The sequence below is a fragment of the Streptomyces sp. WM4235 genome (genome assembly GCF_001279725.1).
Lineage (GTDB): Bacteria > Actinomycetota > Actinomycetes > Streptomycetales > Streptomycetaceae > Streptomyces.
Genome location: NZ_LGDE01000326.1, coordinates 1 through 57,671, shown reverse-complemented (window position 1 = coordinate 57,671; position 57,671 = coordinate 1). Strand labels below are relative to the sequence as shown.

General features: G+C 70.3%; 45 protein-coding genes and 4 pseudogenes (1 of these 49 running past the window's edge). 26 read left to right on the top strand and 23 right to left on the bottom strand.

Annotated elements, in window-relative coordinates:
* Nucleotides 1-476 carry part of the coding region annotated (locus tag ADK55_RS21000; RefSeq protein ID WP_053680934.1) for an ATP-binding protein on the bottom strand (this coding region is incomplete at its 3' end). Its footprint begins 2,533 nt before the window's first position, so 476 of the 3,009 annotated nt are shown.
* Nucleotides 473-2,287 (bottom strand): hypothetical protein, encoded by a 1,815-nt coding sequence (locus ADK55_RS20995; protein ID WP_053680932.1) that lies wholly within the window; start codon nt 2,285-2,287, stop codon nt 473-475. The genes ADK55_RS21000 and ADK55_RS20995, both read right to left, overlap by 4 nt.
* A 222-nt stretch (nt 2,288-2,509) precedes the next feature.
* Here ADK55_RS20995 and ADK55_RS36625 point away from each other — a divergent pair.
* The 4 genes and pseudogenes from ADK55_RS36625 to ADK55_RS38720 all read left to right on the top strand — a co-directional run.
* Nucleotides 2,510-2,665: pseudogene (locus ADK55_RS36625) on the top strand (GNAT family N-acetyltransferase); the annotation flags it as partial.
* A 268-nt stretch (nt 2,666-2,933) separates the two neighbouring features.
* Nucleotides 2,934-3,077: a hypothetical protein gene (locus ADK55_RS38725; protein ID WP_159041501.1), complete on the top strand. Its 144-nt coding sequence runs from the start codon at nt 2,934-2,936 to the stop codon at nt 3,075-3,077.
* Nucleotides 3,078-3,188: 111 nt separating this feature from the next.
* On the top strand, nt 3,189-3,857 hold the full coding sequence (locus tag ADK55_RS20990) for a hypothetical protein (protein ID WP_053680930.1): 669 nt from the start codon (nt 3,189-3,191) through the stop codon (nt 3,855-3,857).
* Nucleotides 3,854-4,024 (top strand): hypothetical protein, encoded by a 171-nt coding sequence (locus ADK55_RS38720; RefSeq protein WP_159041500.1) that lies wholly within the window; start codon nt 3,854-3,856, stop codon nt 4,022-4,024. Before ADK55_RS20990 ends, ADK55_RS38720 begins: the two co-directional genes overlap by 4 nt.
* A gap of 72 nt (nt 4,025-4,096) precedes the next feature.
* Here the strand turns inward: ADK55_RS38720 and ADK55_RS20985 are convergent, their stop codons facing one another.
* Nucleotides 4,097-4,474: a pentapeptide repeat-containing protein gene (locus tag ADK55_RS20985; protein WP_234350177.1), complete on the bottom strand. Its 378-nt coding sequence runs from the start codon at nt 4,472-4,474 to the stop codon at nt 4,097-4,099.
* Between the two features lie 263 nt (nt 4,475-4,737).
* On the opposite strand from ADK55_RS20985, the pseudogene ADK55_RS39960 reads away from it, so the two are divergent.
* Nucleotides 4,738-5,085 (top strand): annotated as a pseudogene (locus ADK55_RS39960) (transposase); the annotation flags it as partial.
* A gap of 681 nt (nt 5,086-5,766) precedes the next feature.
* Nucleotides 5,767-6,807, top strand: coding sequence for a SagB/ThcOx family dehydrogenase (locus tag ADK55_RS39955; RefSeq protein WP_234350179.1), 1,041 nt, complete (start codon nt 5,767-5,769; stop codon nt 6,805-6,807).
* Nucleotides 6,808-6,938: 131 nt separating this feature from the next.
* Here ADK55_RS39955 and ADK55_RS20970 read toward each other — a convergent pair whose 3' ends face one another.
* Nucleotides 6,939-8,072, bottom strand: a complete 1,134-nt coding sequence (locus ADK55_RS20970; protein ID WP_053680922.1) for a hypothetical protein — start codon at nt 8,070-8,072, stop codon at nt 6,939-6,941.
* A gap of 297 nt (nt 8,073-8,369) precedes the next feature.
* Between ADK55_RS20970 and ADK55_RS20965 the strand changes: the two genes are divergently transcribed.
* On the top strand, nt 8,370-8,963 hold the full coding sequence (locus tag ADK55_RS20965) for a ferredoxin (RefSeq protein WP_234350176.1): 594 nt from the start codon (nt 8,370-8,372) through the stop codon (nt 8,961-8,963).
* A 149-nt stretch (nt 8,964-9,112) separates the two neighbouring features.
* Here ADK55_RS20965 and ADK55_RS36615 read toward each other — a convergent pair whose 3' ends face one another.
* Nucleotides 9,113-9,322 (bottom strand): hypothetical protein, encoded by a 210-nt coding sequence (locus tag ADK55_RS36615; RefSeq protein WP_053680920.1) that lies wholly within the window; start codon nt 9,320-9,322, stop codon nt 9,113-9,115.
* 885 nt (nt 9,323-10,207) lie between these two features.
* On the opposite strand from ADK55_RS36615, the gene ADK55_RS20955 reads away from it, so the two are divergent.
* From ADK55_RS20955 to ADK55_RS20945, 3 genes are all read left to right on the top strand, one after another.
* The gene (locus tag ADK55_RS20955) at nt 10,208-10,813 is read left to right on the top strand and encodes a hypothetical protein (protein WP_063839580.1); all 606 of its coding nucleotides are present in this window, start codon (nt 10,208-10,210) and stop codon (nt 10,811-10,813) included.
* Between the two features lie 151 nt (nt 10,814-10,964).
* Nucleotides 10,965-12,233: a WD40 repeat domain-containing protein gene (locus ADK55_RS20950; protein WP_234350175.1), complete on the top strand. Its 1,269-nt coding sequence runs from the start codon at nt 10,965-10,967 to the stop codon at nt 12,231-12,233.
* 88 nt (nt 12,234-12,321) lie between these two features.
* Nucleotides 12,322-12,810, top strand: a complete 489-nt coding sequence (locus ADK55_RS20945) for a hypothetical protein (RefSeq protein WP_199826590.1) — start codon at nt 12,322-12,324, stop codon at nt 12,808-12,810.
* 213 nt (nt 12,811-13,023) lie between these two features.
* Here ADK55_RS20945 and ADK55_RS20940 read toward each other — a convergent pair whose 3' ends face one another.
* Nucleotides 13,024-13,596 carry a snapalysin family zinc-dependent metalloprotease gene (locus ADK55_RS20940; RefSeq protein WP_053680918.1) on the bottom strand — a complete coding sequence of 191 codons (573 nt, stop codon included), beginning with the start codon at nt 13,594-13,596 and terminating at the stop codon, nt 13,024-13,026.
* Between the two features lie 987 nt (nt 13,597-14,583).
* A complete protein-coding gene (locus ADK55_RS20935) occupies nt 14,584-15,456 on the bottom strand; it encodes an SDR family oxidoreductase (protein WP_053680916.1) in 873 nt (290 codons plus the stop codon).
* A 334-nt stretch (nt 15,457-15,790) separates the two neighbouring features.
* Here ADK55_RS20935 and ADK55_RS20930 point away from each other — a divergent pair, with 334 nt between their 5' ends.
* The 6 genes from ADK55_RS20930 (at nt 15,791) to ADK55_RS20905 (ending at nt 29,546) form a co-directional block, all read left to right on the top strand.
* Nucleotides 15,791-16,342, top strand: a complete 552-nt coding sequence (locus tag ADK55_RS20930) for an EF-hand domain-containing protein (protein ID WP_078999212.1) — start codon at nt 15,791-15,793, stop codon at nt 16,340-16,342.
* 426 nt (nt 16,343-16,768) lie between these two features.
* The gene (locus tag ADK55_RS20925) at nt 16,769-17,593 is read left to right on the top strand and encodes a methyltransferase domain-containing protein (RefSeq protein ID WP_053680914.1); all 825 of its coding nucleotides are present in this window, start codon (nt 16,769-16,771) and stop codon (nt 17,591-17,593) included.
* A 31-nt stretch (nt 17,594-17,624) separates the two neighbouring features.
* Nucleotides 17,625-18,887, top strand: coding sequence for a cytochrome P450 family protein (locus tag ADK55_RS20920; protein WP_053680912.1), 1,263 nt, complete (start codon nt 17,625-17,627; stop codon nt 18,885-18,887).
* A 26-nt stretch (nt 18,888-18,913) separates the two neighbouring features.
* Nucleotides 18,914-26,071, top strand: coding sequence for an amino acid adenylation domain-containing protein (locus ADK55_RS20915; RefSeq protein WP_053680942.1), 7,158 nt, complete (start codon nt 18,914-18,916; stop codon nt 26,069-26,071).
* A 22-nt stretch (nt 26,072-26,093) separates the two neighbouring features.
* On the top strand, nt 26,094-28,607 hold the full coding sequence (locus ADK55_RS20910) for an FAD-dependent monooxygenase (protein ID WP_063839579.1): 2,514 nt from the start codon (nt 26,094-26,096) through the stop codon (nt 28,605-28,607).
* 105 nt (nt 28,608-28,712) lie between these two features.
* The gene (locus ADK55_RS20905) at nt 28,713-29,546 is read left to right on the top strand and encodes a methyltransferase (protein ID WP_053680908.1); all 834 of its coding nucleotides are present in this window, start codon (nt 28,713-28,715) and stop codon (nt 29,544-29,546) included.
* Between the two features lie 197 nt (nt 29,547-29,743).
* Here ADK55_RS20905 and ADK55_RS20900 read toward each other — a convergent pair whose 3' ends face one another.
* Complete coding sequence (locus ADK55_RS20900) at nt 29,744-30,940, bottom strand: beta-ketoacyl-ACP synthase 3 (RefSeq protein WP_063839578.1); 1,197 nt, start codon at nt 30,938-30,940, stop codon at nt 29,744-29,746.
* Between the two features lie 370 nt (nt 30,941-31,310).
* On the opposite strand from ADK55_RS20900, the gene ADK55_RS20895 reads away from it, so the two are divergent.
* A complete protein-coding gene (locus tag ADK55_RS20895; protein ID WP_053680907.1) occupies nt 31,311-33,296 on the top strand; it encodes a bifunctional metallophosphatase/5'-nucleotidase in 1,986 nt (661 codons plus the stop codon).
* Between the two features lie 208 nt (nt 33,297-33,504).
* Here the strand turns inward: ADK55_RS20895 and ADK55_RS20890 are convergent, their stop codons facing one another.
* Nucleotides 33,505-34,521 carry a helix-turn-helix domain-containing protein gene (locus ADK55_RS20890; RefSeq protein ID WP_053680905.1) on the bottom strand — a complete coding sequence of 339 codons (1,017 nt, stop codon included), beginning with the start codon at nt 34,519-34,521 and terminating at the stop codon, nt 33,505-33,507.
* Between the two features lie 370 nt (nt 34,522-34,891).
* Here ADK55_RS20890 and ADK55_RS20885 point away from each other — a divergent pair, with 370 nt between their 5' ends.
* Nucleotides 34,892-37,525: a M4 family metallopeptidase gene (locus tag ADK55_RS20885; RefSeq protein WP_234350174.1), complete on the top strand. Its 2,634-nt coding sequence runs from the start codon at nt 34,892-34,894 to the stop codon at nt 37,523-37,525.
* A 238-nt stretch (nt 37,526-37,763) separates the two neighbouring features.
* Here ADK55_RS20885 and ADK55_RS20880 read toward each other — a convergent pair whose 3' ends face one another.
* From ADK55_RS20880 to ADK55_RS20860, 7 genes and pseudogenes are all read right to left on the bottom strand, one after another.
* The gene (locus ADK55_RS20880; protein ID WP_053680902.1) at nt 37,764-38,267 is read right to left on the bottom strand and encodes a hypothetical protein; all 504 of its coding nucleotides are present in this window, start codon (nt 38,265-38,267) and stop codon (nt 37,764-37,766) included.
* 217 nt (nt 38,268-38,484) lie between these two features.
* Nucleotides 38,485-38,659: pseudogene (locus tag ADK55_RS41015) on the bottom strand (IS982 family transposase); the annotation flags it as partial.
* Between the two features lie 192 nt (nt 38,660-38,851).
* A complete protein-coding gene (locus tag ADK55_RS20875) occupies nt 38,852-39,880 on the bottom strand; it encodes a MerR family transcriptional regulator (RefSeq protein WP_234350173.1) in 1,029 nt (342 codons plus the stop codon).
* 210 nt (nt 39,881-40,090) lie between these two features.
* Nucleotides 40,091-40,280: pseudogene (locus tag ADK55_RS41010) on the bottom strand (RHS repeat-associated core domain-containing protein); the annotation flags it as partial.
* A gap of 119 nt (nt 40,281-40,399) precedes the next feature.
* Nucleotides 40,400-40,861 carry an ester cyclase gene (locus tag ADK55_RS20870; protein ID WP_063839584.1) on the bottom strand — a complete coding sequence of 154 codons (462 nt, stop codon included), beginning with the start codon at nt 40,859-40,861 and terminating at the stop codon, nt 40,400-40,402.
* A gap of 145 nt (nt 40,862-41,006) precedes the next feature.
* Nucleotides 41,007-41,609, bottom strand: coding sequence for a ScbR family autoregulator-binding transcription factor (locus ADK55_RS20865; RefSeq protein ID WP_053680898.1), 603 nt, complete (start codon nt 41,607-41,609; stop codon nt 41,007-41,009).
* 84 nt (nt 41,610-41,693) lie between these two features.
* Nucleotides 41,694-42,395: an AfsR/SARP family transcriptional regulator gene (locus ADK55_RS20860; protein WP_234350172.1), complete on the bottom strand. Its 702-nt coding sequence runs from the start codon at nt 42,393-42,395 to the stop codon at nt 41,694-41,696.
* Between the two features lie 456 nt (nt 42,396-42,851).
* Between ADK55_RS20860 and ADK55_RS20855 the strand changes: the two genes are divergently transcribed.
* The 6 genes from ADK55_RS20855 (at nt 42,852) to ADK55_RS20830 (ending at nt 48,407) form a co-directional block, all read left to right on the top strand.
* Nucleotides 42,852-43,745 carry an alpha/beta fold hydrolase gene (locus ADK55_RS20855; RefSeq protein ID WP_159041499.1) on the top strand — a complete coding sequence of 298 codons (894 nt, stop codon included), beginning with the start codon at nt 42,852-42,854 and terminating at the stop codon, nt 43,743-43,745.
* Nucleotides 43,742-45,103: an NAD(P)/FAD-dependent oxidoreductase gene (locus ADK55_RS20850; RefSeq protein WP_078999209.1), complete on the top strand. Its 1,362-nt coding sequence runs from the start codon at nt 43,742-43,744 to the stop codon at nt 45,101-45,103. The genes ADK55_RS20855 and ADK55_RS20850 overlap by 4 nt, the downstream gene beginning before the upstream one ends.
* Nucleotides 45,100-45,375 (top strand): acyl carrier protein, encoded by a 276-nt coding sequence (locus ADK55_RS20845; protein ID WP_053680892.1) that lies wholly within the window; start codon nt 45,100-45,102, stop codon nt 45,373-45,375. Before ADK55_RS20850 ends, ADK55_RS20845 begins: the two co-directional genes overlap by 4 nt.
* Entirely contained in the window at nt 45,368-46,591 is a 1,224-nt protein-coding gene (locus tag ADK55_RS20840) for a beta-ketoacyl-[acyl-carrier-protein] synthase family protein (RefSeq protein WP_053680890.1), read from the top strand. Before ADK55_RS20845 ends, ADK55_RS20840 begins: the two co-directional genes overlap by 8 nt.
* Complete coding sequence (locus ADK55_RS20835; RefSeq protein ID WP_053680888.1) at nt 46,588-47,724, top strand: beta-ketoacyl synthase N-terminal-like domain-containing protein; 1,137 nt, start codon at nt 46,588-46,590, stop codon at nt 47,722-47,724. The genes ADK55_RS20840 and ADK55_RS20835 overlap by 4 nt, the downstream gene beginning before the upstream one ends.
* Before the next feature lie 65 nt (nt 47,725-47,789).
* A complete protein-coding gene (locus ADK55_RS20830) occupies nt 47,790-48,407 on the top strand; it encodes an RNA polymerase sigma factor (RefSeq protein WP_053680886.1) in 618 nt (205 codons plus the stop codon).
* Here the strand turns inward: ADK55_RS20830 and ADK55_RS20825 are convergent.
* The 6 genes from ADK55_RS20825 to ADK55_RS20800 form a co-directional block, all read right to left on the bottom strand.
* A complete protein-coding gene (locus ADK55_RS20825) occupies nt 48,379-49,458 on the bottom strand; it encodes a 4'-phosphopantetheinyl transferase family protein (protein ID WP_053680884.1) in 1,080 nt (359 codons plus the stop codon). The two genes, ADK55_RS20830 and ADK55_RS20825, sit on opposite strands and share 29 nt — an antisense overlap.
* Complete coding sequence (fabG, locus tag ADK55_RS20820; RefSeq protein ID WP_199826589.1) at nt 49,455-50,243, bottom strand: 3-oxoacyl-ACP reductase FabG; 789 nt, start codon at nt 50,241-50,243, stop codon at nt 49,455-49,457. Before fabG ends, ADK55_RS20825 begins: the two co-directional genes overlap by 4 nt.
* Nucleotides 50,240-51,709 carry a UbiD family decarboxylase gene (locus ADK55_RS20815; RefSeq protein ID WP_053680882.1) on the bottom strand — a complete coding sequence of 490 codons (1,470 nt, stop codon included), beginning with the start codon at nt 51,707-51,709 and terminating at the stop codon, nt 50,240-50,242. Before ADK55_RS20815 ends, fabG begins: the two co-directional genes overlap by 4 nt.
* Nucleotides 51,710-51,719: 10 nt before the next feature.
* Entirely contained in the window at nt 51,720-52,379 is a 660-nt protein-coding gene (locus ADK55_RS20810) for a UbiX family flavin prenyltransferase (protein ID WP_053680881.1), read from the bottom strand.
* Nucleotides 52,380-52,447: 68 nt separating this feature from the next.
* Nucleotides 52,448-53,485: a 3-oxoacyl-[acyl-carrier-protein] synthase III C-terminal domain-containing protein gene (locus ADK55_RS20805; RefSeq protein WP_053680879.1), complete on the bottom strand. Its 1,038-nt coding sequence runs from the start codon at nt 53,483-53,485 to the stop codon at nt 52,448-52,450.
* Nucleotides 53,486-53,687: 202 nt separating this feature from the next.
* Nucleotides 53,688-55,127, bottom strand: coding sequence for an MFS transporter (locus ADK55_RS20800; protein WP_078999207.1), 1,440 nt, complete (start codon nt 55,125-55,127; stop codon nt 53,688-53,690).
* 125 nt (nt 55,128-55,252) lie between these two features.
* Between ADK55_RS20800 and ADK55_RS36600 the strand changes: the two genes are divergently transcribed.
* Nucleotides 55,253-55,801: a TetR/AcrR family transcriptional regulator gene (locus tag ADK55_RS36600; protein WP_199826588.1), complete on the top strand. Its 549-nt coding sequence runs from the start codon at nt 55,253-55,255 to the stop codon at nt 55,799-55,801.
* 84 nt (nt 55,802-55,885) lie between these two features.
* On the opposite strand, the gene ADK55_RS20790 is transcribed toward ADK55_RS36600, so the two are convergent.
* Nucleotides 55,886-56,317: a nuclear transport factor 2 family protein gene (locus ADK55_RS20790; protein WP_053680876.1), complete on the bottom strand. Its 432-nt coding sequence runs from the start codon at nt 56,315-56,317 to the stop codon at nt 55,886-55,888.
* Nucleotides 56,318-56,512: 195 nt separating this feature from the next.
* On the opposite strand from ADK55_RS20790, the gene ADK55_RS20785 reads away from it, so the two are divergent.
* Entirely contained in the window at nt 56,513-57,559 is a 1,047-nt protein-coding gene (locus ADK55_RS20785; protein WP_053680874.1) for a ketoacyl-ACP synthase III family protein, read from the top strand.
* Nucleotides 57,560-57,671: the final 112 nt, after the last annotated feature.

The following is a 57,671-nucleotide window of genomic DNA, read 5'->3' as shown; positions in this document are numbered from 1 at the left end:
CCGCGGCGTTCGCCCGGCAGGGCGCGCTCGTCGTCGCCCAGGCGCAGGGCGTCGTGGGAGCCGGGGCAGGGGATCCAGAACGGCAGCCGTTCCAGCAGGGCGACCGTCTCGCCCGCCGGGACGTCGCGGGCGGTGGCGCCGGGCGGGTAGCGCAGGGGACGCTGCGCACCGTCCGCGGCGGGCTCGTCGCCGGCGGGCGGGAAGCCGGGCGCTCCATCCACCAGGAAGTGCAGCGGTCGGTGCCGGCCCGGGCGTATCCATGCCGCGGCCAGACCCGCCGGGCGGTGCTCCCCACTGGCCGAGGGCGCGGAGAGCACGGCGTGGGCCGCCGTGACGGCGGCGGTGAGTTGGGCGGCCGTACGGTCCTCCGTACGGCCGTCCTCGGGCCGCCGGGGCACGGTGATCAGGCGGTGGAAGCGGTACGCGCCGAGTCCGGCGGGCCCGGCTCCGCCCCCAGACCCGGCACCGGGGCTCACGTCAGGCTCGCGCGGGGGCGGGTGGAGAGCCGGGGCAGGAAGTTGATGCCGGGATTGCAGTCCCCCAACACGACGCGACGGCCCCCCGGACCGGTTTCGACGAGGACCAGGCCGGTCGCCGGGAGGGCCTGGAGCTGGGTGGGAGGTGTTGGTCGAGTCCTGCCAGCTGCGCGAGAGGGAGGTGGAGAAGGACCTGGAGCTCCCCCAGCTGCTGCCGGAGGTGCCGCCGCCCGGTGGGAGCCGTCCGTGTCCGAGACGCCCCGCTGGCCGCCGTAGCTGCTGCCGCGGCCCTCGGTGAGGGTCTCCCCGACCTGCCGGGTCAGCTGGTTGACGAGGAACTTGTGCTCCTGCCCGATGAACTGCGCGGCCGCCTTGGCCTCCTCGCCGTTGCCCATGCGCATGAACACCGTCGCGCTGTCCGATCCGCCGGCGACCTGGACGGTGCCCTCCCGCAGGTGTTCGAGCAGGAACACGAGCCGGACACCGGCCGTGCGGGCCTCGCGCGCCATCGATTCCAGGGCGTCACGGCCGAGGTGGTCGGCTCCGGCGACGACGAGGGTCCCCGAGCCGTGCGCCACGGCGCGGGTGCGCAGCGCGTGGACCAGCCGGAAGAAGACGAAGCGGTCGGTGAGGTCCTTGCGGCGGCGCACGGAGTCCTCGGTCGTGACGATCGTCAGTCCGCCGGGCCGCCACCAGTCCGCGGCGCGGCCGCCGCCGGGAACGGCGGCCTCCTGCCCCCTCGGCGTGAGCAGCTCCGTCTGCGCCCGGACGTAGCGCAGTTCGTTCTGGACGCGCTCGCCCTGGCCCAGGAGGTCGACGGCCCGGGTGATCGACTCGACCTCGGTGGGGCCGAGCGGCCCGGGCGCGCCGGGGGCGGAATCGTAGACGCGGAGCAGGACGCGCAGCCCGGCGGCGAGCCGGGCGAAGGTGACGGGCCCTTCGAGCAGTTCCGCGACGGTCTGGACGAGGTCCACGTCGATGGTGTGGAGGTCCACGTCCGCGCCGGGCGGCCGCATGGTGCCCAGCGCCTCGGCCATGGTCTCGGCCAGCTCCTCGGGAGTGAACTCCGCGCTCAGGTCGGCGTCGAGCAGGGCCCCGGGCATGGGTACGTGGGCGACGGCGATGTCGCGGCGCGCGGCGAGGCCGGCGAGTTCGAGGGCGACGGCCTGCTGGGTGAGGTCCAGGACGACGAGCGGGGCGCCACCGCCGAGGAGCGGCCCGCCGACCGTGGCGAGCAGGCTGGCCCAGCCGTTGCCCGTGCCGCCGAACACGTCGATCCGGCTGGGACCGGAGGCGAGGGAGAGCGGGAACCAGGTGTCCAGCGTGTCGTTGTGCCGCAGGTGCTCCGTGTGGTGGGCGTCGATCCGGCTCTGCCAGGCGCGCCGGCGCTGCTCGTAGTCCCGCTGGGCGCCGGTGCGGGCGGCTTCCAGGCGCCGGCGGGCGGCCCTCAGCCTGGCGGCCGGGGAGGTCGCGGCCATGAGGACGATGACGAGGACGACCACGATCACGACGGCGGACGGGCCGCCGGCCGCGTAGGCGACGATGCCCGCGAGCACGAGGAGACAGCCCGTGCCCCTGTTCTTCCGGGCGGTCATGGCGCGCTCCTCCATGGCGCGGACCTCGTCGCCGGAGGGTTCGGAGTAGACGGGCGGATGCTGGGCGTCCCGGTGTGCGGGGGGCGCGGACGGCTGGACGAACTCCCAGCCCCAGCGCTCCTGGCCGGTGAAGACCCGCCGCGCGAGTTCCGCTCCGGCGTCCGGATCCTCCCCGCCCCGAGGTTCGGTTGCCGGTGCGCTCTCGGCAGTGCTCATGACGCCCCCCTGTGGATGTCGGAGCATCCTGACCTTCCGGAGCGCCCCTGTCAGCTCCCGGAAGCCGCGCGGGAGACCCCGTTGACCAGAAGTCATCTACGAATGACCGAAGTTGATGCACCGTCATATCCGGACCAGCGCACTCCGCCGCGAGGTCCGCGATCCGGGCCGGGCCGATGCGGCAGCAGCCGCCGATGAGGCGGGCGCCCGTGCGGCGCCAGGCACCGCATCGAGTGGTGGGCCATGGCCGGGAACACCGGCTCGCGTGCCGTCGCCGAGAAACTCGGCTTCACCGTCGAAGGGACACTGCGCAATCGCGGCATCGCCAACGATGGCAAGCCGCACGACTGGTGGGTGGGCGGACTGCTGAGGCCCTGATGCTCGGGCCGATGCTTCGCCGGCTGCGTTCGCTCATCTGCAGGGAAGTTCCCAGCTCGGACAGTTCCCGCAGAAGAACCACAACCATTGATCATCGGGGGGCAGCCGTGACGTGGCAGTGGCCGCACCGGGTCTTCGACGGTGACCAAGAAGTGGGCCAGTGCGGCCTTGACCCATCCTGCCTTCTGCGGTGTCTCGCGTGCACATCTCGGCGCTGTGATCGCAGAGTTGGCCGATCTGTGGCTCGCCCGGCGCGAGTCGGAGCTTCGTGAGCGGCGCGGTGCCGAGCGGCAGCGGGAGGCCCGGTGCCGGCCCGAAGCGCGACCTGGTCTTCATCGACGGCCTGCCCGCACCCTGGTCCCGCCGCAAGCCGAGCACCGGGCTCGTGCCCGCCCGGCAGGCCGCCTGCTGATCAACACCCAGCCCACCCGCCAGGCCGGCACGCCCAAACCTCGATCGCGGACCATTCGTAAGCACCGGGCTGCCGGATGCCCGGCGGGCCGGACCTGCTAGAAACGGTCCGATGGGCATCCAGGAGCGCGAACGAAAGATGTACCGGCCGCTGCGGCGAGCGGGCTTGGAGGTGATCCCGAACGCGGTGCCGGAGGGCATGATGCCGTTCGTGGCGGGATACGGTGCCGAGGACTTCGTCGGTGGTTTCTCCCACCGGTACGACACACCACGGCTTGTCGAGCGTCTCAACGAGGACTGGTACCGCCTGGCCCTCTCCTCGGGTCTCTTCGACGACCGGCGCGAGTTCCTCGTCCAGATCCCCCAAGGCGTCCTCACTCACCGGGCCGCCAACCACACACTGCACTGGGGGCCCCGTGTTCCACCGGCCGTCTGGACCCGGGTCCGGCTCCTGGACCGCTGGGACATCATGGGCCGGGGTGCGGAATCGGCGTTTCTCGGCATCCACGCCGGCCATCCGGGCTTCGCCATGATGGCACTCGACAGCAGCGTGTTCGTGAGCGCCTCAACGGGCGAGATGGGTGTCGATGTGGTCGCGGTGACCCGCCCGGACCGCTCGGAGAACATCCTGCAGTTTCTGGAGGGCTTCGTGGGCCGGAACGACACCGACCCCGACCGTGAGCTTCAGAAGCTGATCACCGTCTGGCTCGCGGGCCGCGGCGAACGGCTGAAGCACGTCGCGCAGTGGCAGAACGACATCGTCCGCCTGGAAAGCCGGTGAGCATGGCACAGCCCAGCGACTACTTCCTCGATGACGACCAGCTCCGGATCCTCTTCGAGGATGCAGTGCGGCCTGCCGTCTTGGACGGGTACAACCCGCAGGACCAGCCAGTGCTGTCACTTTTCGGCGCACAGCAGGGAGCGGGCAAGAGCCAGTCCTGTCGCTGAGCACTTGGGTTGGCGAGGGCTAGTGCGCAACCTCAGCTTGATTGGGGTGTGATCGTGTGCCGCCAGGCGGCCCTACTCGTTCCCGCCGCGTCCGGGTGGCCAACCGATGACGCCGTCCGCTTGGACCTCGCGCAGGAACGCTCCCTCGAACCGGGCACCGGTGACGTCGGTGAGTCCGAACGGGGGTATGCCGGTGTTCACGCTTCCGAGCCTGGCGTCGGCCAGATCGGTGTCACGCAGGTCAGCCCCCCGTAGATCGCATCCGGCCAGGCTGATTCCGCGCAGCGAGGCCCCACGCAGGTCCGCGCCGCTGAGGTCGCAGAGCTTGAACGAGCACCCGTCCAGGGTGGCGTGGCGTAGATCGGCTCCGATCAACGAGCAGCGGGTGAACCGCAGCCGCGACGTGCGAGCGGAAGCAAGGTTCTGGCCGGTGAAGTCCTCCCGGTTCACGGCCGCATAGCGGTGAAGCGCGGCAAGTCGTTGTCTCGTAGTCAGGGGTGCGGTCATGTGCGTCAGCTTGTCAGCCGGGCCGGCGCCCGGCGCCCTGACTTTTCGCGGTTCGCCGTCCACCGGCCGATCACACAGGTCCGGGCCGGTCGGGGAACGGGTGCGGTCGCTGGTAATCAGCAGTGTGTGAAGACAGAAGATCAGACGGTGGCCGCAGGGCTCACGGCATGGATCCCGTCCGTTGGCGGGAAGCGTTCGAGGGGGCCATGGGCCGTATCGCGGGCCGGGGCGCCCGGGTAGAACCCCGATGGCGGGCTGCGCGATTGGTGCAGGGACTGCCGGCGGAACTGCCGCGCAAGAACTGCCGGCAGATCGCCGAGTGGGCCGGGGATGCGAATCCGCATGGCATGCGGCATCTTCTGGGCCGGGCGGTCTGGGACGCCGATGCCGTCCGCGACGACGTGCGCGAGTACGTCGTGGAGCATCTGCACGACGAGGCCGCGGTGCCGGTCGTGGACGAGACCGGCAACGTGAAGAAGGGCCCCCACACCGCCGGATTCCAGGGCCAGTACACCGGCACCGTCGGCCGAATCGAGAACTCTCAGGTCGCCGTCGACGTGTGGCCCTGCCGACGGCCGGCCGGGAGGAGCAGCCACTTGGGCACCACCAGCCTTGGTTCCAGGGAGTTGGACGCATGGTGCAGCGGACACAGCGGGGCCGCCACACTGCGGCGGCCCCGCAGGCAATCACCTCGTACGTACCGGCGCCCACAGGCTGACGCTCCATACGAAGCCCTCTACGAGACATGGCAGTACCGCACGGTGGGCGAGCGCCGCCCTTTCGCCGACTCACCGCTGCACGCGGTCATGCTCCGCGCCTGCGCGACTGATGCGACGACGACCGCCATCGGAGGCCTGCCCCGCGGACGACGGATTTCGGACAATTGCCGTGCGCGAGGAGGCTGTTGGGTCATTCCCTCGTTTCCCGAGAAGCGATGCGCGCGTTTAAACTGTGTACGAACAGAAAGTCGAAGGAGGTGTCATCGTGCGCAAGATCGAAATCAAGCCTGTGCCCGTGAAGCGGGAAGAGCGCCGCACCAGCAACTTCATCCACAAGTAGGCCATGGGACGGGGCCGGCGCGGCTTCTGCCGGTACCGGCCCCTGCCTCCTGGGCGTATCAGGGGTCAGTCCTGGGAGTACGAGGAGTGGATGTGCGGCTGCGTCGGCTGAAGAACGTGACGTGCTACTGGCACCGAGGGGACTTCGTCGCCCATGCCCACCGTGGTCACTCGCCGGTGGCTCTGCATCCCTCGACCGCTGAGATTCTCAGCGCCTTCGACACCTGGACAACCCCCGCCCAAGCAGCCGAAGTTCTGGACCATCTGCATCCCGAGACGGTGGTGAAAGCCGCGGGAACACTGCTCGAATACGGTCTGCTGGCCGAGGAAGGCAGTCCCGAGGCCGAAGAGGACGAGCGCTTGGCGGATGCCTGGGGACCCTGGGCACCGGAAGCGTCCTTCTTCCACTACGCCACGCGCGACGTCCCCTTCGAGACAGCCACCCCCGAGCTGCGCCGGCACCTCACCCGCGACGGGCGTCCGGCGCTGTTCTCCGAGTACCCCGAGGCCGACCGCGTCCTGCTGCCCCGTACACCGGACCCTCGCCTGTCCGCACCGCTGGAGCAAACCCTCTACCGCAGGCGCACGCACCGCTCCTTCAGCGCCCAGCCGGTGAGCCTGCACGATCTCTCGATACTGCTCCGTACCGTCTTCGGCCCCGCCGAGTTCATCGACGGCTTCGAGTTCGGGGCCCTCATCCGGCGCACCAGCCCCTCGGGCGGCGCCCGGCAGGAACTCGACGCCTATCTCGCCGCCCCCAACGTCACCGGCATCCCCGCCGGTCTGTACCACTACAACGCCCGCGAACACAGCCTGGAACTGCTGCGCGAAGGCTTCACCCACGCCGAAGCCGGGGCTCTGTGCGTGCACCAGGAAGGCATCGACCAAGCGGCCTTCATCGTCTTCGTGGTCGCCGCGTGGGAACGTCTGCGCTCGAAGTACCGACACCCCCGCGCCTACCGGGTCAGCCACCTGAACGCCGGACACCTCGGGCAGACCTTCGCCCTGGCCGCCACCACCCTGGGCCTGGGCCCCTTCCAGACCGCCGCCTTCGACGACACCGCCGTCGAAGGCCACTTCGGGCTCGACAGTGTCACCCACAACGCCCTCTACGCCCTCGCCGCCGGACACCCCACCCCCGACACCGCGACCGACACCGCCGACCTGAACGCCTTCCGCCACACGACCCTGCGGCCACGGGCAACCGGGACGCTCTGACAACTCACCCGTCGGCCACGGCTTGGCCGCACGGGCGACTCAACGGCCTGGTCCGAGCGGGAGGCGCGGGCGACGCGGGCCTGCCGGCGTTGGAGGAGGCCGAGGGCCCACCCGACGCGGGCTCAGGCGGGTCAGGTGCCTTCTGCTCGGGCGGTGCGGGCCGTCACCACCCGCAGGGTCACGGCAGCCGCGACTCCCGCCACCAGACCCCAGGTCAGGGCGGCCGGGACGCCGGTGCCGAGGCCGGCGAACAGGCGCGGAACCCCCCAGCGCGCGCCCGAGTCGACCACCTCCATCAGGACCTGCAGCAACTGGCTCGCCAGCAGACCCAGGACGGTCGCGCAGACCGTGCCCACCGCCACGGCCGGGAGAGTGACCCGGGTGAGCAGCCCCGGCAGCCTGCGCAGGGCCCCCCACACCACGGCGAGCAACACCACATCGGGAAGGCGGTACAGGATCCAGCTGCCGATCGACCCGCCCTGCGGACCCGCCCATCCGCCGAGCAGCAGCCACAGCCGCAGGAGGTCGCCGGGTTCGGAGAGTAGCCCGGAGCCCGTGGAGGCCTCCTGGATCGCGGCGGCGACGGGCTGGTACGACAGGATCACCAGTGACGTGGCGATCAACGAGGTTCCGACGGTGGCAGCCAGCCGGGCCGCGCGGGCCGGTACGACAGCCTGTGGCAGCGGGCCCGCACCCTTGGTGGTGACCCGCGCCAGAAGCACCGTCACCGTCGCCGCGAGCAGGGCGGCCACCACCAGGACCTGGGCTCCGGAGGAGATCACGCTCGCGATCTGGGGGAGGAAGCGGTAGCTTCCGTGCCCTTGCCCGGCGATCAGCCAGGGCGCGGAGACGGCCATCGCCAGCGTCCCGGCGACCAGCCCCCAGGCCCAGACGGCGAGCAGCGCCGCCGACACACGGCCGCGTAGCGGCGGCAGTCTGCGGACCAGGAGCAGCGCCCCGGGCACGAAGAGGGCGAAGACCGCACCGAATCGGATCTGGACCGCGGTCGCGTACAGCGAGAGGTAGCGGGCCGAGTCGCTGGTCCCGGCCGCGTAACCGCCGCCGTCGCCTGCGCCGTCCGCGCCGGGGGGATCGTACGACCAAGGGGCGAGCCAGTGTTCGAGCTCGACGGCGGTCCCGATGCCGAGGACGCGGCTACTGCCCGGCAGGTGCAGTGCGGCCGTACTCGCCCCCGCCCACCACAGGAGCGCCGCCAGGAGCAGCCCTCCAGCCAATGCCGGTATCGCCGCGCGCCGGTATGCCATGTTCTGCCCCCGCTTGGTCGTGCGCCCCGTGTGCTTCCTGATCAGCGGGACAGTACGGGGTGGCAATGACACGGCGGAAAGGCAGCCCGGTGCTGTTCACCTTCGAGCAGTGGCAGACCGCCTTGGGGTCTGTCGGTCCGCCACGTTCAGATCAGTGATCCAGTAGCGTGCACGTGGCCTCCTGGTCAACGTTGCTCAGCAGCGCCGACCCTGGACACCCTCGCCACGTTCTCGCAGGCGAGCGCGGAGAGACAAGCAAGGACGAGCAAGGACGAGCAAGGACGAGCAAGGACGAGCATGAACGAACGCTCTGGATACTGGGATCCGCTCCCGGCGGCCCGGACTGCTGCCGACACTCCGGTGCCCGAAGCGGCGCCCAACCTGGTCTTGGCATTGCCGCACCCCGAGGTCTATCTGACGGGCCGTTGGGCGGAGCGGAACTGGCGCAACGTGCCCGGACCGTTCTACGGCGCTGCCACCGACACCTGCTGGTCTGGGCGGATGGCCGCACCCGACCACGTCCTCTACGACGATGAGACCGGCCAGGAGTTCGTCTACCGCCAGCCCAGGAACGCTGTCGAGGTCGATCGCCTGCTCTTCGCTGCCTGGACTGACCCGTTGAGCGGCTACGGCTGGGACGGAGACCAGCACTGGACTGCCGGCTCGGTCCGTACCTGGTGGCACGAACGGGCTCGTCTGCGCGAATGGGCCACCGATCTCAAGACCGCCTGGTCGCCCCACTCTGATGCGGATTGCCAAGAGGCGGCCACAGGGCTGGCCGTCCTCCTCGCCTACCTCGACGGCGAGCTCGAAACCGACTTGCGGCTCTACCTCTACTGGCTCGAGGAACGCCGCTCTCCAGGCCCCGCTGAGGCCCTGCCCAAGCTGTAACCGCGCGGCCATTGGGATCTACTCGTCCAGGTGGCCCGGGTGAGCACTTGCGAGCCCTGCGAGGGTGGACCGGTACGGGCTGAGCCGCGATGCGGCAGCCAGATGTTCCCGGCGCTTCCTCCATAGGGTGGGGCGGGGGCTCAGCGCGGTCAGTCGGAGTCGTACCAGTGATCGAAGGGGCGATCCGGGCAGGCGCGGCACTCGAAGATGTACACCGAGCCGACACCTCCCACATCAAGCCCTGTGGGGTCCACAGGGACTGCCGGGCCGCCGTCCTCGTCCCGGTTCTCCAAGGTCAGCCAGATGCGCCACGAGGCTCCGTCGCACTCCCGGCTCGCCACGGTGAGCAGGTGGTCCATGCGGCGGCCGCACCCCTCGCATTCGGCCGCACCCCTCGCAGTCCACCCATCCCTCCCCTGTGAACCAGGACGGATACCCGCCGAGTTTGATGCCCGGCGCCTCGGCGAAGTCGCAGAAGGACAACAGCGGAATCGCCGCCTGCGGCGGAATCGCCTCCCGCAGCCGGCGGAAGTCGTCCTGCCACTCGTCGGCCAGGTCCTCCGGCAGATCCCAGCACGGGTATTCCGTCACCCGCTCCGGGTGGACGATGCACGGCGCCGGAACATGCCAACGGGCCGCCGCCGGATCTGTTGGCGGCGCCGAAAGCACGGCCTGCACGGCAACGGAGTCACGCCAGAACACCACGGGTCGCGGTGACGCGGGAAACTCGTGGGTGAACGGGCACCAGAGCACCTGCAAGACATCTGCGCCTTCGGGGAAGGGCACTACGCCGGGCGGCAGGTCCGAGCGGAAGGCCTGCACGACCGGCACCATCGGTACCCTGGAGCTGCTCGACAGGCCGTTGCCGAAGTTCCGGTGCATGTGAGTACAGACCGGCCCAGGTCTCGCCGGCCGGCCACAGCAACGGCCCACCCACGGAACTCTCGGTGCTCGACGGCGCACCCCGCCTCGGGCGCAGACGCACCGTGTCCCGCGCCCGGGCGGCCAGCCCTGGGACCAACCCCACCACGTCGACGGGGCGTTGCGGCGTCCGCCGTCTCGCCACACCCTCACAGGGCTCCGAGTTCATCGGATGATCGTTCATGGACGGATCCCTGCCGTACAGAGTCTGCGCGCTGGATCCGACCGGAACGCAAGGCCGAACACTTTCCCTCCTACTACGGCTCGACCACCACCCGCGACATCGACAACGAACTGCACGGCCCCACGAAAAGGACCACAGCGTGACCAGTCTCTCCGCCTCGTCGGCCACCCGGCACCATGGGGCCGCACGCCGCATCACCAACGGGTTGGACCCAAAGTTCACCATCCTTGCCGTCTGCCTGATCATGGGCACCGCTCAGAGCAATCATTGGACCGGGCTCGGGTGGGCTGTCCACGTCATCGTGTTCGCCGCACTGATCCCCACCCTGTACATCCGCTACGGCGTCAACACGGGCAAGTGGGACGATCGGTACGTCGGACAGCGTGAACGCCGCGTACGCCTCATCCCCGTGATCATGGCGTCGGTCGCCGCGGGAATCACTCTCATGATCATCATGGACGCACCGCAGGAGATGCTCGCGCTCATCGTCGCGATGCTCGTCACCCTCGCCGCGATTCTGCCCATCACCAAGTTCTGGAAGATCTCCGTGCACACCGCGGTCGCCTCCGGCGCACTGGCGATGCTCATCATCGGACTCGGCCCCTGGTGGGCCCTGGGTTACATCCTGCTGCCGGTCATAGCCTGGTCCCGCGTAACCCTGCGCGATCACACCTGGGGACAGGTCACCGCAGGCACCGGCCTCGGCGCGATGGTCGCCGGCGCGACGTTCGCCCTACTGGCCTGACCATGTCTCGGTCCCCCGCCAAGCGCACCCATGGGGGCCTGCATCACCGGCGCCATGGTGCCCCCGTCGACGGCGGCGCGGGCCACCGCCGCCCCACCGAGCCCTTCGCGCCTACCTCGCCGCGCGGGCCCGCGACAACTACGGTGCTGTGGTGACTGATCTTGAAGTAGTGGCACGTGGGATGGTTGGCGGCGGACGCTCCTTTGAACAGCTGAGATGCCATCCGCGACTGCCGCTGGTGGCCTGCTCGGACTCCGAGCGTCCGGCAGTCCACATCTGGGACTACGGCACGGGGCAGCTACGCGAACTCGGCTCCGTGTGCTTCACGTCGAACGCCTATGGAGATGCCCTCGGGTGGGAGCGGGCAGAGCGGACGCCTGCTGTCGCGTGGCATCCGGACCAGCCACTGCTTGTGGTGGCGGGGGAAGACGGACTGCGGCAATGGACTCCTGCCGGGATCTCCGAGCCGGAGGGTGCTCCAGCCTTCGCCACCTACCGCAGTCTGGCCTTCAGCCCGGACGGGCAGACCCTGTGGGCTTCACCGTCGTTTCGCGACGAAGGCGATGGTTGGGAGAGCTCGGACGTCCTTGACCTTGCCGCCGGAACCATCGGTGCCGGACCCCGCTGGGACACAGGAGTCGCGCAGCATCCCGGCGGCGGACTTGTCGCCACGCTCAGCAGTGACCAAGGGGCCACTCACTGCCTCTTCGCGCGAGTCGACCAGGGGACCGCGCCCGCCATGATGCGGCCGCTCCGCCGGGCGTTGATCCTGGACTGTGACGGCTACGAGACTCCGCTCTTCAGCCCGGACGGACGTCACCTCGCGGTTCGTGGCAACGCGTACGGCAACTCGGTGGAGGTTTTCGAGCTTCCTTCGTTGCGCCGGGTGCTGGCCACAACCCTCGGCGACCCCAGCCCCGGCTATCCGTACTCGCAGGAGTGGCTTGACCAGATGCGAGCCTGGTCGCGTCACAATCTTGCCTTCGGGGCGCGTCCAGGTGTGCTGTGGATCGCGACACCCGCGGGAGCGCTGGTCGAGGTGGACCTCGAAACTCGGCAAGCGGTCGAGCACGATGTGCTGACCGGATCCCGCTTGTCCGCGCTGGCCGCCACAGCCACTGGCGAGCTCCTGGTCGCCGGCAGCGGGGGAGATCTGCTGCTCTTGTCCGTGCTCTCCGGCTCCACGCAGAACCGCGCCACGAACAGGGACACTTCCCGGGATGCGGCCGCGGCGTTCCTGGAGACCACCGCCGAGGTTCCGGACGACGGCAATGACCTGGAGACGCACCTTGTCCTGACCGACGGAACCCGCACATGGGAAGCGGACGATCTGGCAACGACGTCTGCGGCCAGTTCCACAGATCCAACCTGGCTTCAGCTTCAAGCCGCAATGAACGCGGCGCAGGCCCAGTGCGAATGAGCCGACGAACGCGACACGCCACCTGCGACAGCACTGGGACCAACGCTACGGACATGGATGTGGACGGTCAGATCGAGGGGGCGAACGGATGAGCGCAGATGGGGAACGGGAGCGCTGGGAACTGCGGTCCGACGGCGGTGTGGGGCCGCTGCGCTTCGGGATGTCCATAGACGAGGTCGCCGAGGCCCTGCTGATTTCCGAGCCGCAGGCACGGATGGGTGGCCCGTACGGCCGGCAAGACTTTCGGGACGGCGTGAAGGCGTTCTACGACGCGGGCAAGCTCGCATGCGTCGCGCTGGACGCAGTCGTCGGACCGCAGGTCTTCCTGGCCGGCTTTCCACTGGCGGGGAGCGACCACGGGCAAGGCCAACAGTTTCTCCTGGACCATGCCGCGGAGCATGGGAACCGCATCCTGTTCACCTCTGACGGATCACTTTCCCTGACCGACCTCGGGATTCTTCTGCGCTCACAGCGGGTCGGGGAAGCGTGGCTTACGCGTCCGCTCTTCGTGAAGGAGGAGTGGCTGGAATCGGAGTACCGCCGCGACCACCTTCCGCTGGAGGGTGTCACAGACTGAGCGCTTGATCCGGCGAGCGGCGCCAACTACGCCAGGGTGCGGTCCCGGATCCGCGCTCCACCGCAGATGCTCCCAATCGGCCATGTCGCCGAGAAGCAGCACCCGCGCCCGAAGCTGCTTCTCTGGGAAGGCCGGCAGTGGACCGGCACGGCCGCCCTCCGGGAGTTCGTCCCGGTCAGGCCCCCGCACCGGCCCACCCGCCGACCCCGACGGTCAGGGGGCGTCGATGAGTACCCGGCCGTCGGTCGGCACGGTCGCCGCGAGCCCGTTCACGTACGCGCTCTGCACGCGGGACCGCTCCGTCGCGTTGGGCACGACGTTGGTGCAGGCCGTACCGGCGCTGGACCCGGACATCAGCTGGGAGCACGGCCCCGGCTTGGTGTCCGGGAGGCCCAGGCTGTGGCCCAGCTCATGCGCGGCGATGCGCGTCTTGTCGTACCCCTGGCTCACGGCCTGCGCGCCGAGTTCGACTCGCACCTGTCGCCCCGGACGGACCGGGCCGAGGGTGGCCTGCGGCCAGCCGGTGGTGGCCACGATGACGATCTCGGCCCGGACCCCGGGCGCGGCCTCCACCAGCCGTACGTTACCGACGTTCGCGTTCCAGGAAGCGACCCCGGCCGCGATGGCCGCTTCCCAGCCGCCGGCCCGGCTGCCGTCGTAACGGAGCGTCACTACCGCTGCGGCAGCGTCCGGTATGGGCGCGGGTGCCGCGGTCGCGGCGGTTGCCGCCGCGAGGACCAGCGCGGCTGCGGAGGTGCCGACTTTCAGCCAGGTGCCCAGAGACATGGTCGTCTTCCTTCACGCGTGGGGGGCCCGGCCCCTCGGCGGAGCCGGGGCACTGGAGACGCCGCCACCGCCCGCCTGTGGCCCGCACGTTCGGACAGCCGCCCCTCCGGAGCCCTAAGAAGGTAGCCCCGTACCCCACCAACCCGTCATGCACCTGCCGGCCAATTCCCGCAGGCACTCCGGCCGATGACCGGTCAGCGGGCGGCGCCATCCAGAGGGCTTTCGCGGACGCGCTCGACGAGCCGTCCGCGGACGGCCGCGTCGGCGCAACCATGCGGATTCCTGACAGCCAGGCCGCGAAAAACAAGGTGTGAACGGGCGCGCCCATGACAGCCGGCCACCTTCGCGATTGGCGCCTGCCGGCAGCGGCTCGGTCAACCCGTGACAGCCATGATCATCGCCGTCATGATCGCCACCGCTGCGCAACATGACCAGTGACAGCCGTCCCGTCCCGGCTGACGCCCGTCCGACCCCCCGGAGCGCAGGGCGCGGATCGATCCGAACGGTCCGTCCTGCCTCGCGTCGGCCTCGGCCGCCGCCTTCTCCGCCGCACGCTCGCGGGTCTGCGCGGCGTGGCGCTCGGCCGGGACTGGCACATGTCGCAGAGGCCGCCGGATGCGGCCGCCGTGCCCCACGGATCACCGGCGGGGCAGACCTTGCGGCCGCACTCCGGGCAGCGCCACGTCATGGCTTACCGGCGCCGGCGCTCCTCCCGGTGCTCCTGCTCCTCCCGCCGGCGCTCCGCCTCATCGGCCGCCCGGCGCCGGTCCCCACGCTCGAAGTCGATGCCGGGTCATAGGGGTTGGCCGAGCCGCAGTCCTCGAATCCGGGAGGCACACGACCTCGTCGTCGCGTTCGCCGCCGCCCTTGGCTCCACCACACCGGTTCAGCAGTGAGGTCCGATCCGCACAGGATCAATTCAGGCGTGGCCGGCCGGATGACAGGGCGGCCCGCGATCAGCTGGTTCGGCCCTCGTGCGGCGGGTCGTCAGTTCCTGAGGTGTGTCCAGGCAGATGACCCGCCGAAGACCCGGTCCAACATTCGGTCGGACAACAGCCTGGACAGCACGCGGCTGCCGGTCGCGTCTCGGCCGACGGTGTAGCGGGTCTTGGGCCGCTGGGCGACCAAGGCGCGGAAGATCACCCGGGCGACGTCGTCGGGGAGCGTACGGCTGCTCCGGGCAGAGGTCTCGTTGTCCTTCATGAACTTTTGGAACGGGTGGCGGTAGAGCTCCTGGACCGGCGCCGGAACGCTGTCCAGGACCCGGTTGCCTCCGTCGGACATTTTCTCCCAGAGCGGGGTCAGGACGGCGCCAGGCTGGATCACGACAACGGGGATCCGCTGCGGAGCGAGCTCGCGGCGCAACGTGTCGCTGAGGGCCTCCTTGGCGAACTGGGAAGCGGCGTAAGCGCCGAGGTAGGGGAGAGCGACGTTCCCGAGGCCCGAAGAGACGTTGACGATCCGCCCGGAGCCGGCTCGCAGCAGAGGCAGCAACCCCTGCGTCACCCGCAGCTGACCGATCACATTGGTGTCGAGCTGCCGGCGCATCAGCTCCATCGGTACGCACTCCAGCGGAGCCGTGACCGCGATGCCCGCGTTGTTGACCAGCCCCCACAGCCCGGCCTCACCAGTCAACTCGGTGACCTCGTGCACGGCTTCCAGGACCGACTTCTCGTCCGTCACGTCCATGATCACCGGGGTCAGCCGCCCGTCGGCGGCTTCTTGCAGCCGCTGTCCGTCCTCGGGCCGGCGGACTCCGGCGATGACGTGGAAGCCCACCCGGGACATGTGTAGCGCGCAAGCTTCCCCCAGTCCGGATGAGGACCCGCTGATCAGCACGGCCCGGCCTGCGGGCGTCATCGGACCCGATGATTTCGTCACTTGTTCACTCCAGTTCAGGAATCGGAGACAGCCGGGACCGCACCTGCCATCCGTCGGCGAGCCGCTCCCCCTACTTCGCCGTGATAACCCCCTCGCGACCAAAGGGTTTCGGTCTCTCCGCCTGAATTCGGTATGGGTGCCACGCTGTTGAGGACATCGGCGGACGCGGTAATCCGCCGCAGCGGATCCGTTCCACAGGCGCGTGCGCCCGAATGGATGAAATGGCGGAACAGGAACCTTTCGTCAAGTTGCCCCACTTCATGCGACAAGGGAGGGTGATCATGAAATTCCCCCTCACCCCCACGGAGGAAACGTGACCGCTGCGGCGCAGGACGTCATCACCATCAAGCTCGAGCGCACATTCGACACCATGGATGCCAATCAGGACGGTTATCTGGACTGGACGGACTACCAGAAGCTCGCCGACCGCTACATCTCGGCGTACAAGCTCGCCAAGGACGACCGCCGGGCCAGGGCGCTCCAGACCTTCTGCCAGATCTACTGGCTCGAGCTGCTCCGTCACGCCGGCGTCGACGGGGACCGACTCACGAAGGAGCAGTTCATCACGGCCAACCGCCTCGCCGTGATCGACACCAGTCGGCTCAACGTGACCGAGGGCGGCGGCCACGCGATCTTCGACGTCATCGACGTCGATGGCGACAACGAGATCAGCAAGGAAGAGTTCGCCCGGTTCCTGCGGGACGTCTGGAAGAGCGACGCGCCCGACGCGATGGACATGTTCACCAAGCTGGACACCGACGGAGACGGCTCGATCTCGCGCCACGAGTTCATCCGGGCGGTGCGCGAGCACTTCCTCTCGAACGACCCGGAGGCGCCGGGCAGCCTCTTCTTCGGGCGCGTGTGAGCGGAACCGCCTGAGCGGAACTGTTTGAACCGGTACTGCAATCGCGTTCCTCGGAGTACGCCACGGCTGAGTAATACGCCGTAGCAGCACCCGGGGACGGAGCGATCACCTCCAGGGGGCCAGGGCCGTGGTGCGGCGTTACCCCCTTCGGCGGTGGCGCTCCGGGCGCGGTTGCAGTACTGCCCTTCGGTGTTACGTGGCGATATCCCCGAGGGGCTGCTTCAGTGGTGCGTTTCGGGTGAGCGGACGGTGTGCCGGTGGATCGGATGAATTCCCTGCTCACCGCCTGATCTCAACTGCGCCGCATTTCCCTATAGGCATCCAGGTATCTTTTCCTCCCACCTCCCCCGCAGGCGCTTTCGCGCGGGTCCGTCTGCCATGTCCGTGCTCCCGCGAACGACTCGACGAAATGTGAAAGGCCGCCCCATGCTGGCGCAACACCCCCACACCTCCGGCGACGTGGGGACCTTCTACGACCGTCATACGGATGTGTACGACCATGCCCTCGGCGGAAACATCCACGTCGGTTACTGGGAAGACGACACGGACCACAGTTCCATGCGGGCGGCGACAGACCGGCTGACGGACCTCGTCACCGAACGCCTCGCGCCGACCGAGGGCCGGCACCTGCTTGACGTGGGCTGCGGCCACGGCAGCACCGCGGCGCGCATCGTCGCCCACCATGCCGTGCAGATCACCGGCATCAGCGTCAGCGACTACCAGGTGGACCTGGCCAACAGCCGTCCCTTGCCGTCGTCCCTTCCAGGACGGGCCACGTTCCGGCTGGCAGATGCCATGGAGAACCCCTTCGAGGATGGGAGCTTCGATGGCGCGTACGCCATCGAGTCCCTGATGCACATGAAGGACAAGAAGGCGGCCCTCGGGCACATCGCGCGGGTCCTGCGTCCCGGCGGACGGCTGGTCATCGCCGAACACAGCCTCGCGGGCGAGCTCGGCGCGCCGGACGCGGCCCGTATGGCCGACGCGTACGCGTACTTCAAGTTCTCGCTGACCACCGACATGTACGGGGAACTACTGCGGGAGGCCGGGCTGGAGGTGGTGGACCACACCGACATCACCGAGAACGTCCGGCGCTGCTACGACAGCATGATCAGCGGGTGGCGGGACGCCGCGAACAACTCCAGTGGCGAGACGTCACGTGAATGGGCCACGGCGGCCGACTTGGGCGAGTGGTTCTTCTGCAAGGTCCCGGAGCTCCGCTACGGACTCCTGACCGCCGTTCGCCACTGAGCACCGACTACCGCCACCGAGGTCGTGAGCCATGTCCTCCCCGCCCTCTCGGAACCGCTGCCCCTACCGCCTGGACGGCAGCGCCGCGGACGTCCACGGCGAAGCCGGGGCACTGCGTGCCCTGGGGCCCGCCGCCCGGGTCGAACTGCCCGGTGGCGTACCGGCGTGGTCGGTGACCGACCCGGGCCTCGTCCGGCGATTACTGGTCCACCCCCGGGTCTCCAAGGACGCACACCAACACTGGCCCGCCTTCGTCAACGGTGAGCTTCCCGCCGACTGGCCACTGCGGATCTGGGTCGACATCCGCACCGTCCAGACCGCTTACGGGCCCGACCACAGCCGACTGCGCCACCCCTTGGTGCCCGCGTTCAGCACCCGCCGCGTACGGGTGCTCGCCCCGTGGATCGAGGAGACCACCGCCGCGTTGCTTGACGACCTGGCGCGGGAGGCGGCCCTCGCCCCCGACGGGGTCGTGGACCTGCGGACGTGGTTCGCGACACGGCTGCCGTGGCGGACGGTGACCACGCTGGTCGGGCTGCCGGAGTCCATGTACGACAGTTTCCAGGCCGTCAACGACATGGTCTTCACCACCGATCTGAGTGCGGAGCAGGCGAGCGACACCGAGGCGGAGGCCGCGCGGCTCCTCGCGGACCTGATCGTGCTGAAGTCGGATCAGCCCGGCGACGACATCGCCACCGCGCTGGTCGACGCACATCGCGAGGGACTGCTCGACGAGCGGGAACTGGCCGACAACATCTGGCTGGTTCTGGGCGCCGGCTACGGGACCACGGCGAACCTGCTCGACCATGCCGTGGTCAACCTGCTCTCTCATCCGGATCAGCTGGACCTGGCCGTATCGGGCCGGGTCGGCTGGGACCGGGTCGTGGAGGAGACGTTGCGCCACCAGGCCCCGGTGGCCAACTTCATGATGCGCTTCCCCACCGAGGACCTGTACGACGAACCGACAGGGCTGACGTTCGAGCGGGGCGACGCCCTCGTCATCAACTACGCCGCGGTCGGACGCGACCCGGGAGTACACGGTTCGGGGGCCGACCTCTTCGACGTCACCCGCCCCACCGTCCGCGATCACCTGGCCTTCAGCCACGGTCCGACGTACTGCCTGGGAGCGGAACTCGCCCGCCTGGAGGGCCGTATCGCGCTGTCCGCGCTCTTCTCCCGGTTCCCGAACCTCGAACTCGCGGTGGATTCGGACCGCTTGACCCCACTTCCCTCTCTCATCTTCAACGGCCACCGGGAGATCCCGGTACGGCTCGAAGGAAACGCCCACAGGTGAGCACCAACCCCGGATCATCACACCAGTTGACGTCGTACCAGCGAGACGTCTGGTCCATTGGATCCCGAGCGCCGCAATCACCGCAGTTCAACTGCGTGCTCCACGAGCGCCTGCACGGCGGTGTCGACCACAGAAGGCTCGCCGCCTGTGCGGAACTCGTTCTGCACCGCCACGAGACGTTCCGGCTGCGGTTCGCCGACAGTGCCGGCGTTCCCTTCCAACGGGTGGCGCAGGAGACGGTTCCGGTCACCGTGGTCGATCTCTCGCAAGCGCCCGAACCGGACGGCGCCTGCGCCGAGTGGATGCGCGCGTCGATGGCGGGCGCCCTGCCGCTCGACAGCGGTCCCCTGGTCGAAGCCACGGTTCTCCTGGAGAGCGCGGACGTCACGCACCTGCACGTCAAGGCACACCACATCGTCGCCGACGGCTGGACCCTCGACCGGCTGAGCCACGAGATCCTCCGGGAGTACGCCGGGGCGCCGGAGGGCGATCAGCGGAGCGTCACCAGGGAGGCCCCCTCCTACCTGGCATTCGTCGAGGAGGACTCCGCCTACCGCACGGGGACCGACGGCGACCGCGACCGCGCCTTCTACCGGGAGTACCTCGCGGACGTGACACCCGTGCTGTTCACCCGTACGACGGGCGGCGTCCCGCGCGAACGGGGCCGCCACTCGTTCGTGATCGACGGTGTCCTCGTCGACCAGGTCCGCGGCGTGGGTCACTGGCCCTTCACCTACGTCGCGGCCATGCTCGGCATCTGTCTGACGCGTCTGCACCGGAGCGAGGAAGTGGTCCTCGGCATCCCCTTCCTCAACCGTCCGACGCAACGGCACAGGGACGTCCTCGGCCAGTTCGCCAACACCCTTCCGCTACGGATCGCGGCGCCGGGCGGGCTGACCGTCGGGGAACTCCTCGCCGAGATCGACGGCACGACCCGTCGGCTCCGACGACATGAGCGGCTCGCGGTCGGCGACATCCTGCGCGAGACTTCCCCGGCGGCCCGAAGTCCGCGGCAGCTCTTCGACGTGACGCTCTCCTACATGAATTGGTCCCGGCCCGACATTCCGGGAGTCGTTCGACGCAGCGCCCTGATGGCCGCCTCGCACGACCAGGAGGCACTGGGCATCCTGGTCTCCGCCTTCGACGGCACGACCGACATCCGCGTCGACCTGGACTACGACCGTGACGTCTTCGACGAGGACTTCCCCATCGGCGCCGTGGCCGGTCACCTCACGACGCTCCTGGAGCACGGTCTGGACCTGCTGGACCGACCGCTTCGCGACGTCCCCATGCTGACGCCGGCCGAGCACCGGGACCTCACCGCCGGTCGCGCACACGGCCCCCTGGTGCCCTACGCGGACCAGGCGACGTTGCACGGGCTGTTCGAGGCCCGGGCCGCCCGCCGCCCGGAGCGGACCGCCGTCGTCACGGCGTCCGGAAAGACGCTGACCTACGCCGAACTCGACGAGCGGGCCAACCGCGTCGCCCGGGCCCTGCGGGCCGAGGGCGTCGGTCCGAACGACCGCGTCGCGGTGATGATGGAGCGGGGACCGCAGTTGCTGGTCGCACTGCTGGGCATCCTGAAGTCCGGCGGCGCCTACGTACCCGTGGACCCCGACCACCCGGCCGGGCGGGTGGACTTCCTGCTGCGCGACAGCCGTGCCAAGTTGGTGATCGTCGACGACACCTCCGCCGGCCTTCCCCGGGACGCGGCGGCCCGGCACATCGACGGGCTGCGGACCGGCGGCGAAGCCCCGGTCGAGCCGGTCGCCACCTCCCGTGACCTCGCCTACGTCATCTACACCTCCGGTTCCACCGGGCAGCCCAAGGGCGTCATGGTCGAGCATCACAGCGTGGTCAACCGCCTCGCATGGATGCAGCGCCGATACCCGCTCGGAGAGCAGGACGTGCTCCTGCAGAAGACGCCGGTCTCCTTCGACGTCTCGGTGTGGGAGTTGTTCTGGTGGGCCGTCGAGGGCGCGACCGTGGCCCTGCTGCCGCCCGGCGCGCAGCGGGACCCGCGCGAGGTGCTCCGGGCGATCCGCGAGCACCGGGTCACCGCCGTGCACTTCGTCCCCTCGATGCTCGGCCCGTTCCTCGACCTGCTGGAGGAGTCGCCGCAGACACGCCTGGGCATCGCGTCCCTGCGTTACGTCTATTGCAGCGGCGAGGCCCTGTCCGGGCCGCAGGTCGAGCGGTTCAACCACCTCGCCGACCGGTCCTGCCGCGAGAGGGGTGGTGAACAGCCGACGCAGATCGTGAATCTGTACGGCCCGACGGAGGCGACGGTCGACGTATCGTCCTACGACTGCCCACCCGACCCCGCACGCGGCGTCACACGGGTTCCCATCGGGCGGCCGATCGACAACACCAGGCTGTACGTGCTGGGCGCCGACGACCTGCCGCAACCCGTCGGTGTCGCCGGCGAGCTGTGCATCGGCGGGGCCGGCGTCGCCCGGGGGTACCTCGACCGTCCGGAGCTGACCGCCGAGAAGTTCGGCAGCGACCCGTTCGTGCCGGGCGGTCGCCTCTACCGCAGCGGGGACCTGGCCCGGTGGCTCGCGAACGGCACCGTGGAGTACCTCGGACGGATCGACGACCAGGTCAAGATCCGGGGCCACCGCGTCGAGCCCGGGGAGGCGGCGGCCGCCCTGCGCGCGGTCCCCGGGGTGCGTGACGCCGTCGTGGTGGGACGTGACACCATCGACCGGGGAACCGTCCTGGCCGGCTACTACGTCGCCGACGACCCGATCGACACGGCACTGCTGCGCGAGCGGCTCGGGCGGACGCTGCCGGCGTTCACGATTCCGGCGACCTTCACCCGGATCGACGCGGTTCCGCTGTCCCCCAACGGCAAGACCGACCGCCGCGCCCTTCCCCTGCCGGACGACTCCCCGAGGGCCACCGGGGACGGCCGGCGGCGCAACCATACCGAGGCGGTCCTCGCCGAGGTCTGGGCCCGTGTCCTGGGCCATGACGCCGTGGGGGTGCACGACGACTACTTCGCCCTCGGCGGTGACTCGATCACCATGCTCAGGGTGCGCGCCGCGGCGGAGGCCAGGGGCCTGTGCTTCTCGCTCACCGACCTCCTGCGCAACCCGACGGTGGCCGGTCTCGCCTCATGTGCCGAGGAATGCGACGCGTCCGGGGCCGAGGCCGTCCCGGCTCCCTTCGCCCTCGTGGCGGACGTGGACCGGGCCCGGCTGCGGGACGCCGAGGACGCCTACCCCCTCAACCGGCTCCAGCTCGGCCTGCTCTACCACAGCCGCAGGCACGAATCCTCGGCCACCTACCGGGACGTCTTCCGGTACACCCTGGAAATGCCCTGGGAGGAGGAGGAGTTCCGCCGCGCCTTCGACCGGCTGACGGCACGGCATCCGGCGCTGCGGTCGGCTTTCGACCTGAACGGTGCCGAACCGCTGCAGATCGTCCGGTCTCAGGTGCACGGCGGCCTGGAGATCGCCGACCTGCGTCCGCTGGACGACACGGCAGCCGAGGCCGAGGTACGCGCGCACATCGAGGAACGCCGCCGCCACCCGTACGTCTTCGACCGGCCGCCGCTGTACTTGTTCCGCGCCCACGTGCGCCCCACCGCTGTCGACCTGGTCCTCAGCTTTCACCACGCGCTCCTCGACGGCGGCAGCGTTGCCACCCTGCTCCAGGAACTGCTCCAGGACTACGCACACGGCCTCGGTCTGGACGCCGATCCCGTCGAGGACGCGGCACTCGCGTCACCGGCGGCCCACGTACGGCTGGAGCAGGCCGCTCTGCGTTCGCGGGAGGCCCGGCGTTACTGGCGCGAGAAGCTGGCCGGCTCCGAGCCCCTGCCGATCGAGTCGTTCTCGCCCCACCTGCCCGGAGCCGGCCACCGTCCGACCTCCCGGCGGTTCGACCTGCCCGCCGCCCTCGTCGAGCAGGTGCGGCGCTTCGCGGCCGAACACACCTTGCCGGTCAAGTCCGTACTCTTCGCGGCGCACGGCCTGACACTGGCCGCGCTCGCCGGCACCCGTGACGTCACCACGGGTCTGATCACCCATGGCCGGCCCGAACTGGCCGGTGCGGAGCGCATCGCCGGACTCTTCCTGAACACCGTGCCCCTACGCCTGGACACCGCGCGGGACACCTGGCTGGGCGTGGCACGTGAAGGCTTCCGCCAGGAGCAGGACGGCCACCCGCACCGCCGCTACCCGCTGAGCGCCATCCAGGAGGACCACGGCGGTCCCGTGCTGGACACCGCCTTCAATTACGTGCACTTCCACCAGCTCTCTCGCGTACTCGCACTGCCCGGTCTGCGCCTCGCCGAGTTCCGTACCTGGGAGGAGAACGACTTCCGTCTCCTGGTGAACGCGGTCACGGAACCGGACGGCACCGGCATGTGGCTGCGGGTCGACTGCGACGGAACGACGTTCCCGGCGGAGCAGGGCGACCTCTACGCGGTCGGCTACCTGAGCATCCTGCGCCGCCTGGTGGAACATCCGGACGAAGCACCGGACTTCGCCTTCCTGGCCCCCCGCCCCGTCCTCGCCCCACCGGCGGAACACCCCACGGTCGTCACCCGCTTCTTCGAACAGGCGGCACGCACCCCGAACGCGACCGCCGTGGTGATGGGCGAGGAACGGTGGAGCTACGCCCGGCTGGCCGAGGCCGCGGCGAACGTGGCCGGACGGCTGTACGCGCTCGAGGCCCCGGCCGGCGCCCGCATCGGGATCGCCATGAACCGGTCCCCGCTGACCATGGCGGTGCTCCTGGGCGTCATGCGCGCCGGATGCGCGGTCGTCCCGATGGACATCGGGTACCCCGCCGCCCGGCTGGACGCCATGGTGGGGCAGGCCCGGCCCTTCCGCGTCGTGGCCGAGGCCCCCCACGCCCATCTCGCCGGTGATCCGGCGCTGCTGCTACCCGCCGAGTCGGTGGCCGCGCCCGCACCGGTGTGCCCGGCAGGGGGCGGAACGGACGGCGCGAGCACCGCGTACGTCCTGTTCACCTCGGGCTCCACCGGGACCCCCAAGGGCGTCGCCATGCCGCACCGCACCCTGGCCGCTCTGGTGGCCTGGCAGGCAGTGGCGCCCAGCGCGGTCCCGGGCGGCGTCACCCTGCAGTTCGCACCGCTGAGCTTCGACATCTCCTTCCAGGAGATCTTCTCCACGCTGTGCCTCGGCGGCACCCTGTGCCTGGCCGGCGACGCGCAGCGGCGGGACATGCCCGCGCTGCTGCGCCTGCTCGATCGCGAACGCGTCGAGCAGGTATTCCTTCCCCCGGTGGCCCTCCAGCAACTCGCGGAAGCCGCCGGCACGCTGGACATCACGCCACCGGCCCTGCGGGTGGTGATCACCTGCGGCGAGCAGCTGCGCGTCACCCCGGAGATCCGCGCGTTCTGCGCCCGTCTCCCGGGGGTCGTCCTGGACAACCAGTACGGTCCCACCGAGACCCACGTGGTCACCTCCTTCCCCATGACCGGGGACCCCGCTGCCTTCCCTGCGCTGCCGCCGATCGGCCGCGCCCTCGACGGGGCCGAGGCACACGTCCTGGACAAGCGGATGCGCCCGGTGCCGGCCGGGGCACGGGGCGACGTCTACCTGGGCGGCAACTTCCTGGCCGACGGCTACGAAGGCCGACCGGACCTGACCAAGGAGCGTTTCCTCCCGCATCCCTTCGCGGACGGAGACCACCGGCTCTACTACACCGGAGATGTCGGCATGGTGCTTCCGGGGGGCGACATCGTCTTCCTCGGACGCGATGACGCGCAGGTCAAGGTACGGGGCTTCCGCGTGGAGCCGGCGGAGGTGGAGCTGGCCGTCAACGGCCTGGCGCACAGCTGTTCCGGCCTGCGCGATGTCGCGGTCGTGGCCCGCGAGCGGGCGGACGGCGAGACCTTCCTCGCCGCCTTCCTCCTCGGCGAGGGCACGGCGGAGGACCTGGCCGGCATCCGTGAGCGACTGCACGTCACTCTGCCCGCCTACATGGTCCCCTCGCACCTGCAATGGGTCTCCCAGTGGCCGCTGACCCCCAGCGGCAAGCGCGACGACGCCGCACTGCGCCGCGCCCCGCTGACCGCCCCCGGCCGCGCCCCCGACAGCGGACCGCGCGACGCGTACGAGCGGACACTCGTCGAGTTGATGGCGGACGTGCTGGGGCTGGACACGGTGGGGACGCATGACAGCCTCTTCGACCTCGGCGGCACCTCCCTGACCGCGATGCGGCTGGTGATCCGGATCGAACAGCGCTACCAGGTGAACATCCCGCTGGCCGAGTTCGTCGCGACGCCCTCTTCCGCCGGTATCGCGGCACGGCTGCGCGAGGGCGGGGCGACGGCCGCGTTCGATCCCCTGGTGCCGATCCGTCCGCAAGGCACCCGCCCGCCGCTGTTCATGGTCCACCCGATGGGTGGCACCGTGCTGTGCTACGTCTCGTTCGCCCGGCACCTTCCGGCCGACCGGCCGCTGTACGCGCTCCAGGCGGCCGGCGCCGACCCCGGCACCACACCGCTGTGCACGGTGGAGGGCCTCGCGGACAGCTACCTCGCCGCGCTGCGGACGGTGCGGCCGGACGGCCCCTACACCATCGGCGGATGGTCCTTCGGCGGCTTCGTCGCCTTCGAGATCGCCCGCCGGCTGCGGGCGGAGGGCGAGGACGTGACCCTGCTGGTGGTGGACACCACCGCCCTGGACCAGGGACCGCGCTCACCTCACGACGACGAGGCCATGCTGGAGTGGTTCTTCCACGAGCTCCTCTGGCCGCGCGACGGCGGCACGGCATCCGCCCGGACCGTCCCGGGCGGGCTCGGCTCGCCGGAGGAGAGGTTCACGTACATGGCCCGCGTCGCGAGTGAGCGGGGCATCCTGCCGGCCGGCAGCTCCGGGGCCGTCATCCGCCGCCTGTTCGACGTCTACCGGGCGAACTGGCGCGCCACACTGGCCTACCGCCCTCCGCGCGAGGACCAGGACCTCACCCTGATCCGCGCCGCGGAACCGCTGCCCGCGGTCTTGACCGCCATGCACGGCGCCGCCCGGACCCGTCACCAGGACCCCTGCAACGGCTGGAGTTCCATGACCAGCGGACGGATCCGGACGGTCCGTGTCCCCGGAGACCACCTGACGATCATGGAAGAACCGCACGTGGCACAGCTGGCGAACGCCGTCGTCGAACTGATCGACGACTCCGCCCGAAGCCGGCGGGTGGGCTGACGCCATGCCATCAGGACGCCGTGTGAAAGCCCTTGTCATCGGTGCCGGCATCGGCGGTCTTACGTGTGCGGTCGCGCTCAGGCGCGTCGGCGTCGACGTCGAGGTGTACGAACGCGCCACCGAACTGCGCGAAGCCGGCTCGGGCCTGTCGGTCATGAGCAACGCCGTCACCGCCCTCGCCGGCCTCGGCATCGACCTGGGCCTGGACAAGCGCGGTCAGGCCGTGGAGTCGTTCACGATCATGGATCGCCGTGGCCGGCTCATCAGGGACCTCCCGTTCAAGGACGCCTGCGAGCAGGTCGGCGCGCCGAGCTTCTGCCTCGGCCGCGCGGACCTCCAGGAGGCCCTGCTGACGGAGGTCGGCGACTGCCCCGTCCACCTGGGGGCTGCCGCCGCCGATTTCGAGATCGGGGACCCGGGAGTCACCGTCCGCTTCAAGGACGGCCGCTCGGCGAGTGGGGACGTCCTCATCGGCGCCGACGGGTTCAACTCGGCCGTACGGCGCCGCCTCGTCGGACCCGAGCAGCCCCGGGACTGTGACCACCTCTTCCGGCTCGGCATCGTCCCCTTCCAGCACCCGCGCCTCACCAGAGGTGCCGTACGCCACTACTGGGGGCGCGGACAGCGTTTCGGTCTCATCGACATCGGCCACGGCCGGTGCTACTGGTGGGCCGCCATGAGCACCACCTCCGGGACGCCCGGTCACGTCAAGGACGCCGTCCGGCAGGCGTACGCGGGGTGGGCCGACGAGGTGCGAGCGGTGATCGAGGCCACCCCCGAGGCGGACATCCTCACCGCTCCCTCACGTGACCGTGCCTTCCTGGAACGGTGGGGTGACGGCCCCGTCACCCTCCTCGGCGACGCAGCCCACCCCATGCTGACCACGCTCGCCCAAGGGGCCGGCATGGCCATGGAGGACGCCGTCGTGCTGGCCCGGACGCTGGCCGAGGTGACCAGTGACGATCCGGTACGGGCCCTGCGCGCGTACGAGGAACTGCGCCGCGACCGCACGCGGGCCATGGTGGCCGGGTCCCGCAGCATGAACAGACTGACCCAGGGGGCCCGCCCGCACCGGCGTCTGATCCGCGACGCCTCCTTCAGACTGATGCCCCGCCGTCTCCTCGTCCGGCAGACCACCCAGGCCCTCACTTACGCGGACGAGCCGGCTGCCGAACCCGGCGGCGTACGAAGGGGCCTGAGTCCCTTGGAGCGCCTGTACTGGATCGCCGACCTGACCTCGCCGCTCAACGTCATCGCCCGCGCCCGGGTCCACGGGCGCATGTCCCCGTCGCTGCACCGCCGCGCCCTGGACATCCTCCAGCTGCGGCACGCCCTGCTGCGTGTCGCGATCACCGACGACGGCACCGGAGCACACCCCGCCTTCGTCCCCCTGGACGGACGGCGGATCCCTCTTCGGCACGTCCGTGTACGACCGGACGACCCCACGGCCGACACCCGGTGGCAGCACGAGGTGGACGGCCGCGAGCTCGCGGAGGGCCTGGACTGGCGCACCGGGCCGCTGCTGCGGGCGGTGGTGATCACGTCGGGAGGGACGGAGGACGAGGACGGAGGGGACGTCCACGATCTGCTGCTGACGGCCTCGCACGTCATCGCCGACGGAAAGACGTGCCTGTCCCTGGTCCGTGAGTGGATCGAGATCGCCGCTCGGCTGGACCGCGGCGCCCCGCCACAGGCCGTTCCGCGGCGGGTCCTTCCCGCGACGGACGACCTGCTCCCGCGCCGCCACCGGGGCGCGGCGGGTGTCGCCGGGTTCGAAGCCTTGATGCGACGGGAACAACAGGCGTCCTTGAGTCGCCCCGCACAGCGGGTCATCCCCAGCGAACACGTCCCGTTCGAGCAGCGCCGCACCCGGATGACACACCGGTTCCTCACCGCCGGCCAGTTGGAGCTCCTGGTGCGGGCCGCCAAGCGGCACGGCACCACGGTCCATGGGGCCCTGGCCGCCGCGATGGTGTCGGCGGTCGCCCGGGACTCGGGCACCCCGGCCGCCGCGCACTTCTCGATCGGTTCGCCGGTCGACTTCCGCGCCGACCTCGAACCCCCCGTCCTCCCGGACGAGGCCGGCACCTACGTGGCCACGGTTGCCTCTCGCGTCCGATACGAACCCGACCGGCCGCTGTGGCTGATGGCCCGGGCCATCAGCCAGGACCTGGTACGGCGCCGGAAGCGGCAGGAGCATCTGGCCACGATCAGCCTGCCGCGCGTCGCAGGCCCCAGGTCTCTGGCGGACAGCAGGTCGTTCATGCGGTTCATGGACGAGGAAGGGCCGATCAACCTGTGCCTGTCCAACGTCGGCCGCTACGAGTTTCCCGAGCGGACGGGCCCGTGGCGGGTCGACGGCGCGCAGTTCCTCACAGGTGTCTCGGTGATGGGGGCCATCGTGGCGGCGGTGACCACCAGTCATGATCGGCTCTCGTGGAACTTCGGCTATGTCGAGGGCCTGGTTCCGGCGTCGCGCGCGCAGCGCATCGCCGACGACTCCGTGCGCATCGTGCTGTCCGCCCTCTCCGAATGACCGGCCGGGCCGCAAGCGTGCCGGCGCAGCGGACCCTTCGTGGTTCCGCTCTCCGCTCCTCGGACCCTGTCGGCTGTCCCCTTCCCGTTGAAAGGCTCCGTTCCGATGACCATTGCTCCTGACCGCACGCCGACACGGCGCCGTGTCCTGCCGGCCGGCGACAACGGCTCGCTGTGGGAGGCCCGGCCCTCGTGTGGGACCTTCGAGTTCCGTGGCGTGCGTCTGCGGCTCATGGTGGACGATCCCGCGGAGGTACTGTTCCCGACCGACTGCGGGCTGAGTCTGCTCAGCGCGCTCAACGGCGACGGCTGTCCCGCCCTGGAGGGCGTCAACGCCCTGGATCTCGGAGCCGGATCCGGCATCTACAGCGTCGCCCTGCTCGCGGCCGGTGCCGGACGGGTGACCGCTTTGGACATCAACCCCGCCTCCGCCGCCCAGACGTCGATGAACGTGATGGCCAATGGCCTCGATGTCACGCGACTGACCTGCGTCACCTCGTCGTTGGAGAGGTACACACCGGTCGAGCGGTTCGATCTGGTGATCACCAATCCGCCGCACCTGCCGTATGACCCGAGTTATGCGAGGAGGGACGGGCTGGAAACAGCCCTCGTCGCCCGGAGGGGCGGCCTCGCGGTGTACGACTCGGTCCTCGAGCGCGTGGACACGCTCCTCGCACCAGGCGGCGCCCTGCTCATGGCGCACTCCTCACTCGCCGACATCCCCCGGACCGTCACGGAGCTCACCGCGCGCGGCTATGAGACCGAGACACTTGAGATCTTCGAGATGGACATTCCTCTGCTGGCGTACGCCGAGCACAAGGAGACCATGCTGACCCTGCTCAAGGAACAGCGAGCGGCGGGGCGGGCGGAGTTCGACGGGACGCGCTTCACGGTGCACGCCCTGATGTTCCGGCGTCCCGGGAACGTCACGCGCCGCTGACGTCGCCCCGGTACGGCCCGGCAACACCTGGGCCGATGGGCCCGCCGAATCTCTCGACGGGCCCATCCGGACCACCACCGCCCTGGAAGCCTCCCCGATGCATGCTTGAGCCGCGGCGGCCCGCCACCCGTTGTGCCCGCGCGGTGCCGCCGCCGAATGTGCTGGTGGTGTTGTGCCAGCGCAGGAATCCCGGCTCTTCAGACCGATGCGTTGTGCTTGTCCTGCATCAATTGCGCGATCTCGGCCAGGGTGTTCGCCTCCGAGAGTTCGTCGAAGCTGATCCGCAATCCCGGGTCGCCTTCCAGCACGAGGGACAGTTCCACCACGAACAGTGAGTCCAGGCCGAGGGCCACCGGCGTGGCTTCGGGGGCGACCAGCCCGGGGCGCACCTGGAACTTGTCGGTCAGGATGCTGACCAGGATGTCGTACATGCCGTTTCTCCGGATGAGTTGGTGCGGACGGGTGAGGTGCGGCCACACGAGGGTGGTGGCACCCCAAGCCAAGCCGCCGCCGAAGGCCGTGAGCAGGACCCGGTGTCCAGGCTTGAGGTCCCCTGCGCGGTTGGCGTGGTCGAGAAGGATCGGGATGGACGCGGCCGAGGTGTTGCCGACCTGCTCGATATTGGACAATGCGCTCCCCGCGCTGATGCCCAACCGCTCCGCGAGCATGGAGATGATCCGTGCGTTCGCCTGGTGGGGGACGATCCGGTCCACGTCCTGCGGCTTCCACTCCGCGGCGTCCAGAGCTGCTCGGGAGGCGGAAGTCATGTGCTCCACCGCTCGCCAGAACACTTCTTGCCCGTCCAGCCGCAGATACGGGTCCGCCGGGGTACCGCCGGCCCGGGAGCGTTCCTCGGATCCACCGCCGCGCACAGTGATCAGATCGCGGCCGGTACCGTCGCTGCCCAGCACGAAGGGCCCCAGAGCGCCGGGTTCGTCGCAGTGCCCCGAGCGCAGGACGACGGCGCCGGCTCCGTCGCCGAAGAGCATGCTCGTGGGGTCGTCCGGGGCCACGAGCAGCGAGAGCGCATCAGTACCGATCACCAGAACGCTGTCGGCCGTACCCGCGGCGATCAGGCCCTGCGCGACACTCAGTCCATAGACGAAACCAGCGCACACGGCTTGGACGTCCAGCGCGGCCACACCGGCCATACCCAGCCGTGAGGCGACGCTCGGAGCGATACCGGGGCACGGCCTGTCCGGCGATGTGGTGGCGACGACCACGGCTGCGACATCGCCGACCGCGGACCGAGCCAGAGCCTCGCGGCCGGCCGCGACGGCCAGGTCCCCACTGGTGACACCCGACTCGACGACGTGCCGGAACCGGATGCCCGAGCGTTGAAACATCCATTCTGGCGACCGGCCCAGCCGCTCGACGAGCTCTTCGTTGGCCACCTGGCGTGGTGGCACACACGATCCGACGCCTGCCAGGACGGACGCCGGTGTTCTTTGATCCCTCACTCTTCCACCCTCGACTTCGGAGGCGGACCGGGAGCCCGCCTGGGCAACCGGAGCAGAACGCCCTGCCTACTTCCGAGAGGGAAACAGTACTCCACGTATTCACACGTGTACGCAGCGTATCGACTGACCCTGCGTCGTCACCCCAAGCCTGACGTGACCATCGGACGGAACCACCGCACCAGCAGCGGCAGTTTCCGACTTCCAGGGGCACCGGAAGTTGCAGCCCGGCGCCCTGCGGATGAAGACCTGTGGGGAACGAGCGAACGGCCTCGTTCGCGGGGAATCGTCGCGCGATAGTCAGAGCATGACTCTGCCGAAGACAGTCAAGTCGTGGAACGACGTCAGAGCCGGCCGCCGCTCCTTCCTCACTGCCGTGGGAGCCGTCGGCGCCACCGTCGCGACCGGCGTTCCCGCGTACGCGTCGGACCACGCCCGGGACGTCCGCGACGCCGACGGCCACGTGGACGTCCAGTTGCTGAACATCACCGACCTGCACGGGTATCTGGCCGCGGCACCGGGCGGCGACGCCACCATCCACGGCAACGGCGGCCAGACCTACACGGTCGGCGGCGTCGCCTACATGGCCGCCCACCTGAAGCGGATCAGGGACGGCAAGGCGAACTCCCTCTTCTTCAGTCCCGGCGACAACTTCTCCGGGTGGGAGTTCGATGCGGCCGTCTTCGCGGACGAGCCCACGATCGAGGCCTTCAACCTCATGAAGCTCGACTTCTCCACCGCCGGCAACCACGAGTTCGACAAGTCACCGGCCATGATCACGCAGCACATGGAGGAGGGCGTCCCCTTCCCGGTGGTGGGTCGGGACACATCGTTCATCGACTCCACCGGCCGGCGGTTCCGCGGCGCGAACTTCCCCTTCTACACCGGCAACGTGCAATGGCGGGGAGACGGGGCCGACATCCTGCCCGCGTACAACATCAGGCACGTCGACGGTCCCCGGGGGGAGAAGATCCCGGTCGGTTTCATCCACCTGACAGCCATCGGCACGGAGTCCTCCAGCACGGCCTACCTGCCCGCCGTGAAGACACTCGACGAGCTCCAGACCGTCAATCGGCTGGCCGCTCTCCTCAAGAAGCGCGGTGTCAACGCCATCGTGCTCAGCATGCACGACGGCGCGGTCGCGGGCGGCGACTTCAACGGCGGAAACAACCCCTCGGGCCCGGCCTACGACCTCGCCCTCCGCGCCTCGCCCGACATCGACGTCATCGTCACCGGCCATTGGCACACCCGCTTCAACATGATGCTGCCCGACCCGAACGGCGTGCCCCGGCCCTTCGTGGAGGCCGGCTGTCACGGCCAGCTCATCAACGAGATCAACCTGAAGCTGGATCCACGTACCGGCAAGGTGGTCCGAGAGCTGACCGTGTCGACCAACCACCCCAACACGCGGACCGACATCGCCCCGGACCCCGAGATGCAGAAGGTCGTCTCGTACTGGAACGGACAGGCGACCACCCGGGCCAACTCGACGATCGGCCGGCAGCGCGGCTCGTTCCTGCGGGCACGGAACGCCGCAGGGGAGAGCACCATGGGCGACCTGGTCGCCGACTGGGCGCTGTGGGCCGGCAGCCGGCCCACGGACAGGAACTTCAACGGCAACCACCACCCGAACATCCCGGCGCAGCTGGCTCTGGTGGCAATCGCTCCCCGGGTCGGGCAGACAGTGATCGCCGGGGACCTGGTCCATGACCCGGCCACGAACGGGGCGATCCCGTTCGTCCGCGCCTGGCGCGGCGTGGGCTACGGCGACCCGATCGTCAGCGTCTGGGTCACCGGCCAACAGATCCACGACGCCTTGGAGCAACAGTGGACGACGAAGGAGGGCGGGGGAACGCAGTACGCGCCGTTCGCCGTGTCGAAGAACGTGCGCTACAGCTTCAACTCCGGCGCCGCCGTGGGCTACCGCGTCGATCCCCTCGACATCCACATCGACGGCAAGCGCCTTGAGCTCACGAAGCGCTACCGGCTGGCCACCCTGGCCTACACCCTCGTCGGAGCGGACGGATACCCGGCGCTGACGGACTTCGAAGAGCCGTTCACCCACCAGCGCGACTTCGAGAGCTTCGTGGCGTTCGTGAGGCAGGCGGGCACCCTCACTCCCGCGCCGACCGACCGTGTGTCCGTGTTGTCGTACGGCGCGCTGCGATCAGAACTCGGGGAGATCGTGGACCCGGTGGCGCCACTACTCTCCGACGGCACGCCGATGTCCCGGCCCCAGGCGGCGATCGTGACCGCGGCCAGGTCGAAAGACATCCCGTACCCTCCCTGCTGACGGGCAGCACGGACACGTACGCGCGAGACGCCGGCCCATCCGCCGGATGACGGCACTCCCCCGCCCCTCGACCCCCGGCATCGACGCTCCACGCCCCAACGGGCAATCCGCCCGGCCGCGTTCGCGGTCATGGGCGACGCGAAGGTCCCCCATCCCACCGCCGACAACGTGACCGGGCCCGGCGGCCCGGGCAGTTGTCGGCCGAGGGTCAGGCCTCCGCGGCGCGGTCGAGCCAGCCGCGGATGGCGGCCTGGGCGCCCGCCTGGAAGCGGGTGCCCGCGTCGAGGTCGTCGAGCATGCCGCTGATGCGGCGGCGCGCGGTGTGTACGTGAACGCCCAACCGGCGGGCGATGGCTTCGTCCTTCAGGCCCGAGGCGAGCAGACTCAGCAGTTCCCGCTGGGGCGCGGTCAGATGGCTGTCGGGGTTGCCGACCGGTGTGGCACGGTCCCACAGGGTTTCGAAGAGCGGCAGGACGGCTCTGCGCAGCAGGGCTCCACCCGGTACGAGTGCCCCTTCCGCGCCGTCGCCGGCAGTGGACGGCGGCAGCAGGCAACTGTGGCGGTCGACGACGATCAGCCTCGTGGGGAGGCGGGCGCCCACCCTGGCCTGAAGGCCGCGTTCGGTCAGTGCGCCCAGGGTCTGTGGCCGGCCCGGATGCTTCATCCACTCGCGGTCCAAGATGGTCCGTACGATCACACCCCGGTCGAGCAGGTCCCCGATGGCGGGCCCGAGCGCCTCGCCGTCCGGCGCCGGATCGGGTAATCCTCTGGTGCCCGGGGGTCTGTCGAGGATCAGCACCTCGCTCTGGGCGGCGGCGAGCATGTGCCGCACGCGCGTCGTGATGTCCTCGGCGCCCGACAGGATCTCGGGCGCGCCCGAGCGCCCCGCCCCGAGGACGGCGTGTGGGCGCTCGGCCAGTCCGTCGGCGTAGGTACACAGGCGCTCCAGTTCAGCGGACTCCTGGCGAAGCAGTGCCTGGCGGCGTCGGACCAGCAGCCGAAGGGTGGTGGCCGGTGAGGTGGCCGACTCCGGGGACTCTCCCGGCAGCGGCGTGGTGACGCCCCGTCCGGTCGGGCGGGCCGGCGTCCTGTCAGGTCCCGGATCGCCCACGCCGGTCAGGGCGTCGAGATGAGCGGCATCGCCGGCACCGGCCACGAGGAGCGCCTTGTGGGCGTCCTCCTCGGGCCATCCGAGGCCCGGGTTGTACGGGTCGGTATCGATCATGTCGGGGATTCTGGCGTCTTCACAGAGTGCCCACAAGTGTGCGTGGCCACTTCTGAGGGGCGTCGGAGGCTGTGCAAAGGCTGTGGAGCGGGCTTGCATGACCGTGACGTAACGCATCGATCCAAGCACCCACCGTTGAGGAGACGTCTTGCGCAAGCCCGCCACACGTTCATCGGCACCGGCCGCAGTCGCGGACAGAGGATGGCGCGTATCGCTCCGTTCCGGCACCGGAATCGCGGCTCTGCTGGCCGCCGCGTTGACACTGACGGTGTCACCCGCGCAGGCCACGGACCCCACTGACGGAGGGTCAGGCATTCTCTCGGGACGGGACACCGCCACCCCCGTCCTGGTCGAGGGCATACGTGAACCCGTGGACGCCAAGGCGGCTCCCGCCGACGCGGCGCGTCAGCACCTCGCCTCGAAGAAGAGCCGCTACAAGATCCCGCAGGCGGTCAGTGACCTGACTCCCGTCTCGACGGTGAACAGCGGCGCGGACGAGACGGTCCGCCTGCAGCAGAAGCACCACGGCGTGCAGGTCCTCGGCGGCCAGTACGTGGTGCGGATGCAGAAGCAGGACGGCAAGCGGGTGGTCACCGGCACGTCCGGGCACTACTTCACGGGCCTCACCGCCGACGTCACCCCGCAGGTCGGCCAAGAGCTCGCCGTCCAACGAGCGGTGGCCGCCACCATCCACCAGCTGGGCGGGGCCGTGCTCGGCAAGAGCCAGGCACCGAAGGGCGCCGGCCACGGCGCCGCCCAGGCTCCGCTGACCGGTGAGGCCAAGGGGCTCGTCGTCCTCCCCAAGGGAGACGGTGTTCTCGCCTACCGCGTCACCGTGCGGGGCAGCGCGCCCGGCACCGGGGAGCCGGTGGTGCGCGAGGTGTACGTCGATGCCAAGTCGGGTTATCCGGCACTCCAGTACAGCGCCCTGAAGACGATGACGGCGCCGGACGCGGTGAGTGCCAAGGACACGAAGGACGCCCCGGCCGCGGACGGCCCGACGGGTGACGCGTCCGGTCTGTTCCCCGAGGCGGGATCGGGCACCCGGCTGAACGGCGCCAAGGCCCCGCTGTCCATCGCCTACGACCAGCCCGCGGGATCCTTCGTGATGGCCGATGCCGTCCGCATGCGGGGCACGTCCAAGAACCTGCTGGCGACCTGGGACGCCCGCGGCCGGTCGGTCTCGGAAGCCTCCGGCAAGTGGCCCAGCAACCTCAAGATGTTCTCCTCGCCCACCGCCGAGTTCGACGCCACGGCGACGGACTCCGGGGCCGTCGACGCCCATTGGAACGCCGGACAGGTCTACGACTACTACAAGAACGCCCACGGGCGTGACGGCCTCGACGGCAGCGGCATGACCGTCAACTCGCTGGTCGGTGTGACGTACTACGGCATGCCGTACGTCAACGCCTTCTGGGACGGCGCCAAGATGGTGTACGGGAACGGCGACAAGGAGTACAAGCCGCTCTCCGCCGACACCGACGTGGTGGGCCACGAGATGACCCACGGCGTCATCGAGCACACGGCGAACCTCGTCTACGCCGGTCAGTCCGGTGCCCTGAACGAGGCCCTCGCGGACTACTTCGGCAACGCGATCGACGTCACCGCCAACGGGATCCCGATGACCGACCCCACCGCGGGCCTGATCGGGGAGAACCTGTGCCGCACGAAGTCGGCCGCCGACTGCGCTCTGCGTGACCTCAACGACGGCGCCACCACGTCGAAGGGCTTCCTGGGTGTTTCCTTCGCCACCGACAACGGAGGCGTGCACCTGAACTCGACGATCTTCTCCGGCGCGCTGTGGGACATGCGCGAGGACCTCGGCGGGACCCTCGCCGACAAGATCGTCTACAAGGCCCTCACCGAGTACATGACTCCGGTCGACGGATTCACCGAGGCCCGCAACGCGGTACTCGCCGCGGCGAAGTCGATGGGCGTCACCGCCGGCCAACAGAACACGGTCAAGCGCGCCTTCAACGCCCACGGCATCGTTCCCGGCTGGGAGCAGGCCCTGGGCGTGGACAGCGACTCCCTGTTCGGCAAGCTCAACACCACCGACAGCGGTGTGGGCGCCGGTGGCGGGTGGTGGACGGTCTCGAAGTCCAACGACGACGGCTCCGAGCCCTACTCCGTCTACGCCGGCCGGATGGACGGCAAGGGTGCGGCGAAGGTGATCAGCCCCAACGACGGGCGCTTCCACACGGCGCCCGCGACCGACGGCAAGACGGCCGTCTGGACGGCCTACGGCACCACTTCCGTCGACATCCTCTCCCGTCCGATCGCGGGCGGCCCGGTCAAGAAGCTCTACAGCTCGACCACGGGCATCTCGGGCCTGCGCATCGACAAGGGCGTGGTCGTCTTCGAGGAGTACGACATCTTCGGCGGCCGGCACGTCGGCTACCAGCGCCCCGCCGACAAGGCGCCCGTCTTCGTGGACGGCCAGGACTGGGACATCATCACCGCCCTGCCGTCCGTCAAGGGTGACAAGCTCGCCTACGCCAAGCTCTACCCGCAGGACGGCACCTACCGCCTCGGGGTGGAGATCCTGGACCTGGCCTCGGGCAAGACCACACCGGCCGAGCAGCTCGACGAGGCCGTGAGCCTGGGCCAGACGGGGGTCAACGGGAACAACGTGTTCTGGCTGAGTGACACCAACGAGGGCGATGACGGGCAGATGACGATCCTGCGCTCGGCGCTGGACGGCACCGGGACCGTCATGGTCAGCAGCGAGCACAAGCCCGGCGCGCTGATCGCCTCCGACCTCACCGTCTCCGAGGAGGCGCTGACGGTCGTCGCCCAGACGCCCGACACGCAGTACCGCAACGAATCGCTGCCCAAGCTGTGGCAGTTGACGACCGACGGGTCCCGCCAGGACCGGGTCTCGTGCAACCGCGGTGAACAGAGCTACCCGGCGGCGGGCACCGGCCGCCAGGTCGCCTGGATCGACGCGACCACCGGCTCCACGGACCTCGTCGTCCGCGACCGGCCGGCCGGTCGCTGCTGACCCGACGCACTCCAAGGAGGCCGGGGGCTCGTGGCACACGCCACGAGCCCCCGGCCTCCTCGCGTCCCGCCCCACGCGAGCGGCTTCTTCTGGCTGGCGCTCGTCGGCTCACCACACGACCGGTGGAACCCCTGGCCGGTCGGCCCGTGGACGGAGCGTCAGCCTTGGTTCCAGGGGGTTGGACGCATGGTGCAGCGGACACAGCGGGGCCGCCACACTGCGGCGGCCCCGCAAGCAATCACCTCGCACGTACCGGCGCCCACAGGCTGACGCTCCATACGTCCCCGTGGCCTACGTGGTAGCCCCGCTCCTCCTCGTCGTCGTCCACGACGACGACGGAGACGTTGGACGCGGCTGCCCGGTATTCGAGGAAGCCGCCCTGGTCGGTCACCTTGAATTCCGGGGCTCCGGGGACACGGGCGAGCGCGTCCCGCACATCCTCCCAGGCTACGTAGCGGGGGAACTCGACGCCCATGGTCCGCGCCCATTCCTCCGCCATGTCGTAGCCGGATGCGAGCCGGTGCAACTCGATCGACCCGCCGGACATCACCCACTCCTCTCCGGGGTTGAAGTAGAACTCGACGAATCCGTAATCGCGGCGAAGTGATGCGCCACCCTCGTCGACGACATCGACGAAGCGGTGTGCGATGGCCCGGTCGACCTCGTCGAGGGTGGAGCCGATGCCGATCCCGTGCAGGCGGCCGCTCGCGATGAAGGAAGCGAGGAATTCGATGCCGGTCACGGCCAGTTCTCCAATTTGTCGATCAGGGCTCGCATCTCGGAGGAGCGGTTCTGCTTGTTGCCCCAGTTGTGGTCGTCCATCTACTTCGTGTTCCTTCCCCTTCTTCAGGGGATGTGGATGTGCGCGCCCTTGGTGGCCCAGTCGGAGGCGACCGGAGAGACACGGATCTTGCAGGGTTTGAGCCCTGGATGAATGGGTCCAAGGGGTGTCGTTGCGATCAGTGATCGTAGGGCAGTGAGTGATCGCTTGACGGGCTGTCCGGTTTGGTCGTTGTGCCAGATCGCCGCTGTGAGTGCGAGGATCCGGCACAAGACCCGGGCTGACACCCCTGCCGGGCTCTCGCCGCCGTGCCGTTCCAGGTTGAGCTGCCCCTTGAAGGTCTGATTGATCGACGCGGCGAAGCCGGCGCCGCTCGGAGGTGTATCCGAGCAGCGCCGACATGACCGCGAGTGTGATCAGCTCGGCGTCACTGAGCGTGGGCGTGATTCCGACGGCAGGCCGCCACGGTGCCGGACACGGCGAAGCCTTCAATTCGTCGTCGATCCGGGCATGGAGTGCCGTTGTGGGGGTGTCCAGGTCGTGAGTCACACATCGACGTTGGACGACCTGGTCTCATGTCCGCGAGTGATCCCTTGGACTCGTTCAGGGATCCGGGGCGGTGCCCACTGCGGTGACCATGCGGCGCGGTCATTTCGCAGGGCCTGGGTGAGCCAGGGGTACACCGGGATCAGGTTCGGTACTACCTGCCAGCCGTTGACGATCCATACCAGCTGCCAGTACCGGTCCACCCTGGGATCGTGCGCCTCTTCGAACTGCTGCGCCATCCAGTCCCGGAATTCCGTGTCAGGGGTGCGCGCGAACACCTCGGCGAAGCGGTGCACGAGGTCGTCGATGACGGGTGCGGCTCTGTCGCTGAGCGGGTCTGTGCCCGACTTCCTGGCTTCGGCCACCTTCTGACGGGTGAACTCCATCAGTTCCTCGCCGGCATCGCGCTCGATGTCGAGCGGGCGCCCGGCGGCCTGGCGTACGGCCGTCCGGCGCATCCGGGCCCGGAAGTCCTCGTCGCCGACCAGCTCGGCGAGTTCCACCCACGCGGCGACCTGCTCGCCGGTCGGATCATCGGGGAGGTCGGGAGTGGCAGCGCGAACCATGGCCACTGCGCCCGGGTCGGCATCCACGGTGCCGAAGGTGCCCTCCATGAAATCGTCGATCAGACGTCGGCGTTCCTCGCCGGACAACTGCGTGAGCCTGTGCATGAGCTCGGTCTCCTCGGGACTGGACCCGCGTCTGGCCACGACTCGCAGAACGCTCCGACGCAGTTGCAGCATTCGGATCTGGACGTCCATGGCGTCGGCGTGCGCCGCGGCGACTTCCGCCACCGAGACCTCGCGGTCCAGTACCCGTTGAATCGTGGTCAGGTCCATGCCCAGCTCGCGCAGTGTGCGGAGGAGTTCCAGACGAAGCAGTGCGTCGAGGTCGTAGAGCCGATAGCCGGCGGGACTACGGGTGGTCGGCGCTACCACCCCCGAATCGGAGTAGAACCGGATGGTCCTCACAGACAAGCCGGTCCGCCGGGAAAGCTCCCCGATCGAGTAGAGGGTCGTAACGTCCATGTCCCCCACTCTGCTGTCTCCAGTCACTGGAGACTCAAGGCGATTCCCCAGCGGGGCCCCGACCGAGACCTCCTCCGAGGTACTGAAGCATGAGGCGCGCGATCTCCGCTGACCGCCAGGATGAACAGGCACGCCTTGCACGCGCGGGGCGAGCGAGGGCAGCGACATGCGACACCACTCGCCGGCGGCCTACGGCCACGAGCCCTTGGACTCGTAGTGGCGGTGGAGGTTGTAGTGGAGTCCCGTCCCGGGGTCGAAGTACCTGGCCCGGGAAACGCAACGGGGTGTACGCCGCGCTCGTGGTCGCCCACGTCGTCGTCCCCCACGGCGTGCTACGGGTCCGCCAGGCGAGGTCCCCCGACTCGTCGACAAGTTCGGTGGGCACACCGACGAGGTCGGAACGTTCATCGTCGCTTCCCGCGCGCCGGCCGGTCCGCGGTGGATGCGGCGATGGCTCGACCATCGCGGCCGGCCTCGCCGGAGACCCACCCCGGGCTCACCGGGGCGGGTCGGCACCGGTCAGGCCGGGCTGACGGGTTGGGGCTCCACGCCGCGGACCGCGCCGAGTTGTGCGTACAGGTCGAGTTGGTCGTCCGTCAGCCAGTACTCGGCGACCCGCCCGTGTTCGATCCTCAGGGTGTCCACGCCGGCGAAGCTGACCGCGGTGCCGGGTGGCGCCGATGCCATCGCCGGGCGGCCCGCCGTCCAGGTTCCGGTGAAGCGGAACCTGGAGACCACGTGGTCCCCGTCGGTGAAGGGGCCCAGCTCGCAGCGGAAGGAGGCCGAGGAGAAGGAGCTGCGGAACAGGCCGATCCAGCGGGCCATCGATTCCGGATCGTTGATGCCCTCCTCAGGGGGCATGCCGAAGGCCGGCAGATGCACGCGCAGCGACGGCGCGATGATGCGTTCGGCTATCGCGAGATCCCCGTTCCACATGGCCAGCCATTGGTCCACCAGCGTCTTGGTGTCGAATGCGTTCATCCCGTCCACCCCTGCCCCTTCTCGTGCGCCGTTTCTTCGCCGGGGTGCCCGCGGACTCGGCGCGGGCACCTCACGCAGGGACAGAGCTCCGCGGGTGCCGTCCGGATACACGGGAGGCGGACGGAGGCGGACGGCGTGCGCTGCGCTACTCCCGGTCCGCGACGGGAGCCATACCGGGCAGCAGGAGGCTCCACAGCTCCGCGATCGATTCGAGGAGCTCCTCCCTCGATGCCGATTCCTCGGCCCGGCATTCCAGCGAGAACAGGAACGCGACGAGGAGGGAGGCGCAGGTCCGCAGCGGAAGGCCGTCCCGTATCTCGCGCCGCTCCGCCGCGCCGCGCAGCAACCGGGAGAGCAGGTCGTGCAGTTCGCGGGAGAGGTACCGTCCGTCGCAGTCCTGGTGGCCTCCCCTCTGCTGCTCGCGCCCGAGGCGCAGGCCGACCCGTACGATCACGTCCTGCCCGAGCCACTCGGCCGTGAGCCCCGGCAGGCGCATAAGCACCTGGACCGGGGACTCGCCCGCCTCCATCAGGTCGGAAGCCTTCGCCGCGAACCGGTCGCCGCACGCTCCGCGCACGGCGTCGGCCAAGTGCTCCTTGGACGGAAAGTGGAAGTAGAGCGCCCCTTTCGACACGCCTGCCGACTTGCTGACGGCCTGCATGCTCGCCGCCCCGAGTCCGTGTTCGTCGAATGCCTCCGCCGCGGCGCGCACAAGGCGCTCCCGGGTCCTGGCGGCTCGTTCCTGCATGATCCCCGCACTTCCTGTCTCCCCCTTCGGCCTTGCGCGCGGCCGGCTTCCGGTCACTTCGCCGACTGCGATCGGAGCTCGGGCCTATGCCGTCCGGGACTCCCTCCGCGTGCCCGGCTCGCGCTGCAGCGAGCGGTCCGACGCGAGTATCGCCCCGTGCAGTGCCTGGATGCGGGGGGACGGTTCGAGGCCCAGCCGGCTGGAGAGCTCGTGTCGCAGTTCGCGGTAGACCTCCAGTGCCTGCACCCGGCGTCCCGCGCGGTACAGGGCCAGCATCAGCTGTGCGTGCAGCGGTTCGTTCGTGCGGTCATGGGCGGCGTGGGCGACCAGTTCGCCCAGGAGTTCGTAGTGGCGTCCGAGCCTGAGTTCGGCGCTGATGCAGCGGTCGAGGGCGGACCTGCGCCGCTCTTCCAGCTCTTTCTTGCGGATCGCCAGGATGGGGCCGGCCGGCAGATCGGCGAGCACGGGCCCGCGCCACAGGACCAGGGCCTGCCGGAATCGGCTCGAGGCGAGCAGGTCATCGCCGATGCTCACCGCGCGATGGCCGCGCTCGGCCAGTCGGCCGAACTCCTCGGAGTCGACCTCCCCCGGCGCGAGGTCGAGCAGGTAGCCCCCGGGGCGGGTGCAGATCACGGACTTGGGGTCGAGCTTCGGTTCTGCGGTCGCGATCAGTTCGCGGAGGTGGCGGACGTAGGTGTGGATGGCCGAACCGGCGGTGCGCGGTGCGTCTCCTGCCCACAGCTCCTGCACGCTCTCGGCCACCGAGACGGGCTGATTGCGGCTCATGGAGAGGAGCGCGAGCAATTTAGCCGGCTTTAAAGCCGTTGGTGTCGCATTTATCCCTGATATGCGCACATCAAATGATCCTAGTACTGAGACGTCCATTCGACTTACCCCCGGATAGTCGTTAGTTACCAGTCACTTCGACCCTAAAAATCCGTCGGTCGGTTTGTCAAACATCAACTCCGGCATGAAACCGTCAACTTGGCGGCGTTCTCGCAGGTGAGAGGGTTACCGAAGGGTAATACCCAAGGCTCGGTCAAGAAATCGGCAGCGCCGGACTCCAGCCCTCGCACAGCGCTGCTGGAGCCCACCCATCGTCACGCTGAAGCCTGTCTCAAGTCCCGCTCCCGAGCGGCTGTTTCAGGCCTCCAGGCGACCTCCGAAGGACTCCGGTGGCGGCTCGAAAGCTCCCTATCGTCCTCACCATCCGGTCCGACCGCATGGCGAAAGGTGAGGCGAGTGCTACTGGCAGACCGAGGAACACCGCGCGGCGGCCCCTGGCGGCCGGCCGTGGACCACGAGATGGACGGCGAGTCCCTGCGCATATGGGAGCGCCCCGCGCTCACTGCCCAGGGACGTCCCGCGCTCGTTCCGCAGGGGCGCACCGTCGTCCTCGTACACGGTTTCGAGGAGAGCTGGGAGGACTGGAGGGTGCTCGCGCAGCACCTGCCGGCCGACACCCGCCTGTTCGCCCTCGACCTGCCGTGGCGGAGCGGTTCGCGTCATCTCTGGGCGGATCGGGGTGCTTCGACCGCTTGGCTGGAACGCGCCCTCGAACTGCTGCCCGTACGGCCCGACGCGGTGGTGGCCCACTCGTTCGGCGCGACCACACAGCTCGAACTGCTCACCCGGCGCACGCCGAGCGCCTCGGTCCCCACGGTGCTGGTGGCGCCCGTCTTCCGGCCCCACGACCAGCCCGTGGACGCCCTGTTCTTCCGCGAGGCGATCGATCGGTTCCGCGGGGTGCTCGCCGACGGCCTGCGCGCCCAACTGGGCCCGCGCGCCGAGAGGATCCCCGCCGACATCGTCGAGGCCATGATCGGCAAGGTCCGCGAGCGTGTGGAACCGCACGGCTTCCTGCAGTTCTACGCCACGCTCGGGCGCGGCCCCGGCCTTCCGCTGCACCGCATCCAGGCTCCCGTACTGCTGGTCAGCGGCACGCACGACCCGTCGGCACCGCCGGCCGCGATCGACGTCCTGATGGCCTCGATACCCGACGTCAGGCTCAACCAGGATCCGGGGCTCACCCACTTCTGCCAGCTGGAGCAGCCGGTACGGGTCGCCGAGCACATCACCGCCTTCCTGGAGGTAACCCCCCTGCACCACTACGACAAGGAGGCGATCAGCGCATGACCGTGCTCGAAGACCGCGTGTACGACGTCGTCATCAGCGGAGCGAGCATCGCCGGCAGTGCCGCCGCGATCCTCCTCGCCCGGCGGGGCGTACGCGTCGCCCTGCTCGAACGCCGTTCGGACCCCGCGGCCCACAAGGTGCTGTGCACCCACTACCTCCAGCCCTGCTCCTACCCGGTACTCGAAGAGCTCGGGCTCGTACCCGCTCTGGAGGCGGCCGGCGCCGTACGCAACGAGGCGCGCTGGTACACCCGCTGGGGCTGGATCGAACCGAAGGCCGCGCCGTCGGGCCCCGAGCTGCCCTACTCGTACAACGTCCGGCGCAGCACCCTCGATCCGCTGATCCGGTCCCACGCCGCCCTGACCCCGGGCGTGGACCTGCTGACCGGCCACACCGTGACGGGTCTGATCCAAGAGGCCGGGCGCACCGCGGGCGCGCGGGTCTCGGGGCCCGACGGTGAGGGCGAACTTCGGGCCCGCCTCGTCGTCGGCGCCGACGGCAAGGACTCCCCGGTCGCCCGGTTCGCCGGGGTCGGGACACGGACGTACGAGAACGAGCGGTTCAGCTACTTCGCGCACTTCCGGAACCTCCCGCTGCGCGACGGGATCACCCACTCCTGGTTCCTGGAGCCGGACGTGGCGTACGCGATGCCGAACGACGACGGAGTCACGGTCGTCGCGGTGATCCCCGGCAAGGACCGGCTCCCGGCCTTCCGGGAGGATCTGGAGGGCGCCTACACCGAGTTCGTCCGTGCTCTGCCCGGCGGGCCCGACATCGACTCCGCCGAACGCATCACCAAGATCACCGGCACCGTCAACTATCCGCTGCACTCGCGACGGCCGGCCGCGCCGGGCGTCGCGCTCATCGGGGACGCCGCCATCACCAGCGACCCTCTCTGGGGCGTCGGCTGCGGCTGGGCCCTGCAGTCCGCCCAGTGGCTGGCCGAGGCGGCCGCCACGGCCGCGACCGGGCGCGGTGACATGGACCAGGCGCTCACGGCCTACGCGCGCCGCCACCGGCGCGGTCTCGGCGGCCACCAGCACCTGGCCGTCGACTACGCCAAGGGCCGGCCCTTCAACCCCTTCGAGCGGCTGATGTTCTCGGCGGCGGCCCGCGACGAAGCCATGGCCCGCCACATGCACCTGTTCGCCTCGCGGCTCATCGGACCACTGCGGTTCCTCAACCCGGTGGCGCTGGCCCAGGCGTCGGTCGTCAACCTGCGCCACCGAGGACCGAGCGCCGCACCCCCCGCGCACCTGCCGCGGCCGACCTCCGTGCCCAGTGCCGCGGGGCTCGCCCCCCACTCGCGTACAGCCACCCTTCCGGCAACCTCCAAGAACGAAAGGCGGACGCCATGAGCGCCGACACCACCATCCTCACCGCCGAGCAGGACAGCCGGCTTCGGGAGATCATCCTCGAGGTCCTGGAGCTGGACGAGGCCGAACTCACCGACACGAGCAGCTTCATCGACGACCACGACGCCGACTCGCTCCTCGCCATCGAGATCCTGGCCCGCATCGAGAAGGACCTGGACGTCACGATCCCCCAGGACGCCCTGATCGAGATGGGCAACCTCGACGGCGTCCGGGCCGTGGTCACCCGCTCCCTGGGGGCCGGTACCGATGCCTGAGCCGGGCACGCGCCGCGTCGTCATCACCGGGCTGGGCGCGGTGAGCAGTGCCGGGATCGGCGTTGCCGACTTCACCGCCTCCATCAAGGCGGGCCGCCGCACCACCTCGCCCATCGCCGGTTTCGACACCACCGGCTTCCCTCATACGCACGCGGGTGAGGTGCACGACTTCGACCCCGCCGCGTGGCTGCGCCGTATCGAACCCGCGCGGTGGGGCCGCAGTGCCCAGTTCGCGGCGTCGGCCGCGCGGCTGGCGGTCGCCGACGCGGATCTGACCGAGTCGGCCCTGGCCGGGGCCCGTTCCGGGTCCGTGATGGGCACCACCAGCGGTGAGTCGGCGGTCATCGAGGAACTCGTGTCCCAGTGGGCGGCGGACGGGCTGAAATCCCTGGACGGCGACCGGGTGGGCGCCGTTCCGGCGGGCCGGATCGCCGCCGCGGTCAACAGCGAGCTCGGGCTGTCGGGGGAGGCGCTCACGCTGGCCACCGCCTGCTCGGCCAGCAACTACGCGCTCGGCTACGCGTACGACATGGTGGCGAGCGGCGAGGCCGACTACATGCTGGCCGGCGGCGCCGACTCGTTGAACCGCTGGGCGCACGCCGGGTTCTACCGCCTGGGCGCCCTCGCCGAGGAGATCTGCCGGCCCTTCGACGCCGACCGCTCGGGCATCCTCACCGCGGAGGGCGGGGTCGCACTGCTCGTGGAGCCGTACGACCGCGCCGTCGCCCGGGGGGCGCGCATCTATGCCGAGGTGCTCGGCTACAGCGTCAACTGCGACGCCAAGCACATGGTGCACCCGGACCCGACCAGCATCGCCGAGTGCATCCGATCGGCGCACCGCAGCGCGGGCGTCACGCCCGAGGACATCGACTACATCTGCGCGCACGGCACCGGGACGCGGACCAACGACGCGACGGAGGTGGCTGCCGCCCGCGAGGTCTTCGGCGACAGGATCCCGCCGATCAGCTCGATCAAGTCGATGATCGGCCACACCATGGGCGCGGCCAGCGGGTTCGGCGCGCTGATCTGCTGCATGGCCCTGTACGAGGGCTTCCTGCCGCCCACGGCCGGTGTCGAGCGGGTCGACCCCGCGCTGGGCCCGGGGGTCGACCCGGTGGCGGGCTCCGCCCGACCGGCCAGTCCGCGGGTCGTGCAGAACCACGGGTTCGCGTTCGGCGGCAACAACGCCATCACCATTCTCGGAAGGGCATCATGAGCACCGCCATCGCCGAAGCGACCGCGGACCGCCCCGCCGTCGCGGTCCTGCCGCTCGCCATCACCGCGGTGGGCGTGGCGACGCCCGCCGGGCTCGGACTCGAGGCCCTGGGGCGGGCCGTGGGGGACGGCATTGCGGGACATGCCGAGGAGGTTCCCGGCGACGAGACCCCGCCGCCGCGGCCGGTGCGGACCGTACCTGATCTGCGGACCGCCGAACTGATCGGCCGCAAGGGCGTGCGTCATTTCGACCGGACCACTCAACTCGGCCTGGTGGCTTGCCGGTTGGCGCTTGATGCGCAGGCGGAGCCGATGGGCGAGCGCACGGGTGTCGTGCTCGGCACCAGCACGGGGAGCATCCGCAGTTCCAGCGAGTACTCGATGGAGACCCTGAGTCAGGAGCGCCCCTACCTGGTGAACCCGAGTCTGTTCCCCAACACCGTGATGAACTGCGCGGCCGGCCAGATCGCCATCCGGCACGGATTGCGCGGGGTGAACGCCACGCTGGCCGGCGGTCATCTGGCCGGGGTCCAGGCACTGCGCTACGCGCGCAACGCGCTGCGCCAGGGGCACGCCGACCGTCTCCTGGTGGGCGGCGTGGAGGAATTCAGCGCGCAGGGCGCGTGGGGCTGGCACCGGTCGGGGGCGCTCGACGCCGAGGCTCCCGTGGGTGAGGGCGCCGCGGTGCTCGTGGTGGAGCCGCAGGCCGCGGCGCTCGCCGCGGGGCGGCCTGCGCTCGCTCGGGTACTGGCGTGCGAGACCGGCTTCGCACCGCGGCACGGCCTCGCCGAGGGTCTGGCGTCGGTGGTCGGCGCGGCGCTGCGGCGCAGCGGCAAGAACCCGGACGAGGTGACCACGGTCTCCTTGGGATGCACCGGCCGGACCGGCCTGGACCGGGTCGAGGAACGCGCGTTGGGGCTGGCCCTGGGCGGAGCACTGCCCGGACAGGTCGTTCGTGTCAAGGAGACGGTCGGCGAGTGCTTCAGCGCCGACGGGGTCCTGCAGATCGCCGCGGTCCTCGGTCTGTGGCAGCGCGAGGGCCGCACGCGCGGCGGCACGGCGGTCGTCACCTCGTTGTCCGGGGACGGCCTGGTGGGCTGCGCCGTCATCGACACGGCCGAACCCCTCGGCTGACCGCACCCGGCCGGGCGCCCGCCACCACCTCGCGCACATTGCCCGCACTCCCCAGGAAGGAACCCATGTCTTCGACGCGAATGCGCCCGGCGGACGCGGCCGCCGGAGCTCTTGGCCCCGGTGAGCTGGTCGCCGCGTGCCTGTCCGGTTCCCAGCAGGCGTGGGCGGCGCTCGTCGAGCGCTACGCCCCGGTGGTGTGGACGGTGGCCCGCTCGCACCGGCTCAGCCCGGCCGACTGTGAGGAGGTCTTCCAACTGACCTGGATGCGGGTGTACCAGAGCCTGCCGAGGATGCACACGCCGGAGCGGTTCCCGGCCTGGCTCACCACCTGCGCGCGCCGGGAGAGCCTCAAGCAGTACGACCGTGCGGGACGGTACGTTCCCGTGGGCGACACGGGCAGCCTGGAACGTCCCGCCACCGCGCACCCCGGGCCGGAGGACGCCCTGCTCAGCCGGGAGCGCAGTGCCGAGGTCCTGTCGGCGCTCGCGGAGCTGCCCGAGCGTGACCGGCAACTCCTGGCCCTCCTGAGCGCGGATCCGGCCCCGGGGTACGACGAGGTCAGCCGTCTGCTCGGGATCGCCCGCGGCTCGGTGGGTCCGCTGCGCGGCCGCGCGCTGCGCCGCCTCGAGGAACAGCTGCGCAAGAGGCACGGCTTCAGCGACGCGTACGAGGCCGCGGTGTGAGGCGAATTCCGGCGTCGGCCCGCACGGCGTGGGTCCGCTCGTCGTCGGCCGGTTCGTCGTCGGCCCGCACGGCGTCGGCCCGCACGGCGTGGGTCCGCTCGTCGTCGGCCGGTTCGTCGGCTTCGGGCGCGGCGAACCTGCGCGGCGCCGGCCACGAGGCGATCTCCGCGACGAGCGCGCGAGGCGGTCGGCCCACCGCGGTGCGCAGTTCGTCCGGCAGCGGGTTCTGGTGCTCGCCCGCGCTCTCGCGCGGCCCCGCACGTCCGCCGGGATCGGTGTCGCGCATCGCGCGCCCCTCTCGTGTTCGGGCCGGCTCGGCGGCCGCGATGATGGACGCCGAGGTCAATCTACGGGTAAGGGTGCGCAGGTGGGCCGGGGAGGTACCGGCCGGCATCGGCAGGGCGCGATCCGACACGGCTGCGGCGGCGGTGAAGCCCTCGGGCACCTCGACGTCCACGAAGTGCCACGCGGGGTCCGCCGACGCGTCCTGCGCGGCTCCGACGCCGTGCGCGAGCCCCGTTCCGATTCCCTTCAGGTAGGCCTCCGTGCGGACCCAGCAGCCCAGGAAGGCGCGGAGCCGGTCGGGCTCGGGCAGGACGTCCAGCCCGCGTCGCTGGGCGGCCGGCAGCCACCCGGCGACGGTACGCGCGGTGCGCGCGGGGACCGCGTCGGATTCCACGTCCACTCCGACGGGGCCCCGCGCGAAGGCGTACAGGACCCCGTCGCCCGCGTGTGCCATCGAGAACTCCAGGCCGTGCCCGCCGGCCGCGTAGGGGCGGCCGTGCGGTCCACCGCACGCGGGGCAGGCCGCCCGGCGCAGCCGGACCTCGGACGGCCGCGTACCCAGGTGGCCGGCGAGCAGTACCCTCAGGCCGGCGTGAGCCATGATCTTGCGGTGCCGGTGCAGTGGCCGGTTCAGCCGCGCGGCGCGTTCCCGCTGTTGCGGGTCGAGGAGCCGCGCGGCCGTCTCCGTGTCCGTACCTGCCGGTGGCACGGTGAGCCACCACAGGTGCAGCTCGCCGGGGCGCACCGCCGGGTACGGAGTGGTCAAAGTGCCACGCCCCCGTCCACCTGGAGGATCTGTCCGGTGATGTAGGACGCCTTGTCGGACAGCAGGAAGCCCGTGAGGTCGGCGACTTCCCGGGCGGTGCCGAAGCGCCGCAGCGGCACCGCGGCGAGGGCTTCCTTGCGTGCCTTGTCGCTGAGGTCGTCCGTCATGTCGGTCTCGATGAAGCCGGGGGCCACGACGTTGACCCGGATGCCGTGCCGGGCGAGCTCCTTGGCGAGGGTGCGGCTGAGGCTGTTCACCCCGCCCTTGGACGCGGCGTAGTTGGCCTGTGTGGCATGCCCGTAGACGCCGGCCACAGACGAGATGTTGACGATCGCCCCCGCACGCCGTTTGAGCATGCCGAAACCGACGGTCCGGCAGAAGTTGAACGTTCCGGTGAGGTTGGTGTCGATCACCGAGGCCCAGTCGTCGACGGGCATCATCACCAGGTGGTTGTCCTTGACGATTCCTGCCGAGTTGACCAGGCCGTACACCGGCCCCAGTTCGCCCTCGGCCCGCTTGACGAAGGTCTCGACGGCCTGGTGGTCCGCCACGTCGCACGGCTCGTGGAAGACGGAGGCGCCCTGTGCGCGGACCGGTTCGGCCGTTTCCCGGGCGGCCGCCGAGGCGGACCTGCCGCAGAAGGCGATGTCGTACCCCTCGCCGGCGAGGTGTACGGCGACGGCGCGGCCGATGCCGCGCGTCCCTCCGCTGACCATGACCAGGCGCCGTGGCGCCTCCTGGTCGCCGTGAGTGGTGGGACGGGTGACGGTGTTCGTCTCGGTCATCGGTTCTCCCAGATGGCGAGGGCGCGGGCCTGGATGTCGGCGGAGAAGTTGTCCTTGAACGCGGTGCTGCGGGCGCGCTTGTCCTCGTCGGGGTGGAGGAGGCAGTCGTAGGCGACCTTCGGGCCGCCTTCGGCGAGCTCGGCGGGCGAGTAGACGACGTGCAGCGGGGTGACCTTCTGGTCCTCGATGAGGATCTGGCCGCGTGTGGGATGGCTGCGCGTGTGGAAGGCCCACATCAGGTCGCGCAGGTCGGTGGGGTCGATGTCGTCGTCGAGGACCATGATCCGGGTGACCCAGTATCCGACCTTGGGGCGCAGTGCCAGATGGGCGATGGCGCGCGTGAGCATGCGGGTGCTGGTGAACGCGGAGCGCTCGCGCCAGTCGCGCGGAACGGTGACCGCCAGCAGGTTGATGGCGGTCTCCGGCACGATCCAGGCGGCGGTGACGGGGAGCCCGGCCGCGCGGAGCTGGTGCAGGGCCTCGGCGGAGTAGGTCGTGCCGACCGCGGTGTGGTCCTCCTCTACGGGCTTCCCGGCCGAGACGACGGGCAGGATCGGGTCGTCGCGGTGGGTGATGGCGCTGATGTGGAAGACCGGCCAGGGGTTCGCCTTGCCGGTGAGGTAGCCCGCGTACTCGCCCATGGGTCCCTCGGGCGCGGTCTCGTCGAGGGAGACGTGGCCTTCGATCACGATTTCCGCGGTGGCGGGTACTTCGAGGTCGACCGTCTTGCAGCGCACGAGTTCCAGGGGCTCGCCGAAGTGGGCGCCGAGGTAACCGGCTTCGTCCGTTCCGGAGGGGAGCCCCATGCCGCAGGCGAAGGGAACGGCCGGTTCGGCGCCCTGGACCAGGGCGAAGGGCATGGGTTCGCCGCGGTCCCGCCACAGTTTGAAGATCTTCCCGACGTCCTGGAGCGGCCGGACCATGCCGGCCATCCGACGGCCGTCGATCATCATGACGCGTGCGATGGACCAGTTGGTCCAACTGCCGTCGGGGGTGCGGACGACGATCGCTCCCCAGGTGTTGATGTAGCGCCCGCCGTCACCGTCGTGGATGAGGGGTACGGGAAAGGAGTCGAGCGTGGCGTCTTCGCCGAGCAGGACGTTCTCCTGGCAGGGGCCCCGGTCGACGACGACCGGCGCGATGGGCTCCCGGCCGCGCGCCGCGGCGAGCTCCTCGACGATGTCCAGCGGGTGGGCGGCGGCGTCGAGGCCGAGCGAGAGGGCGACCCTGGCCCAGGGGGCGCCGGGCGCCGAGCTGAGCGCGGCGGGGGCGCCCAGGACCCGGAAGCCGGGTGCGTATCCCTTGACCGCGGTGAACAGCGGCGCCGGGTCGCGGTTCTCGGCGCTGCGCCGGATGACGGCCCCGATCTCCAGGTGGGTGTCGGCGGGGGTGTGCAGCTCACGCACGTCTCCCAGCTCGGCCAGGGCGGCGAGGTGGTCGCGCAGGCTCGTCAGGTGTTTGGTCATGTGTGCTTCCTCAGACGTGGACGGCGCTCTGCGCGAGCGGTCGCGTGGTGGTCGGCGCGGGGGCGGCGTCCTTGGCCGGTACGGCCGGCTCGCCCCAGCGCGGGAAGGTTTCGGAGTCGATTCCGAACAGGTCCAGGGCCCTGCCGACGGACTGGTCGATGACTTCCTCAAGGCCTTCCGGGCGGGTGTAGAAGGCCGGCACCGGCGGCGCGATGATGCCGCCGTTCTCCGTCACGGTCGTCATGTTGCGCAGGTGGGTGAGGGTCAGCGGGGTCTCCCGGACCATGAGGACGAGCCGGTTGCGCTCCTTGAGGGTGACGTCGGCGGCCCGCGCGAGCAGGGTGTCGCAGGTGCCGACGGCTATCTGCGCGAGACTCTTCACGGAGCAGGGGGCCACGATCATTCCCCGGGTCCGGAAGGATCCGCTGGCGATGGGCGCGCCGACGTCTTCGGGCGAGTAGTGGAAGTCGGCGAGTTCCTGCACCTGAGCGGTGGTCAGGTCGCTCTCGTACGAGAGCGTCAGCCGCGCGGACCGCGACATCACGAGGTGCGTCTCGATGCCGGCCGCTCTGAGGACCTGGAGGGTGCGGATGCCGTAGGCGATGCCGGTGGCTCCGCTGATGCCCACCACCATCCGGTGCGCGCCGCGCGGGTACGACGTGTGGTTCATGTGTGTGCCTTCCTGCCCGCGAGGGCTGCTCGCGGGGTATGCCGACGCGGGCTCGATGCCCGGTGTGCTCACTTCTCGGGAGCCTGGACGACCGCGGTGGACCAGGTGAAGCCGCCGCCCGCTCCGGCGACCACCGCGAACTCCCCGGGCCGGAGCATGCGGTGGCTGACGATGTCCGCCATGTTCGCGAGCATGTCCCCCGCTCCCAGGTGTCCCGTCCTGCCGCCGAGCAGCACGGTCTCGGCCTTGAGCACGCCCGCGAGGGAGCCGTACATCACGTCGACGAGGCGCGGACCCATGCGGGGCATGGTGAACAGCCGGATGCGCGGGTCGTGCGGGTGCAGGCCGGCCTCGTCCAGGGCCTGGTCGAGTGAGGCGCGGACGTGGACGCGCGCCTCCTCGGGGAAGGCGTCCTTGCCCACGGCCTCGTAGAACGCCTTGCGCTCGACGTTCGTCTCCCAGGTCGTGCGGTCCTGCATCGGCAGTTGGGAGAAGGGCCGGTCACCGCGCTCCATGCCTTCGAGCCTGCCGGCCGTCGAGTGGGTCAGGGACAGGAGGTGCAGGTCGTCCGGACCGCCGTCGCGCCGGTGCAGGAGCGCGGCGGTGGCACCGTCGCCGTATCCGATGTCGGAGTGCATGCTCCAGCGGTCCCAGGCCGGGGCGTGGTAACGCTCGCCGGTCGTGACCAGGGCTCCGGAAAGCGAGGGGTCGCCCAGGAGCTGGGTGGCGGCCACCAGCAGCCCCGTCGCGCCGCCGGTGCACAGGGCTTCGATACCGAAGGGCAGCGCTGTCGGCGGGAGGCCGAGTTCGTTCGCCATGTAGTGGGCGTACGACCACTTCTCGTGCCCTTGGTGGAAGACCCGTGCATGGGCGAGGAAGCCGATGCGTGCGGGGTCCCATCCCGCGCGGTCGAGGGCTCTGCGGGCCGCCCGTACCGCCATCTCGGGTGCGGCCAGGTCGGGGGTCACGGGGAGTTCCGTGACACCGAGTTGCCGGGCGCGCTCCGGGGTGAGGCGGCCCGCGGCGACCTGGTCCCTCGTGGTCTGTGTGGTGCTGGGCAGCCAGGTGGTGACCGCCTTCACGCCCAGTCCGCCCTCGAACTTCATTACCGGGTTTCCCTCCGCCTGCCGCTGGTTTACGCCCGTACAGAGCCGGTCGCCGACCGCGTGGATACAGGCGGCGTCGAAGGACTCGCCGGCCGGTGGGGAACACGGCGAAGCCGCCTGGAGTCCGGCGGGGGTTCCGGGCTCCAGGCGGCGGTCGGTGGGCAGCCTCGCGCGGCGCGGGTTCACGCCGCGCCGTGCGGCTTCAGGTGGCGTCCGCCTCGGTTCGCTTGGCGAGCGGCAGGCTGACGAGCAGGGCCAGGATGCCGATCCCGGCCGCGATGAACCAGGCGTGGCGGAAGGCCTCCAGGGTGGCGGCGCCGGGGCCGGGGGTGCCGAGCACGGCGATGAACACCGAGATGCCGATGACGAGTCCGACTTGACGGACCATCATGTTGACGGCGGACCCTGTGGCGAAGGACGCCGGGGGCAGGTCCTTGGTGACCAGGCCGACCAGCGCGGTGGTGCCGAGAATGGTGCCGACCGGGGTCAGCAGGGCGCCGGGCAGCAGCATGGTGACGTAGTCGGGTTCGCTCTGCGCGGCGATGCCCCACCACAGGACACCGGCGGCGAGCAGGGCGCATCCGAGCATGACGACGGTGGCGGCGCCGAGCTTCCTCACGAGCGGGCCGGTGGCCATGGCCATGACCGGCATCAGGAAGGTGCCCGGGGCGAGGGCGAGCCCGGTCTCCAGCGCGGAGTAGCCCCACACGTTCTGACACCAGAGCATGAAGGAGAAGAGCATCGCGCCGAAGCAGGAGTTGAAGACCAGCGCGGTCGTGTTCGCCAGGCTGAAGGACCGCACCCGCAACAGCGAGAACGCGACCACGGGGTTGGGGTGCCGGGCGGAGCGTCGGAAGAACTCGGCGAGGCCGAGGACGGTCAGCGCGAAGCAGCCGAGTACACGTGCGGAGCTCCAGCCCCACTCGGGCGCCTTGATGAGGGCCAGCGAGGCGGCGGCGACCGCGATGACGATGAGGACCGAACCGAGCAGGTCGGGCAGCGGGCCGCGTTCGGGCTGTGCGTCGGCGGGCAGGACCCGTCGGCCGACCAGCAGTGCGGCGATGCCGAAGGGCAGGTTGATGAGGAAGATCCACCGCCAGTCGAGGTTGACCAGGGCGCCGCCGACGATCGGGGCGAGCGCCGCGGCCACACCCCCGACCGCCGTCCAGGCCCGCACGGCGCCGGCGCGCCGCTCCGGCGGATAGGTGGCCAGCAGCAGACCGAGCGAGGTGGGGACCATGGCGGCGGCGCCTAAGGCCTGGAGCACCCGGGCGGCCACCAGCATGGGCACTCCCTGCGACGCGGCGCACAGCGCGGAGGCGAGGGTGAACAGGCCGAGCCCGAGCAGGAATCCGCCCTTGCGGCCGGAACGGTCCGCGAGCCGGCCGGCGGGCACGAGCGCTGCGGCGAAGACGATCGAGTACGCGTTGAGGGTCCAGGACAGGGCCGCCGCGGTCGTGCCGTGGAAGTCCTCCTCCAGGGCCGGGAACGCGACGTTGACGATCATCATGTCGAGGCTCGACATGACGAAGCCGGCGCACACGACGAGGAAGACGAGTTTGCGGTGGCGCCGGGCCTCCGCTGACTCGGGTGGCGGCGCCACGGTCTTCGTGGGGACCGCGTCCCCTGCGGTCTGAGTCATCTCTTCGTTCTTCCCTTCGCTGGGCGGGCTACGTGCTGCAAGGTAGCAGTGACTAACTACTCAGTCAACGGGCCGCCTTCCCACCACGGGTCACATTTACGCCCGTCGCGTGGTTTCATGTGGCCATGGAACGAATGACGGGCGGCGAGCGCCGCAAACAAATTCTGCAAATCGCCTCCGAGGAATTCTCACATGGGGGCTATTACGGAACTTCAGTGGAAACGATCGCCCGGAAGGCAGGAATCAGCCAGCCCTACGTTTTTCGTATCTTCGATACGAAAAAAGGGCTCTTCATTTCTGTCGTCGAAAACTCATTCAACCTGGTCGTGGCGTCCTTCGACCAGTCAGCCGACGGCCTGACCGGCGTAGATGCCCTCGTCGCGATGGGTGACCGATACCGCTCCCTGGTGCGCGACCGGCTCTTTCTGCTGATCCAGCTGCATGGTTTCGCCGCATCCGACGACCCGGACATCCGCGCGGCCGTCCAAAACGGATTCGGGCGCATGTGGAATGCCATCCAGAAGAACTCAGGAGCCGATGACGTCACCGTCAAGCGGTTCCTTGCCCTGGGTATGATGCTGAATGACATGGCTGCCATGGATCTGTGGAACTTGGACGAGCCCTGGGCCAAGGCGTGCGTCGCCTCGCTCCCCGTGGAGAGCTGGGCGGGCTGACGCGATCCGCGCCACCCGCCCCCCCGGGGGGCGGTCGTCGGCCGCCCCCCGGTATGAGAGGGCGGCCGACGACCGCCCCCTGCTTCACACGGCGGACGGCGGCCGCTCGTCGGTCTCCGCTCCCTGCGTCCAGGCTTCCACGATCCAGCCGTCGACGATGCGCAGGATGTCGACGCCGACCCAGGTGATCCGCTTGCCGGGCACGTCGGACGGCCACCCGGTCCGCCCCAGGCAGGTGGCGGTGCCGAACCAGCGGCACACCGCGAGTTCACCGTCGACCACCGGCCCCAGGTCCGTCTCGTAGCGCAGTCCCTCGAACTTGCCCGTGAAGCCGGCGACCCAGTCGGCCATCGCGCCCGGGTCCCGAATCGTGTCCGGGTCGATCGTCGCCCCGGTGGTGGGCAGATGAAGCCGGTACTCCGCACCGATGATCTTGTGTGCGGCGCCCGGATCCTCGTTCCACATCTCCAGCCAGCCGTCCCACAGTTCAGCCGCCGTACGCGTCCTCGACACCATGACTTTTGCCCTTCTCGCTCGATGGCTCTCCGCCGGGGCTCGGACGGAGCCCCCTCTCACAGAGCCCCGGGCAGCCGTCCCGCGTACACCCGAAGCCGGTGTATCTGCGGCCCCGCCCCGCCGGTCTGTCGGAATGCGACGACCCAGGAAGGGCCGGCGCGGCGATGGGCGAAGCCCAGGACAGGAGAACCCGCGATGCGTTTCAGCGACGGCCTGACGGTGGAGGCGGCCGCGACCTGGCTGCCCGACACCACCCAGAGCGCGTACGCCCTGGTGGCCGACGGTGTCCTCGACCCGGACGGCCCGGAAGCGGCCGGAGTGGTCGAAGTACCGGTCTCGTACGACAAGTCGGCGCCCGACATGGCCGTATCGGCCGGGCTCAAGGCCCTGGCCCTGGCAGGGGTCGAGGCCGGCGACATCGGCCTGCTGCTGCACAACTGGATCTGGCACCAGGGCCACGACTTCTGGTCCCCGGCCCACTACGTGGCCGACCGCGTGGGAGCCTCGGCGGCCATCCCCTTCGGCATCCAGCAGATGTGCCACGCCGGAGCGATGGCCCTGCACACCGCCGCCGCCCACCTCACCGCTGATCCTTCGCTCAGCACTGCCCTGATCACCACCGCGGACCGGTTCGACCCCGCCGGTTTCGACCGCTGGCTCGGCGACTACCAGGTCGCCTACGGGGACGGCGGCACCGCCGCCGTTCTCGGACGGTCCGGGCGCGGGCTGCGCCTGGTGGCCCACGCCGTGCTGGCCGCCCCCGAGATGGAGTCCATGTACCGCGGCGCGGACGCGTTCAGTCCCGCGCCGCTCGCGCACGGCCGGCCCGTCGACATCCGCCGGACCAAACGGGCGTTCCTGGAGGCGGGCGGCATGGCCCGGTTCGCCAAGACCGGCCCGGAAGCCGTGCGCACGGTAGTGCTGCAAGCCCTGTCCGAAGCGGGTCTGCCCCCGGACGACCCGCGTATCCGGTGCGTCGCCCTGCCCCGGCTCGGCCCCAAGGTCCTCGAGCTGATGTACCTCCCGGCCATCCGGGAGCTGTTGGCGGTGGAGCCACTACGCCTCGGCGCACGAACCGGGCACCTGGGCTGCGGCGACCTGTTCGCCAACCTCGCGGACCTCGGCGCGCGGGACCGGCTGGCGCCGGACGAGTACGCCCTCGTCCTCACGGGCGGCGGCGGCTTCACCTGGTCGTGTCTCGTGGTCCAGCAGCTCGCGGACGGATGGGGGGACGGACGATGAGGAACCGGATCAGCGAGCTGCACTCCCTGCGTGACGTGGCCCGCCGCGGGCCGAGCGACCGCGCCACCGAGGCGCAGCATGCCAAGGGCAAGCTGACCGCGCGTGAGCGGAT

Bases quoted from the DNA above. Each gene is read 5' to 3' on its own strand.
- ADK55_RS20995 (WP_053680932.1), bottom strand. From the start codon at position 2,287: ATGAGCACTGCCGAGAGCGCACCGGCAACCGAACCTCGGGGCGGGGAG.
- ADK55_RS20990 (WP_053680930.1), top strand. From the start codon at position 3,189: ATGGGCATCCAGGAGCGCGAACGAAAGATGTACCGGCCGCTGCGGCGA.
- ADK55_RS20970 (WP_053680922.1), bottom strand. From the start codon at position 8,072: ATGGCATACCGGCGCGCGGCGATACCGGCATTGGCTGGAGGGCTGCTC.
- ADK55_RS20965 (WP_234350176.1), top strand. From the start codon at position 8,370: ATGAACGAACGCTCTGGATACTGGGATCCGCTCCCGGCGGCCCGGACT.
- ADK55_RS36615 (WP_053680920.1), bottom strand. From the start codon at position 9,322: ATGGACCACCTGCTCACCGTGGCGAGCCGGGAGTGCGACGGAGCCTCG.
- ADK55_RS20945 (WP_199826590.1), top strand. From the start codon at position 12,322: ATGAGCGCAGATGGGGAACGGGAGCGCTGGGAACTGCGGTCCGACGGC.
- ADK55_RS20940 (WP_053680918.1), bottom strand. From the start codon at position 13,596: ATGTCTCTGGGCACCTGGCTGAAAGTCGGCACCTCCGCAGCCGCGCTG.
- ADK55_RS20935 (WP_053680916.1), bottom strand. From the start codon at position 15,456: ATGACGCCCGCAGGCCGGGCCGTGCTGATCAGCGGGTCCTCATCCGGA.
- ADK55_RS20925 (WP_053680914.1), top strand. From the start codon at position 16,769: ATGCTGGCGCAACACCCCCACACCTCCGGCGACGTGGGGACCTTCTAC.
- ADK55_RS20920 (WP_053680912.1), top strand. From the start codon at position 17,625: ATGTCCTCCCCGCCCTCTCGGAACCGCTGCCCCTACCGCCTGGACGGC.
- ADK55_RS20905 (WP_053680908.1), top strand. From the start codon at position 28,713: ATGACCATTGCTCCTGACCGCACGCCGACACGGCGCCGTGTCCTGCCG.
- ADK55_RS20895 (WP_053680907.1), top strand. From the start codon at position 31,311: ATGACTCTGCCGAAGACAGTCAAGTCGTGGAACGACGTCAGAGCCGGC.
- ADK55_RS20890 (WP_053680905.1), bottom strand. From the start codon at position 34,521: ATGATCGATACCGACCCGTACAACCCGGGCCTCGGATGGCCCGAGGAG.
- ADK55_RS20875 (WP_234350173.1), bottom strand. From the start codon at position 39,880: ATGGACGTTACGACCCTCTACTCGATCGGGGAGCTTTCCCGGCGGACC.
- ADK55_RS20870 (WP_063839584.1), bottom strand. From the start codon at position 40,861: ATGAACGCATTCGACACCAAGACGCTGGTGGACCAATGGCTGGCCATG.
- ADK55_RS20865 (WP_053680898.1), bottom strand. From the start codon at position 41,609: ATGCAGGAACGAGCCGCCAGGACCCGGGAGCGCCTTGTGCGCGCCGCG.
- ADK55_RS20860 (WP_234350172.1), bottom strand. From the start codon at position 42,395: ATGAGCCGCAATCAGCCCGTCTCGGTGGCCGAGAGCGTGCAGGAGCTG.
- ADK55_RS20850 (WP_078999209.1), top strand. From the start codon at position 43,742: ATGACCGTGCTCGAAGACCGCGTGTACGACGTCGTCATCAGCGGAGCG.
- ADK55_RS20845 (WP_053680892.1), top strand. From the start codon at position 45,100: ATGAGCGCCGACACCACCATCCTCACCGCCGAGCAGGACAGCCGGCTT.
- ADK55_RS20840 (WP_053680890.1), top strand. From the start codon at position 45,368: ATGCCTGAGCCGGGCACGCGCCGCGTCGTCATCACCGGGCTGGGCGCG.
- ADK55_RS20835 (WP_053680888.1), top strand. From the start codon at position 46,588: ATGAGCACCGCCATCGCCGAAGCGACCGCGGACCGCCCCGCCGTCGCG.
- ADK55_RS20830 (WP_053680886.1), top strand. From the start codon at position 47,790: ATGTCTTCGACGCGAATGCGCCCGGCGGACGCGGCCGCCGGAGCTCTT.
- fabG (WP_199826589.1), bottom strand. From the start codon at position 50,243: ATGACCGAGACGAACACCGTCACCCGTCCCACCACTCACGGCGACCAG.
- ADK55_RS20815 (WP_053680882.1), bottom strand. From the start codon at position 51,709: ATGACCAAACACCTGACGAGCCTGCGCGACCACCTCGCCGCCCTGGCC.
- ADK55_RS20810 (WP_053680881.1), bottom strand. From the start codon at position 52,379: ATGAACCACACGTCGTACCCGCGCGGCGCGCACCGGATGGTGGTGGGC.
- ADK55_RS20805 (WP_053680879.1), bottom strand. From the start codon at position 53,485: ATGAAGTTCGAGGGCGGACTGGGCGTGAAGGCGGTCACCACCTGGCTG.
- ADK55_RS20800 (WP_078999207.1), bottom strand. From the start codon at position 55,127: ATGACTCAGACCGCAGGGGACGCGGTCCCCACGAAGACCGTGGCGCCG.
- ADK55_RS36600 (WP_199826588.1), top strand. From the start codon at position 55,253: ATGGAACGAATGACGGGCGGCGAGCGCCGCAAACAAATTCTGCAAATC.
- ADK55_RS20790 (WP_053680876.1), bottom strand. From the start codon at position 56,317: ATGGTGTCGAGGACGCGTACGGCGGCTGAACTGTGGGACGGCTGGCTG.
- ADK55_RS20785 (WP_053680874.1), top strand. From the start codon at position 56,513: ATGCGTTTCAGCGACGGCCTGACGGTGGAGGCGGCCGCGACCTGGCTG.